The 56,897-nt window shown below is 55.2% G+C and carries 55 protein-coding genes and 1 pseudogene (2 of these 56 cut by a window edge); 35 read left to right on the top strand and 21 right to left on the bottom strand.

Annotated elements, in window-relative coordinates:
- Positions 1-384, top strand: partial view of a GNAT family N-acetyltransferase gene (locus PEL8287_RS10945; RefSeq protein WP_085892443.1) — the 3' portion only. The gene continues 102 nt to the left of window position 1, outside the view; the window shows 384 of its 486 coding nt (coding positions 103-486); its start codon lies beyond the left edge, outside the window; its stop codon occupies positions 382-384.
- 95 nt (positions 385-479) lie between these two features.
- Here the strand turns inward: PEL8287_RS10945 and PEL8287_RS10940 are convergent, their stop codons facing one another.
- Positions 480-1,031: an ActR/PrrA/RegA family redox response regulator transcription factor gene (locus PEL8287_RS10940; protein ID WP_085892442.1), complete on the bottom strand. Its 552-nt coding sequence runs from the start codon at positions 1,029-1,031 to the stop codon at positions 480-482.
- 80 nt (positions 1,032-1,111) lie between these two features.
- Positions 1,112-1,741 (bottom strand): SCO family protein, encoded by a 630-nt coding sequence (locus PEL8287_RS10935; protein WP_085892441.1) that lies wholly within the window; start codon positions 1,739-1,741, stop codon positions 1,112-1,114.
- Positions 1,742-1,822: 81 nt separating this feature from the next.
- On the opposite strand from PEL8287_RS10935, the gene regB reads away from it, so the two are divergent.
- From regB to trxA, 8 genes are all read left to right on the top strand, one after another.
- Positions 1,823-3,217: a sensor histidine kinase RegB gene (regB, locus tag PEL8287_RS10930; RefSeq protein WP_085892637.1), complete on the top strand. Its 1,395-nt coding sequence runs from the start codon at positions 1,823-1,825 to the stop codon at positions 3,215-3,217.
- A 78-nt stretch (positions 3,218-3,295) separates the two neighbouring features.
- Positions 3,296-4,828, top strand: a complete 1,533-nt coding sequence (locus tag PEL8287_RS10925) for a PAS-domain containing protein (protein ID WP_176228619.1) — start codon at positions 3,296-3,298, stop codon at positions 4,826-4,828.
- Between the two features lie 40 nt (positions 4,829-4,868).
- Positions 4,869-5,345 carry a tRNA (adenosine(37)-N6)-threonylcarbamoyltransferase complex ATPase subunit type 1 TsaE gene (gene tsaE / locus PEL8287_RS10920; protein ID WP_085892439.1) on the top strand — a complete coding sequence of 159 codons (477 nt, stop codon included), beginning with the start codon at positions 4,869-4,871 and terminating at the stop codon, positions 5,343-5,345.
- A complete protein-coding gene (locus PEL8287_RS10915) occupies positions 5,338-6,363 on the top strand; it encodes an aminoglycoside phosphotransferase family protein (protein WP_085892438.1) in 1,026 nt (341 codons plus the stop codon). Before tsaE ends, PEL8287_RS10915 begins: the two co-directional genes overlap by 8 nt.
- Entirely contained in the window at positions 6,339-7,031 is a 693-nt protein-coding gene (locus PEL8287_RS10910; RefSeq protein ID WP_085892437.1) for a nucleotidyltransferase family protein, read from the top strand. Before PEL8287_RS10915 ends, PEL8287_RS10910 begins: the two co-directional genes overlap by 25 nt.
- Entirely contained in the window at positions 7,024-9,960 is a 2,937-nt protein-coding gene (gene addB, locus PEL8287_RS10905; protein ID WP_085892436.1) for a double-strand break repair protein AddB, read from the top strand. The genes PEL8287_RS10910 and addB overlap by 8 nt, the downstream gene beginning before the upstream one ends.
- On the top strand, positions 9,960-13,331 hold the full coding sequence (gene addA, locus PEL8287_RS10900; RefSeq protein ID WP_235862281.1) for a double-strand break repair helicase AddA: 3,372 nt from the start codon (positions 9,960-9,962) through the stop codon (positions 13,329-13,331). The genes addB and addA overlap by 1 nt, the downstream gene beginning before the upstream one ends.
- A 60-nt stretch (positions 13,332-13,391) precedes the next feature.
- Positions 13,392-13,712, top strand: coding sequence for a thioredoxin (gene trxA / locus PEL8287_RS10895; RefSeq protein ID WP_085892434.1), 321 nt, complete (start codon positions 13,392-13,394; stop codon positions 13,710-13,712).
- Positions 13,713-13,784: 72 nt separating this feature from the next.
- Here trxA and PEL8287_RS10890 read toward each other — a convergent pair whose 3' ends face one another.
- Positions 13,785-14,936 carry an amidohydrolase gene (locus PEL8287_RS10890; RefSeq protein WP_085892433.1) on the bottom strand — a complete coding sequence of 384 codons (1,152 nt, stop codon included), beginning with the start codon at positions 14,934-14,936 and terminating at the stop codon, positions 13,785-13,787.
- Between the two features lie 90 nt (positions 14,937-15,026).
- Between PEL8287_RS10890 and hslV the strand changes: the two genes are divergently transcribed.
- From hslV to PEL8287_RS10880, 3 genes and pseudogenes are all read left to right on the top strand, one after another.
- The gene (gene hslV / locus PEL8287_RS10885; RefSeq protein ID WP_085892432.1) at positions 15,027-15,575 is read left to right on the top strand and encodes an ATP-dependent protease subunit HslV; all 549 of its coding nucleotides are present in this window, start codon (positions 15,027-15,029) and stop codon (positions 15,573-15,575) included.
- 151 nt (positions 15,576-15,726) lie between these two features.
- Positions 15,727-15,996, top strand: a pseudogene (locus PEL8287_RS20545) (HNH endonuclease); the annotation flags it as partial.
- 78 nt (positions 15,997-16,074) lie between these two features.
- On the top strand, positions 16,075-16,737 hold the full coding sequence (locus PEL8287_RS10880; RefSeq protein ID WP_235862280.1) for a hypothetical protein: 663 nt from the start codon (positions 16,075-16,077) through the stop codon (positions 16,735-16,737).
- 152 nt (positions 16,738-16,889) lie between these two features.
- Here PEL8287_RS10880 and PEL8287_RS10875 read toward each other — a convergent pair whose 3' ends face one another.
- Complete coding sequence (locus PEL8287_RS10875; RefSeq protein ID WP_235862279.1) at positions 16,890-17,294, bottom strand: DM13 domain-containing protein; 405 nt, start codon at positions 17,292-17,294, stop codon at positions 16,890-16,892.
- Between the two features lie 152 nt (positions 17,295-17,446).
- Here PEL8287_RS10875 and hslU point away from each other — a divergent pair, with 152 nt between their 5' ends.
- Together hslU and PEL8287_RS10865 are read left to right on the top strand one after the other, a co-directional pair.
- Positions 17,447-18,754, top strand: coding sequence for an ATP-dependent protease ATPase subunit HslU (gene hslU / locus PEL8287_RS10870; RefSeq protein WP_085892429.1), 1,308 nt, complete (start codon positions 17,447-17,449; stop codon positions 18,752-18,754).
- Positions 18,755-18,972: 218 nt separating this feature from the next.
- Positions 18,973-20,031: a DMT family transporter gene (locus PEL8287_RS10865; RefSeq protein WP_085892636.1), complete on the top strand. Its 1,059-nt coding sequence runs from the start codon at positions 18,973-18,975 to the stop codon at positions 20,029-20,031.
- A gap of 131 nt (positions 20,032-20,162) precedes the next feature.
- Here the strand turns inward: PEL8287_RS10865 and PEL8287_RS10860 are convergent, their stop codons facing one another.
- A complete protein-coding gene (locus tag PEL8287_RS10860; RefSeq protein ID WP_176228617.1) occupies positions 20,163-22,088 on the bottom strand; it encodes a BTAD domain-containing putative transcriptional regulator in 1,926 nt (641 codons plus the stop codon).
- A gap of 164 nt (positions 22,089-22,252) precedes the next feature.
- Here PEL8287_RS10860 and PEL8287_RS10855 point away from each other — a divergent pair, with 164 nt between their 5' ends.
- The gene (locus PEL8287_RS10855) at positions 22,253-22,504 is read left to right on the top strand and encodes a hypothetical protein (RefSeq protein ID WP_085892427.1); all 252 of its coding nucleotides are present in this window, start codon (positions 22,253-22,255) and stop codon (positions 22,502-22,504) included.
- Positions 22,505-22,778: 274 nt separating this feature from the next.
- Complete coding sequence (locus tag PEL8287_RS10850) at positions 22,779-24,002, top strand: MFS transporter (RefSeq protein ID WP_085892426.1); 1,224 nt, start codon at positions 22,779-22,781, stop codon at positions 24,000-24,002.
- Here the strand turns inward: PEL8287_RS10850 and PEL8287_RS10845 are convergent.
- The 3 genes from PEL8287_RS10845 to PEL8287_RS10835 are packed head-to-tail and all read right to left on the bottom strand — an operon-like array spanning position 23,985 to position 26,256.
- Positions 23,985-24,566 carry a Smr/MutS family protein gene (locus PEL8287_RS10845; protein ID WP_085892425.1) on the bottom strand — a complete coding sequence of 194 codons (582 nt, stop codon included), beginning with the start codon at positions 24,564-24,566 and terminating at the stop codon, positions 23,985-23,987. The genes PEL8287_RS10850 and PEL8287_RS10845 overlap by 18 nt on opposite strands.
- A complete protein-coding gene (mltA, locus tag PEL8287_RS10840) occupies positions 24,563-25,600 on the bottom strand; it encodes a murein transglycosylase A (protein WP_085892424.1) in 1,038 nt (345 codons plus the stop codon). The genes PEL8287_RS10845 and mltA overlap by 4 nt, the downstream gene beginning before the upstream one ends.
- Positions 25,597-26,256, bottom strand: a complete 660-nt coding sequence (locus PEL8287_RS10835; RefSeq protein ID WP_085892423.1) for a Tim44/TimA family putative adaptor protein — start codon at positions 26,254-26,256, stop codon at positions 25,597-25,599. The genes mltA and PEL8287_RS10835 overlap by 4 nt, the downstream gene beginning before the upstream one ends.
- Positions 26,257-26,364: 108 nt before the next feature.
- Between PEL8287_RS10835 and PEL8287_RS10830 the strand changes: the two genes are divergently transcribed.
- The gene (locus PEL8287_RS10830; RefSeq protein WP_085892422.1) at positions 26,365-26,841 is read left to right on the top strand and encodes an FxsA family protein; all 477 of its coding nucleotides are present in this window, start codon (positions 26,365-26,367) and stop codon (positions 26,839-26,841) included.
- Between the two features lie 60 nt (positions 26,842-26,901).
- Positions 26,902-27,390 (top strand): protein-export chaperone SecB, encoded by a 489-nt coding sequence (gene secB, locus PEL8287_RS10825; RefSeq protein WP_085892421.1) that lies wholly within the window; start codon positions 26,902-26,904, stop codon positions 27,388-27,390.
- Here the strand turns inward: secB and dnaQ are convergent.
- Genes dnaQ through PEL8287_RS10805 form a run of 4 tightly spaced genes read right to left on the bottom strand, consistent with a single transcriptional unit; the run spans position 27,387 to position 30,097 of the window.
- Entirely contained in the window at positions 27,387-28,085 is a 699-nt protein-coding gene (gene dnaQ, locus PEL8287_RS10820; protein WP_085892420.1) for a DNA polymerase III subunit epsilon, read from the bottom strand. The genes secB and dnaQ overlap by 4 nt on opposite strands.
- The gene (coaE, locus tag PEL8287_RS10815) at positions 28,078-28,671 is read right to left on the bottom strand and encodes a dephospho-CoA kinase (RefSeq protein ID WP_085892419.1); all 594 of its coding nucleotides are present in this window, start codon (positions 28,669-28,671) and stop codon (positions 28,078-28,080) included. Before coaE ends, dnaQ begins: the two co-directional genes overlap by 8 nt.
- On the bottom strand, positions 28,668-29,501 hold the full coding sequence (locus PEL8287_RS10810; RefSeq protein ID WP_085892418.1) for a shikimate dehydrogenase: 834 nt from the start codon (positions 29,499-29,501) through the stop codon (positions 28,668-28,670). Before PEL8287_RS10810 ends, coaE begins: the two co-directional genes overlap by 4 nt.
- Complete coding sequence (locus PEL8287_RS10805) at positions 29,501-30,097, bottom strand: Maf family protein (protein WP_085892417.1); 597 nt, start codon at positions 30,095-30,097, stop codon at positions 29,501-29,503. The genes PEL8287_RS10810 and PEL8287_RS10805 overlap by 1 nt, the downstream gene beginning before the upstream one ends.
- Before the next feature lie 404 nt (positions 30,098-30,501).
- On the opposite strand from PEL8287_RS10805, the gene hemJ reads away from it, so the two are divergent.
- The 7 genes from hemJ to PEL8287_RS10770 all read left to right on the top strand — a co-directional run bounded on the left by hemJ (position 30,502) and on the right by PEL8287_RS10770 (position 37,871).
- Positions 30,502-30,951 carry a protoporphyrinogen oxidase HemJ gene (gene hemJ, locus PEL8287_RS10800; RefSeq protein ID WP_085892416.1) on the top strand — a complete coding sequence of 150 codons (450 nt, stop codon included), beginning with the start codon at positions 30,502-30,504 and terminating at the stop codon, positions 30,949-30,951.
- Between the two features lie 123 nt (positions 30,952-31,074).
- Positions 31,075-32,346, top strand: coding sequence for a transcription termination factor Rho (rho, locus tag PEL8287_RS10795; protein WP_085892415.1), 1,272 nt, complete (start codon positions 31,075-31,077; stop codon positions 32,344-32,346).
- Between the two features lie 25 nt (positions 32,347-32,371).
- Complete coding sequence (mnmE, locus tag PEL8287_RS10790) at positions 32,372-33,658, top strand: tRNA uridine-5-carboxymethylaminomethyl(34) synthesis GTPase MnmE (RefSeq protein WP_085892414.1); 1,287 nt, start codon at positions 32,372-32,374, stop codon at positions 33,656-33,658.
- 12 nt (positions 33,659-33,670) lie between these two features.
- Complete coding sequence (gene mnmG / locus PEL8287_RS10785; RefSeq protein WP_085892635.1) at positions 33,671-35,533, top strand: tRNA uridine-5-carboxymethylaminomethyl(34) synthesis enzyme MnmG; 1,863 nt, start codon at positions 33,671-33,673, stop codon at positions 35,531-35,533.
- Positions 35,530-36,141: a 16S rRNA (guanine(527)-N(7))-methyltransferase RsmG gene (rsmG, locus tag PEL8287_RS10780; RefSeq protein WP_085892413.1), complete on the top strand. Its 612-nt coding sequence runs from the start codon at positions 35,530-35,532 to the stop codon at positions 36,139-36,141. The genes mnmG and rsmG overlap by 4 nt, the downstream gene beginning before the upstream one ends.
- A complete protein-coding gene (locus tag PEL8287_RS10775) occupies positions 36,134-36,943 on the top strand; it encodes a ParA family protein (RefSeq protein WP_085892412.1) in 810 nt (269 codons plus the stop codon). Before rsmG ends, PEL8287_RS10775 begins: the two co-directional genes overlap by 8 nt.
- 73 nt (positions 36,944-37,016) lie before the next feature.
- Positions 37,017-37,871: a ParB/RepB/Spo0J family partition protein gene (locus PEL8287_RS10770; protein WP_085892634.1), complete on the top strand. Its 855-nt coding sequence runs from the start codon at positions 37,017-37,019 to the stop codon at positions 37,869-37,871.
- Here the strand turns inward: PEL8287_RS10770 and PEL8287_RS10765 are convergent.
- Genes PEL8287_RS10765 through rph form a run of 4 tightly spaced genes read right to left on the bottom strand, consistent with a single transcriptional unit; the run spans position 37,861 to position 40,684 of the window.
- The gene (locus tag PEL8287_RS10765) at positions 37,861-38,214 is read right to left on the bottom strand and encodes a YbaN family protein (protein ID WP_085892411.1); all 354 of its coding nucleotides are present in this window, start codon (positions 38,212-38,214) and stop codon (positions 37,861-37,863) included. The genes PEL8287_RS10770 and PEL8287_RS10765 overlap by 11 nt on opposite strands.
- Before the next feature lie 2 nt (positions 38,215-38,216).
- A complete protein-coding gene (hemW, locus tag PEL8287_RS10760) occupies positions 38,217-39,374 on the bottom strand; it encodes a radical SAM family heme chaperone HemW (RefSeq protein ID WP_085892410.1) in 1,158 nt (385 codons plus the stop codon).
- The gene (gene rdgB, locus PEL8287_RS10755; RefSeq protein WP_085892409.1) at positions 39,367-39,975 is read right to left on the bottom strand and encodes an RdgB/HAM1 family non-canonical purine NTP pyrophosphatase; all 609 of its coding nucleotides are present in this window, start codon (positions 39,973-39,975) and stop codon (positions 39,367-39,369) included. Before rdgB ends, hemW begins: the two co-directional genes overlap by 8 nt.
- Positions 39,968-40,684: a ribonuclease PH gene (gene rph, locus PEL8287_RS10750; RefSeq protein ID WP_085892408.1), complete on the bottom strand. Its 717-nt coding sequence runs from the start codon at positions 40,682-40,684 to the stop codon at positions 39,968-39,970. The genes rdgB and rph overlap by 8 nt, the downstream gene beginning before the upstream one ends.
- A 120-nt stretch (positions 40,685-40,804) precedes the next feature.
- Between rph and hrcA the strand changes: the two genes are divergently transcribed.
- Together hrcA and PEL8287_RS10740 are read left to right on the top strand one after the other, a co-directional pair.
- Complete coding sequence (gene hrcA / locus PEL8287_RS10745; protein WP_085892633.1) at positions 40,805-41,869, top strand: heat-inducible transcriptional repressor HrcA; 1,065 nt, start codon at positions 40,805-40,807, stop codon at positions 41,867-41,869.
- 9 nt (positions 41,870-41,878) lie between these two features.
- Entirely contained in the window at positions 41,879-42,442 is a 564-nt protein-coding gene (locus PEL8287_RS10740; protein ID WP_085892407.1) for a nucleotide exchange factor GrpE, read from the top strand.
- Positions 42,443-42,457: 15 nt separating this feature from the next.
- Here the strand turns inward: PEL8287_RS10740 and mutS are convergent, their stop codons facing one another.
- Positions 42,458-45,085 (bottom strand): DNA mismatch repair protein MutS, encoded by a 2,628-nt coding sequence (gene mutS / locus PEL8287_RS10735; protein WP_085892406.1) that lies wholly within the window; start codon positions 45,083-45,085, stop codon positions 42,458-42,460.
- 164 nt (positions 45,086-45,249) lie between these two features.
- On the opposite strand from mutS, the gene PEL8287_RS10730 reads away from it, so the two are divergent.
- Positions 45,250-47,505, top strand: a complete 2,256-nt coding sequence (locus tag PEL8287_RS10730) for an NADP-dependent malic enzyme (RefSeq protein ID WP_085892405.1) — start codon at positions 45,250-45,252, stop codon at positions 47,503-47,505.
- 8 nt (positions 47,506-47,513) lie between these two features.
- The gene (locus PEL8287_RS10725; RefSeq protein WP_085892404.1) at positions 47,514-48,383 is read left to right on the top strand and encodes a ribokinase; all 870 of its coding nucleotides are present in this window, start codon (positions 47,514-47,516) and stop codon (positions 48,381-48,383) included.
- 45 nt (positions 48,384-48,428) lie between these two features.
- On the opposite strand, the gene msrA is transcribed toward PEL8287_RS10725, so the two are convergent.
- Positions 48,429-49,097, bottom strand: coding sequence for a peptide-methionine (S)-S-oxide reductase MsrA (gene msrA / locus PEL8287_RS10720; protein ID WP_085892403.1), 669 nt, complete (start codon positions 49,095-49,097; stop codon positions 48,429-48,431).
- Between the two features lie 287 nt (positions 49,098-49,384).
- On the opposite strand from msrA, the gene PEL8287_RS10715 reads away from it, so the two are divergent.
- Entirely contained in the window at positions 49,385-49,597 is a 213-nt protein-coding gene (locus tag PEL8287_RS10715) for a hypothetical protein (RefSeq protein ID WP_139837770.1), read from the top strand.
- 126 nt (positions 49,598-49,723) lie between these two features.
- Here the strand turns inward: PEL8287_RS10715 and PEL8287_RS10710 are convergent, their stop codons facing one another.
- A complete protein-coding gene (locus PEL8287_RS10710) occupies positions 49,724-50,950 on the bottom strand; it encodes an argininosuccinate synthase (protein ID WP_085892401.1) in 1,227 nt (408 codons plus the stop codon).
- 141 nt (positions 50,951-51,091) lie between these two features.
- On the opposite strand from PEL8287_RS10710, the gene ilvA reads away from it, so the two are divergent.
- A complete protein-coding gene (ilvA, locus tag PEL8287_RS10705; RefSeq protein WP_085892632.1) occupies positions 51,092-52,330 on the top strand; it encodes a threonine ammonia-lyase IlvA in 1,239 nt (412 codons plus the stop codon).
- 22 nt (positions 52,331-52,352) lie between these two features.
- Here ilvA and PEL8287_RS10700 read toward each other — a convergent pair whose 3' ends face one another.
- Positions 52,353-52,685, bottom strand: a complete 333-nt coding sequence (locus PEL8287_RS10700) for an Hpt domain-containing protein (protein ID WP_085892400.1) — start codon at positions 52,683-52,685, stop codon at positions 52,353-52,355.
- Between the two features lie 137 nt (positions 52,686-52,822).
- Here PEL8287_RS10700 and PEL8287_RS10695 point away from each other — a divergent pair, with 137 nt between their 5' ends.
- Entirely contained in the window at positions 52,823-54,112 is a 1,290-nt protein-coding gene (locus PEL8287_RS10695) for a PP2C family protein-serine/threonine phosphatase (RefSeq protein WP_085892399.1), read from the top strand.
- Here PEL8287_RS10695 and PEL8287_RS10690 read toward each other — a convergent pair.
- Complete coding sequence (locus PEL8287_RS10690; RefSeq protein ID WP_085892398.1) at positions 54,087-54,530, bottom strand: NUDIX hydrolase; 444 nt, start codon at positions 54,528-54,530, stop codon at positions 54,087-54,089. The two genes, PEL8287_RS10695 and PEL8287_RS10690, sit on opposite strands and share 26 nt — an antisense overlap.
- Positions 54,531-54,607: 77 nt before the next feature.
- Between PEL8287_RS10690 and hslO the strand changes: the two genes are divergently transcribed.
- The 3 genes in view from hslO to PEL8287_RS10675 are tightly spaced (each overlapping or abutting the next) and all read left to right on the top strand, a layout consistent with a single transcriptional unit that may run on beyond the window.
- Positions 54,608-55,603 carry an Hsp33 family molecular chaperone HslO gene (hslO, locus tag PEL8287_RS10685; RefSeq protein WP_085892397.1) on the top strand — a complete coding sequence of 332 codons (996 nt, stop codon included), beginning with the start codon at positions 54,608-54,610 and terminating at the stop codon, positions 55,601-55,603.
- Positions 55,596-56,195, top strand: coding sequence for a CoA pyrophosphatase (locus tag PEL8287_RS10680; RefSeq protein WP_085892396.1), 600 nt, complete (start codon positions 55,596-55,598; stop codon positions 56,193-56,195). Before hslO ends, PEL8287_RS10680 begins: the two co-directional genes overlap by 8 nt.
- Positions 56,192-56,897, top strand: the 5' portion of a protein-coding gene (locus PEL8287_RS10675) for a CCA tRNA nucleotidyltransferase (RefSeq protein WP_085892395.1). Its footprint extends 440 nt past the window's final position; only the first 706 of its 1,146 coding nucleotides appear in the window; its start codon is at positions 56,192-56,194; the stop codon falls past the right edge of the window. Before PEL8287_RS10680 ends, PEL8287_RS10675 begins: the two co-directional genes overlap by 4 nt.

The raw sequence follows: 56,897 nt of genomic DNA, 5'->3' as shown, positions 1-56,897 counted from the left end.
GTTACACGCAGCACCATCATCAGCTGGATGGCGCGCCATGGCGATCAGGCAGCCTGGCATCTTGCTGAAAATGACAGGGGGGATCTGATAGGGTTTCAGTTCATCGAACCCCATTCCGATCTTCCACCCGACGCCTGTGATGTTGCTACCTTTGTCCGCCTCGGCCAAACCGGGCTTGGTATCGGTTCAAGTCTCTTTGACGCAACGCGATCTGCTGCCCACGCGCTCGGATACAAATGGATCAACGCAACCATCCGCGCCGACAACACAGGCGGGCTGGCCTATTACCAAAGCCGCGGATTCGAGGATTACGCCCGCCATCCTGATATCCAGCTTGGAGACGGCACCGTAACCGACAAGATCAGCAAACGTTTCAATCTCTGATCGGTTTCATTTTTCCAAAAATACTCAAACCAAACCGCTTGCCACCCACCGCTCCGCCCGGACTGTCACAAGGTAAAAGCTGATCTCTGGGGGTTTTACCGGGGCGATCGCTTGGCCAGAATCCGTTGCAATGTCCGCCGATGCATGTTCAGGCGCCGCGCGGTTTCGGATACATTGCGGTCACATAACTCGTAAACCCTCTGGATATGCTCCCACCTCACGCGGTCGGCACTCATCGGGTTTTCCGGCGGCGGCGGCAGTTCATCGCCCGTGGCCAGAAGGGCATTGGTGATATCGGTGGCATCCGCAGGCTTTGACAGATAATCCGTCGCCCCGATCTTGACCGCCGCCACCGCCGTGGCAATCGCGCCATAACCGGTCAGCACCACCACCCGGCTGTCAGGGCGTTTTTCGCGGATGACCTCGACCACATCCAGACCGTTGCCATCTTCAAGCCGCAGATCGCACACCGCATAGGCAGGCGGCCGGGCGGTTGCAATCGCCTGCCCGGCCGCAACCGAACCTGCGGTTTCCACCTCAAACCCGCGTTTTTCCATAGCTTTGGCAAGCCGCCGCAAGAAGGGTTCATCATCGTCAACCAAGAGGAGAGATCTGTCCTCACCTATATCCCTTAGGTTCTCGGCCATGCCGACCCTCCTGTTCAACGCGCCATCATTTCAAACAGTTCTAGCCTGCACTTACCCCTGCGTCAAACAATCGCGGAGACTCAGCTGGCATCCAGAAAACATTGAACGCGATCAGCCATTTGTTCGGCAGAAACATCACGCCGGAAGAACTCTGAAAATCCGTGTTCAGGAAGGGTTAGGTAAGTAAAGGTCGAGTGGTCAACAAGATAGAAATCTTCTTCGCCCTCGGCTGCTTCGTGTTTTTGATAGAAGGTGCGATAGGCCTTGCTGGCGGCCTTGACCTGATCTGCCGATCCGGTCAGCCCCAGCATCCGGGGATGCAGGTAATCGGTGAATTCCGCCATCACCTCGGGCGTATCGCGATCCGGGTCTATCGAAATGAAGACAGGCTTCACGATCTTGCCACGGCTTTCCAGAATTTCTACGGCCTCGGCGTTCCTTGCGGCATCCAGCGGGCAAACATCAGGGCAGAAAGTATACCCAAAATAGATCAGGCTGGGCTGATCTATTACCTCGGCACTGGTCACGGTTTCGCCGGTTTCGCTGATCAATGTGAAAGGCCCGCCAATCTCGGCGGCCCCGCCGGCAATGGCCCCGGCCCGGCAGTGGGCAAAGCGATCATCGGATTCACCGGGGCGAGCCACGTAATATGTGACGCCTAAGAGAACAATCACTGCAACAGCAGACGCAATCGCCAAGGTCCTTGTCATTGCTAATTCCTTGATTTGTCGGGCATTGAATGAAACATCTAATACCGTCACCATAACATGCAATGGGGCGTTATCGCACAGATGCCTGAACTTACCCAAGACCTATTCAAGTCATATCAAAGCGGCAACTGGATTCGCCTGCGCACATTGGTCATGTTGCGCTGGTGGGCGATCATCGGGCAGGTGTCGGCGCTGATCATTGCCCAGAGGCTTTACAACCTGAACCTTGAGATCGGCCTGTGCTATCTGGTCGTCGGCGTCGCTGTCATCAGCAACCTTGTGGCCGCTTTCGTTTTTCCGGAAACCAAGCGTCTATCGGAATCTCAGACACTTCAGGTTGTTCTTTTTGACATGCAGCAGCTTGGTCTGATGCTTTATCTGACGGGCGGGCTGCATAACCCGTTTTCAATTCTGATCGTCGGGCCGGTCACCGTGTCGGCCTCGGCGCTGTCATCGCGATCAACCCTGTTTCTTGGGCTTACGGCGATTGCCATCGCGTCGTTGCTGATGAAGTTTCACCTGCCCCTGCGAACCGAACAGGGCTTTTTTCTGCAGATTCCTGATGTTTTCGTGTTTGGAAATTGGGTGGCCATCGTCATCGCCATTATCTTTCTGGGGGTCTATTCCCGCAGAATAGTGTCTGAAATGCACGCGATGTCTACTGCGCTGCAAGCCACGCAGATGGCGTTGGCCCGTGAACAAAAGCTGACCGACCTGGGCGGCGTCGTTGCCGCCGCTGCGCACGAATTGGGCACGCCGCTGGCAACCATAAAATTGGCCAGTTCCGAATTGGCCGAAGAATTGTCAGATAACCCGGACCTGCGCGAAGATGCCTTGCTGATTGTCGAACAGTCGGATCGTTGCCGCGATATTCTGCGCTCGATGGGGCGGGCGGGCAAAGATGACCTTCACCTGCGCAAGGCACCCCTGACCGCCCTGATCGAAGAGGCAGCCGAACCGCATGTCGATCGCGGCAAACTCATTCATTTCGACTTTGGGCTGGACAATGATGATCTGCAGCTACAACCCACCGTTCTGCGCCGTCCCGAGGTGATCCATGGTTTGCGCAATCTGGTCCAGAACGCGGTCGATTTCGCACGTCAGAACGTCTGGGTCGAAAGCTCGTGGAGCAAAGATACTGTTGTCATCCGTATCATGGATGACGGGCCGGGATATCCGCCGCACCTGCTTGGCCGAATCGGCGATCCGTCGATGCGACGCCGTTCAAGCTCCAGCGATCTTGACCGCCCGGGGTACGAGGGGATGGGTCTTGGCCTGTTCATCGCGAAAACCCTGCTGGAACGGTCAGGTGCCGATCTGAGTTTTGCCAATGGTTCGGACTCGTTCAAATCCCGCGCCAGCCACCTGGACCGCACCGGCGCGTTTGTCGAAGTCACCTGGTCGCGTGATCTGATCGAGGTAACGTCGGATCAGAACCGTCAAGCCCTGGGTGCAAATGAACCCATCCAGTCGTGAAGCTCCTAATTTGGTTAACCTGACCTTAACCAAGAAAGAGCACCCTCTGCACTGAATGACATGGAAAGGATTAGCCGGATGGTTGATTTGTCTCTGGGGGTCTGGGCAGGGGTATTCGCTTTATCGGTGCTGGCATCCTTTTGCGTCCTCTGGCTTGCAGGTGTTTTTTTACAAAGACACGCCAACAGGTCCACGCCAGATGATTTGCCCAACCTGCAATCTGTTTTCCTTTTCCGGGGCGAAAAGCTTGCCGATCATGACGTCCTGCATGCCGTTCTGGCACAATCTATTGGCCAGTGCATCAATGACTGGCCCGATTTGCGCAGGTGGCTGCAATTCAGATTTCGTGACCTGCCTGACACCCTGTCGTCGCTCTCGGCCGGTCAAAGTATAACCTTTCCAGACATAACCAAGGGCTCGGATGCAAGTGTCACTCTGACGGCCCAAAGCGCGTCGGTTTCCGTCGTTCTCTACGATCCGGCGCAGATGGAACCAGCCCAGCGCCATCAAGCCTTGCGCAGGAATCTTGAGCTTGAGGATCAAAATCATGCCCTGATCCACTGCCCCTACCCGATTTGGAAAACCAACAAGGGGGGTGATGTCCTGTGGCAAAACGCGGCAAGCGCCATGATCCTGTCTGACGAAGGCGTTCAGCCGATCAATATCAATGAAAACACAGGCAAACCGGGCGAAATACACTCTGCCCGTATCTCGGTGCTCCTTCCCGAAACGGACGACGTCCGCTGGTTCGAGGTGCAGACACAACGCAGCGGTCAGGACTATCTGCATTATGCGCTGGATATCACAAAGGTGATCAAGGCCGAAGCCGTCCGGCGCGAATTTGTGCAGACCCTGACCAAGACATTCGCCAACCTCACCACGGGCCTTGCCGTCTTTGACCGCAAACAACAACTGGCCCTGTTCAACCCGGCCCTGATTGATCTGACGGCGCTACCGGCCGATTTCCTAAGCGCCCGGCCAGGACTAATGAGCTTTTTTGACAAATTGCGTGACCAGCAGGTGATGCCCGAACCCAAGAACTACGCCAGCTGGCGCGCGCAGATTACCGATGTTATCGAAACCGCCAGCGGGGGTCTTTATCAGGAAACCTGGAACCTGCCGACGGGCGTCACTTACCGCGTCACGGGGCGACCGCACCCTGATCGTGCAGTCGCCTTCCTGTTCGAAGATATCTCGGCAGAAATGTCCCTGACCCGTCGGTTCCGCGCCCAGCTGGATTTGCGCCAAAGCGTGCTGGACAAACTTGACGAAGCGGTTGCCGTGATTGCCCCGAACAATGTGTTGATGATGTGCAACGACGCCTGCAACGATTTGCTGGGGATCGACCCTGACACGACCTTTGCCGAAATGTCCTTGCATGACCTCATTTCAGTTTGCAGCGACAAATATCCTGATGCTGACTTTTGGCACGACGTGCAGACGCGGATATCCAGCAAGACCCTGTCCAAGTCGATACGCAAATCGTTTGGAAAAAACGACGGCAGCCAGATAGACTGCCTGGTTTCCACTGTCGCAGGCGGGACAGCGATGATCTGCTTCACCGCCCGCCCCGCCCTGACCCGGCGACTGGAATTGCCGCTAGCCACCTGAACCGGGTTGCAGGCAGTCGCGGCGCGTGTAGTGTCGCGTCATGTCCGAACACACCGCACATCTTCATCTGAATTCACCTGAAGAGACCAGCGCACTGGCTGCCAGCATCGCCCCCCGCCTTGGGCCGGGCGATGTGCTGCTGCTGTCTGGGGATGTCGGCGCGGGCAAGACCCATTTCGCCCGTAGCCTGATTCTGGCTTTGCTGACCAAGCCCGAGGATGTGCCGTCCCCCACCTATACGCTGGTACAGACCTACCCGGGCCGCAACTGCGAGATCTGGCATGCTGATCTTTACCGTCTGACCGATACAGGTGAAGTTGACGAACTGGGGCTGCTTGATGCTTTTTCTCAGGCGATCTGTTTGGTGGAATGGCCCGATCGTCTGGGCGATCAGGCCCCGGCCACCGCCCTGCACCTGCACTTTGACGTGCCTCATGGGGATGATAGACGTGTCCTGACCCTTTCTTGGGACAGCCCTGAATGGGACAGCACGTTAAAGGATATTTGCAATGTCTGACCGCGACGCGGATCTCCGGTCTTTCCTGGACGGAACACCCTGGGCAGATGCCGAACCGTCGTTTCTGGCAGGCGATGCTTCGAACCGCAAATACCTGAGGCTGACCAGGGCCGCCACCGGGGAAACTGCCGTTGTTATGGATGCCCCTCCTGGCAAGGGCGAGGATACCCGGCCTTTCATTCGGGTTGCGCGCTATCTGACAGGTGTAGGCCTGAGCGCGCCAAAGATTCTGGCGGCTGACGAGGGTAGCGGTTTTCTTATTCTCGAAGATCTGAGTGACGCGCTCTTTGCCCGCGTCATACCTGACACGCCAGAGCGCGAAATCCTTCTCTATTCCACCGCAACTGACCTTCTGGCGCAGCTGCATCAGCACGCCCCACCGGCTGAATTGGAGTCTTATTCACCCGAAATGATGGCCGATATGGCAGTGCTTGCATTTGACTGGTACCTGACTGGCGCCACCGGCAAGAACAGCCCGGCCCGGGCAGATTTTCATAGCGCGGTTCGCACCGCGCTGGACTTGCACGCCTCTCAGACCGATGTCCTTATTCAACGGGATTATCACGCCGAAAACCTGCTGTGGCTGCCGGATAGAACCGGCGTCGCCCGCGTGGGTCTTCTGGATTTTCAGGATGCGATGCTGGGCCATCGGGCCTATGATCTGGTGTCACTTCTGCAGGACGCCCGCCGCGATGTGACGCCCCTGATCGAAACCACGATGATCGAACGCTACGTCACATCAACCCGCGCCGACCCCAAGCAATTCGGCACCGCCTATCAATGCCTTGGCGCCCAACGGAACCTGCGCATTCTTGGTGTTTTTGCCCGGCTTTGCATCCGCGATGGCAAGGCCCATTATGTGGATCTGATTCCGCGCGTCTGGGACCATCTGCAACGCGACCTGGATCACCCTGCGCTGGCAGATGTAGCGCGAATTGCCCGCGCTTCTTTGCCTCAACCCACCCCCGAAACCCTGAAAAAACTGAAAGACAAATGCGCGACCGCCCCGACTCCGTGATGCTGTTTGCGGCCGGTTTTGGCACCCGCATGGGCGCGCTGACCGCCGACCAGCCCAAACCGATGATCCGCGTCGCGGGCAAACCGTTGATTGACCACGCGCTTGATCTGGTGACCGCCTTTGGGCCCAAACACATCGTCGCAAATCTGCACTACAAACCCGAGGCCCTGATACATCACCTTCAGGGCACCGGCGTTACCCTTTCCACTGAACAGCCCGACATCCTGGAAACCGGTGGCGGCCTGCGTGCTGCGCTGCCGTTTTTGGGTCAGGGGCCGGTTTTTACCATGAACACCGATGCAGTCTGGCAAGGGCCAAACCCTTTGGACTTGCTGGCCGATCTCTGGGATGCGCGGCAGATGGATGCGCTGCTGCTATGCATCCCCCGAAATCAGGCCCTGGGCCATAGCGGCACCGGAGATTTCGTGATTGATGTGAACAATCTGGCCCGGCGCGGTCCGGGTGCTGTTTATTCCGGGCTGCAAATCATCAAGACCGACCTTCTGCGCGACATTCCGCAACCGGCCTTTTCGCTGAACCTTCTGTGGGACATGATGCTGAAGCACGACCGGCTTTATGCCACAAATTACCCCGGTAAATGGTGCGATGTCGGAAGCCCGCAGGGTATCACCCTTGCCGAAGACATGCTTGAATACCCGGATGTTTGACCCCTCCGATCAACCGCGCGTTTTCGGCCTGCCCCCCGGCGTCGATTTTCCAAAGGCGCTGGTCGATGGTCTGCGGGCCCGACACACCGGCGCCACCCCCGATGCGCTGGCCCGTGTTCAGCTGATCGTCAACACACGGCGTATGGCGCGGCGTATCCGGACGCTGTTTGACACCGGCCCGGCGCTGCTTTTGCCCCGCATCAACCTGATTACCGATCTGGGCGAACATTGGGATCTTGCCCATATCCCCGATCCGGTTCCGCCTCTGCGACGGCGCCTTGAACTGGTGCAACTGGTCTCCACTCTACTGGAACGTCAGCCTGATCTGGCCCCGCGCAGCGCAATCTTTGATCTGGCAGACAGCCTTGCCGGGCTGATGGATGAAATGCATGGCGAAGGTGTCTCGCCTGATGTGATTGACGATCTCGACGTCACCGATCAATCCGGTCATTGGGCGCGGATAAAATCATTTTTGGGCATTGTCAGACACTACTTTGAGGCTGAACAAGACCAGCCCGATGTTGAAACCCGCCAGCGAATGGTGATCGAACATGTCGTCCAGCGCTGGCAGGAAACACCCCCCGATCACCCAATCATTATCGCCGGCTCCACCGGTTCTCGTGGCGCCACGCAGGTGCTGATGCAGGCAGTGGCAAAGCTGCCACAGGGTGCAGTGATCCTGCCCGGGTTCGATTTCGACATGCCGGGCCCCGTCTGGGGGGCTCTGGACGACCCGATGCTGTCCGAGGATCATCCCCAATACCGGTTCCACCGTTTTGCCTCGGCTTTGGGTGTGATCCCTGGGGATATCCCCCGATGGACACCTGAAACTCCCGCCAATCCTGCGCGCAACAGGGTGATCTCGCTGGCCCTGCGGCCGGCGCCTGTCACCGATCAGTGGCTGAAAGACGGCCCGAAATTGCACGATCTCGCCAGCGCAATGCGGGATATCAGCCTGGTCGAGGCACCCAGCACCCGAATCGAGGCGCTGGCCATCGCCATGCGCCTGCGCCGCGCCGCCGAAGACGGCCAGACCGCCGCCCTGATCACACCCGACCGGATGTTGACCCGTCAAGTCACCGCAGCGCTTGATCGCTGGAACATTCTGCCTGATGACAGTGCCGGTGTACCCCTGCACCTATCACCCCCAGGCCGCTTTCTGAGGCACGTGGCCCAGCTGTTTCGTCAGCGCTTGACTGCCGAGGCGCTGCTGACCCTTCTCAAGCACCCGCTGACTCACAGCGGCTGCGATCGCGGCCCGCATCTTCGTCTCACCCGCGAGTTGGAATTGCACTTGCGCCGCCATGGTCCGCCCTATCCCACTGCGGACGACCTGAGACTTTGGGCCGAGACCCAAAAAGACCCTATTGCATCACAATGGGCCAATTGGTTGACGATTTGCTTCACGGATCGCGAAGACCCGTCCGAACGCCAGCTGGCCCAACGCGTCACCGATCACATCGCGCTGGCCGAACGCATCTCCCAAGGTTCTCAGGGCGACGGTACCGGCAAACTCTGGACCGAAGGCGCCGGGCGCGACGCGCAGGCCGCCATCACTGAACTTGCCGGACAAGCCCCCTCCGGTGGCGCGCTGAATGCCATGGATTACAACAGCCTTTTTCACCGCCTTTTGGCCCAGAAAGAGGTACGCGACCCCACAACACCCCATCCCAAAATTCTCATCTGGGGTACGCTCGAGGCGCGCGTTCAGGGTGCCGATTTGCTGATCCTTGCTGGCCTCAACGAAGGCAGCTGGCCCGAGACGCCCAAGCCCGACCCCTGGCTTAATCGCGCGCTGCGTCATCAGGCCGGTCTTTTGCTGCCTGAACGGCGCATCGGCCTTTCAGCACACGACTTCCAGCAGGCCGTCGCCGCGCCCGAGGTCTGGCTGACCCGTTCAATCCGGTCAGACGACGCCGAAACCGTTGTCTCGCGCTGGCTGAACCGGCTGCAAAACCTGCTTTCCGGGCTGCCCGATCAAGGTGGCAAACAAGCGCTGGACGACATGCGGGCCCGCGGCCAAAAAGCCTTGGCGCAGGTCGCCCTGCTTGAGGCCCCCGGATATACCGAACCGGCCACACGCCCCGCGCCTTGCCCGCCCCCAGCAGCAAGACCTGCCCAACTGTCGGTCACCGAAATCAAACGTCTGATCCGCGATCCTTACGCAATCTATGCCAAGCATGTGCTGGGCCTGCGCCCGCTTGACCCGCTGATGAAAGTACCCGATGCGCTGCTGCGTGGCATCGTCCTGCACGAGGTTCTGGAACAATTCATTCGCGAAACCCTGGACGATCCAACCTTGTGCACAAAAGAAGCGCTGATGGAAAAAGCAGTCTCTGTTCTGGCGAAAAACGTACCTTGGGCCGAGGCGCGCGCAATGTGGTTGGCCCGGATGGATCGGGTTGCCGACTGGTTTATCGACACCGAACTGGTCCGCCGCAGTTTGGCAGATCCGGCCCGGTTCGAGGCCCGCGGTGCGGCCGAGCTTTCCGATCTGGGTTTCACCCTCACCGCCACTGCCGACAGGATCGACATCGACGGCGCCGGCAATTTGCATATCTATGACTACAAAACCGGCACGCCGCCCACCAAGGACCAGCAACTTTATTTTGACCGCCAGCTGTTGCTTGAAGCCGCCATCGCAGAAATCGCCGGGTTCGGCGAAATGGCCCCGGCCAAGGTTGAACGAGCTGTTTACATCGGCCTTGCCAGCGGCGGCAAAGAGGTGCACGCGCCCTTGCAAGACGCACCGACCGAAAAGGTCTGGCGCGAATTCCATGACCTGATCGCTGCCTACATGGCCCCCGACAAGGGCTATACCGCCCGCCGCGCCATGCACAGCAAGCGCGACCATGGCGATTATGATCAACTGGCGCGGTTTGGAGAATGGGACATCACCGATGATCCCGTCAAAACGGGGCTTGGCTGATGGCGCGGGATGACGCAACCCAACGCCAGATCGACGCGGCGCAACCCGATCGGTCTACCTGGCTATCGGCCAATGCCGGGTCGGGCAAAACCCGGGTTCTGACCGACCGGGTCGCACGGCTTTTGCTGAACGGCGTCAACCCCCAGCATATTCTGTGCCTGACTTACACCAAGGCTGCCGCCAGCGAAATGCAGAACCGACTGTTCGCGCGTCTGGGCGAATGGGCAATGTTGGCTGATCAGAAATTGACTGACGAATTGCAGCAACTGGGTTTTGATGGCCCGATCAGAGCACAGACTCTGGGCGAGGCACGTCGCCTTTTCGCACAGGCGATCGAGGCACCCGGTGGGCTAAAAATCCAGACAATCCATTCGTTTTGTTCCTCGCTTTTGCGCCGCTTCCCGCTTGAATCCGGCGTCAGCCCTCAATTCACCGAAATGGAAGAGCGCACCGCAGACCTGCTGCGCAACGAGATTGTCGAAGATCTCGCCAGCGGGGCCGACGCCGATCTGCTATATGATGTGGCCCGGCACTTTTCCGGTGAAAGCCTTCAGGATCTGACCGCCGAGATTGTGCGTCACCGAACGGCCTTTGGTGCCCGGCTGGACGATGTCGATTTGTCGGCACTGTTTGGCAAATCCGCCGGTTTGACCTTTGATCAGATTACATCGCAAGTCTTTCTTGGGAACGAGCTTGATATCCTCAAGGCGCTTATTCCGGTGTTGCTGGCAAGTGGAACAAATGATCAAAAGGCTGGCCTGAAACTCTCGCAGATCACTGATCTGGATACCAGCGCCTTACCTGTTCTTGAAAATGTCTTCCTGACGGGCAGCAGTGCAAAATATCCCTTTTCGGCCAAAATAGGCTCTTTTCCGACGAAGGCTTGCCAGAAAAATATCACGGATATTCTACCGCAACTCGAACAATGGATGCAGCGCATAGAAGATACCCGCGAGTCCCGCCTTGCCCTTGGCGCCATGCAGAAAACCCGTGCGCTGCATAAATTTGCCAATGCCTTCCTGCCCGCCTATGACACCGCGAAACAGATCCGCGGTCTGCTGGATTTCGACGATCTGATCCTGCGCGCGCGCAACCTGCTGACCAACGCGGATGTCGCCGCGTGGGTTCTGTTCCGGCTGGACGGCGGCATTGACCACATCCTTGTTGACGAAGCCCAGGATACCAGCCCCGTCCAATGGCAGGTGATCGAACAGCTTGCGCAGGAATTCACCAGCGGTCAGGGCGCCCGTGTCGACGCGCCGCGCACCATCTTTGTGGTCGGGGACAAAAAACAGTCGATCTATTCCTTTCAGGGCGCCGATCCGCGTGAATTCGACCGGATGAAACGGGAATTTGCCCAGCGCCTTCAGGCCACCGGCAATCCGTTGCAGGCGATGGAGATGGAATATTCCTTCCGTTCCTCCCACGCGATTCTGACGCTGGTCGACCATACCTTCGCCAACAGTCAAAATAGTGGTTTTACGCCTGAACAGGGTCACAAAGCGTTTAAATCGGAACTGCCTGGCCGGGTTGATTTATGGCCTGTGATCGAGCCGCCCGAAAAAGAAGACGGCCCCGACTGGCACAATCCCGTTGACCTCAAGGCGGCCAATGATCCGGCGATATTACTGGCCCGCAAGGTCGCCCGTGAGATACGCCGGATGATTGACCGCCAGCAGGCAATTCCAGACGAAAAGGCCCGGTCTGGATTTCGTGCGGTCAGGCCGGGTGATTTCCTGATCCTCGTGCAGCGTCGATCTGACCTGTTTCATGAAATCATCCGCGAATGCAAAGCGCAGGCTTTGCCTATCGCCGGGGCAGACCGACTCAAGGTCGGGGCAGAACTGGCAGTCAAGGATCTGGCAGCGCTTTTGTCTTTCCTTGCCACACCCGAAGATAGCCTGTCTTTGGCAGTCGCGCTCAGATCTCCCCTCTTTGGCTGGTCCGAAGCCGATCTTTACGATCTGGCGCAGGGCCGTACCCAACGCTACCTCTGGGCAGAGCTGCGCGATCAAGCGGCGAATTTCCCTGAAACCATGGAAGTGCTGGACGATCTGCGTAACCAGACCGATTATCTGCGCCCCTATGACCTTATCGAACGCATCCTTACCCGGCATGACGGTCGGCGCAAATTGCTGGCCCGTCTTGGAGCAGAGGCCGAAGATGGTATTGACGCTTTGTTGTCACAGGCCATGGCCTATGAACAGCGCACGGTGGACAGCTTGACCGGCTTTCTTGTCTGGATGGAAACCGACGATCTGGAAATCAAGCGCCAGATGGACAGTGCCGGAAATCGAATTCGCGTCATGACAGTGCATGGCGCCAAGGGGCTGGAGGCCCCTGTTGTCATCCTGCCGGATACGGGCCGTCGGAATCTTGTGATCCGCGATCAGATTGTCATCCGGGATAACACCGCACTTTGGCGCAGCAGCGCTGATAGCGCTCCGTCGCGGATGACCGAAGCGACCGAAGCCGCCAAAACCGCCCAGAAGGCCGAACGCGACCGTCTGCTTTACGTCGCCATGACCCGCGCCGAGAAATGGTTGATCGTCGCGGCTTCCGGCGATCTGGGGAACGCAGGCGATACCTGGTACGAAAAAATTGCCCGAGGCATGGACCAGGCCGGCGCAACGCTCACCGATACGCCAGACGGGCCAGTTATGCGTCTGGAACACGGCATTTGGGCCGAAACAGAGACTATAACAGACTTGACGCCCACCGCTGATGCATTGAATCTGGAACCATTGTTTTATCGCCCTGCACCAGCAATTGAAGCTACCTCATCAACGTTCAGCCCGTCTGATCTGGGCGGAGCCAAGGCGCTGCCGGGTGAACGCGGGCTAGACGAAGAGGCCGCCAAACGCCGGGGGCGACAAATCCACCGCCTTCTGGAATTCCTGCCGCAGGTCAGCACCGACCGCTGGCCACACATCGCCGCCCATCTGCTGGCCAATGGCCCCGACGCCGCCGCCGGCGACGAACTTTCCCTGCTACTGGCCGAGGCCCAAAAGGTTCTGACCAGGCCCTCGCTGGCCTCGCTGTTCCACCCCGATGCCCTGACTGAGGTGTCTGTCACGGCCAATCTTGACGCCCTCGGCGGCCACCGCATCCACGGAACAATCGACCGGTTGCTGATCGACAAGGCCCGCGTTCTGGCAGTTGATTTCAAAACCAACGCCATGGTCCCCGACACGCCGAACGATTGCCCTGATGGGCTGTTGCGGCAGATGGGGGCCTATGCGCACGCCCTGCAAATGATCTATCCGGATCACAAAATCGAAACCGCTCTTTTGTGGACACGGACCGCTACTCTTATGCCTCTGCCACACGATCTTGTGACAGATGCGCTCAGGACCACCCAGATATCTTGACGCGCCGCCCGCCACTACCTAGGTTCAGGTCCGAACCCTGACCCCTCTAGGAGAGTAACAATGGCCACCGTAGCCGTAACCGACGAAACTTTTGATGCCGAAGTGAAAAATTCCGACATCCCCGTAGTGGTTGATTTCTGGGCCGAATGGTGTGGCCCCTGCAAGCAGATCGGCCCCTCACTGGAAGAGCTGTCTGCCGAATACGAAGGCCGGGTCAAAGTGGCCAAGGTTGATGTTGACAGTAACCCCAACTCGGCTGCTGCCATGGGCATCCGCGGCATTCCCGCGCTCTTTATGTTCAAAAACGGTGAGATCGTTTCGAATAAAACCGGTGCCATGCCCAAAGCCGCGCTGCAAAGCTGGATCGAAGAATCGATCTAAACTTTTGGTATCTCCATTCAAAAGGGGCCTCAGGGGCCCCTTTTCTTTTCACTGACGCCTAACCTGCGCCTCTTATTTGCGCCCCAAAAGATCGCGGGCGATACGCTCAAAAATTGCGGTCCCGACCGGAATAAGGTCATCCGGGAAATCATAGTCCGGATTATGGAGGGCCGCGTGACCTTCCCCTGACCCAAGGCACAGCATCGCGGCTTTTGCCCCCCAGCCAAAGACGCCAAAGTCTTCTGAGGCACGCATTGGCAATCCAAGATCACTATTCGGAACATCAATCGCGTTCATCGCTGTAATCGCAATTTGCGTTGCCTCTGCGTCATTGATCGAGGCAGCAAAATCGTCACAGCATTCAAATTCCACGCACAGCCCCGCCTCTTTGGCCAATGATTCCGTAAGGTTGCGCGCGTCCGCTGCAATGTTGGCTTTTACATCATCATTTGAACTGCGCAGTGTCGTATAAATCACCGCTTCACCCGGCGCGATTCCAAAGCTGGGCTCGCCGATAGTCACATGCGTAATCGTGACCAGCCGGAAATCATCGTTCAGCGCGCCACCTGTACCTAAAGCCTCAAGCGCCGGGATCAATCTGCCAACGACGTTAACCGGGGATATGCCATCTTCCGGATCGGCAGCATGTGCGGTCTTGCCCGTAAGCTTGATCTTCAAACCCTCAGAGGCGCAGTTCACCAGCCCCGGGCGCGTTGACACATGCCCAAGCGGACGGCCGGGCTCGTTGTGAATCGCAAAAGCCCAGTCCGGCTTGATCGCTTCAAAAGCAGGGTCCGCAACAACAGCACGTGCACCACTGCCGTCTTCTTCGGCGGGCTGAAACATCAACACCACCCGGCCCTTGGCCACGGGGTTACGCGATATCAACCTGCCCAGTCCCAAAAGCGTCGTCATATGACCGTCGTGACCACACAGATGCCCCTTGCCCGGCACCTCGGATTTCCAGTCAGCGTCAGATATTTCCTGAATCGGCAGCGCATCCAACTCTGCCCGAAAAAGAACGGTCGGGCCAGAAACGCCAGACTCAAACACCGCAGCCACGCCACACCCGCCAAGGCCTGACATTATCCGGGTTGGTCGCAAAGGTCGTAACGCGTTTACGATTGTCTTTGCTGTCTCAACCTCTTCACCCGACAGTTCCGGCTTGCGGTGCAATGCACGGCGGAACTCTGTCAGTTCAACCAGGTCAGAATTTGACAGCATGGGTCCCTCCGGTTTCGAAAGAACAGCTTTTCAAGGCCTTGCGTCCTTTCCGTTCCCCTTCCATATAGTCCTTAACCGAAAGGAAGCCCCATGAGCAACGAATTCCCCGGCTGGCACGGCACCACGATCATCGGCGTCAAAAAAGGCGGCGAGGTGGTGATCGCAGGCGATGGTCAGGTCAGCCTTGGCCAGACCGTGATCAAGGGCACTGCCCGCAAAGTGCGTCGCCTGTCGCCCGGCGGCCACGACATTGTGGCCGGGTTCGCAGGCTCGACCGCCGATGCCTTTACCCTGCTGGAACGGCTTGAAGCCAAGCTTGAGGCGACGCCGGGACAGCTGCAACGTGCCAGCGTTGAGCTGGCCAAAGACTGGCGCACCGACAAGTATCTGCAAAAACTCGAGGCGATGCTGATCGTTTCGGATGGCCGCGAAATCTATGTGATCACCGGCGCGGGCGATGTTCTGGAACCCGAACATGATGTCACCGCCATCGGCTCGGGCGGCAATTACGCCCTCGCCGCGGCACGCGGCATGATGGACAGCGACCGCACCGCCGAACAGATCGCCCGCGACGCCATGGCCATCGCCGCCGACATATGTGTTTATACAAACGGAAATCTGACGGTCGAAAAGATCTGAACCGGCAAAAGAGGGCATGACCCAACCGCGGGTAGGCACCGGTGTTTTTAAAGCGTTTCGATAGAAACCTGAACCACGGGTTTTTTTTCGAAACGCCCGCCCATGGAGAGGCTACGCGCCTTCGCCCCGATTCCGGACGGGATCAACACGAATGGTAGTCAAGGGCCCTTTGCAACCATTTAGGGCAGTAGCCTGCTTTGACTTCAGCGTACGTTTCCGTAGGCTGAAAAACATCACCCTTCTAACGATGCCGGGGTGCCTTAGAATTCGAGAAGTATCAATGAAATTACCGTGGAAACATTCACACTGCATTGTCTGCGGAGTTTCGGGAGGGTTGAGCATTGAGCATATAATACCCGAGAGCTTTGGTGGCGTCCTTACCTGTTGCTTTATTTGTCGCCGATGCAACAGCAGTTTTGGCTCTGGGTTCGAAGCAGGCGCCCGCCTTGCCCCGGAACTTCGGAAGGCAGCTTTTGGACTTAGGAATAGCCTGCCCGAGTTGAACGATAAACTCGAACGTGGTGGAGAATATAAAAGCCTATTTGAAGACCAGATATCCAAGAGAAAGCTGCGAAAAGACGGTCATTTAGGCATCTCAGAACTCAAGGATGGATCCCTGATCGTCCCCGAACCGGATGCTCTAGGACAATTAAAATCGATCATGCAAAAGCGCGGTATTTCAGACTCGGAAATCAAGAACGCATTAACAATGTGGGAGGACGCACCGGCTGGGCATCGCGTCGATTTAGGCGCGGGTGTCATAGTAAAAAAATGGCAAGAACATCCTTCAACCCCTACTTACACTGAACCTTCATTGAGCCCGCTTGTACCCCTAAAGATAGCTTTTGAGTTTGCGGCGTTACTCGTAGGCGGTTTGATTTATGACGATGCGTTTGGATCGCTTCGCGATGTTTTGCGTAAACAGGATCGAAATTTGGCGGATGAGATGGTCACCCACAATCGGGCGAGCAAGCCAGACGCGTTCCATGGCATTGCCTTCGAGGGAAACCACGAAGTTGCGCAGTTTCAGGTACGCTTTTTCGGCCTGTTAGCCTATACAGTTAGGTTCCCAAAGATCGCCATTGATCACCCACCGGCTGTTTACACTCATCGGCTGGATACCGGAGATGACTGGGTGCACCTAGCAGATGGAGCCGATTAGAAACCAGTTGACCACACCAATCAAATGGAAAATCTCGCGTTAAAGTAAACAGCGGAAATATCCGCATACTTGCCATTGATCCCATACAGCGTTCGGAGGTCAAAAAACCGAACTCCTGCAGGTCATTGCTTGCTGTAAAGGATCATGCGGGCTCAGTTTAGTTTCGCAACACCCAGCGGCACATTGTATTGCTCGCACCAGATCCAGACTTCATTCATGCCTGACACATCAACACCTGTGGGCACTTCATAGCTTTGTGCACCGGAATTGCTGAGCAGTTTACCCATAAGAGTTGAACTGTCGAAGCCGTTTTTGCCCAGCGCAACTTTCGGGTCGGGCGCCCCGTCAAACTGGAAATCGGATTGCAACTCGACAAATGTCTTGCCGTTCTTCCTCACCAGTTTCGCGTGCCCGCTGGTGACGTGATTGCTTTGTCCTGTAAATTTCCCGGTTCGTCCTTCACCTCCGGCCAGTGCAGGCCCTGCAATTGCCAGAGCTGCGACAGAAACTGAAGATACAATAAATTGTCTGCGGCTCGTCATCGGTAGTCCCTCCATTTATAAGGCAGTCCTGCACAACTAGGTTTGGAATCCTCCGACGAAACCCGCCTGACAGCTATGTGAACAGACCCCCGGGTTTTGTGTACCCGGTTGCGTTTTTTGGGAATGAGGTTACCTAGCAGGCAACTGACAGCAAAAAGGCTTATCCCGTGACCGACCTGACCCCCCGCGAAATCGTCAGCGAACTCGATCGCTTCATCATCGGCCAGAAGGATGCCAAACGCGCCACCGCCGTGGCCCTGCGCAACCGCTGGCGCCGCAAGCAACTTGCCGACGATCTGCGCGACGAGGTATATCCCAAGAACATCCTGATGATTGGCCCCACCGGCGTTGGCAAAACCGAAATCAGCCGCCGTCTGGCCAAGCTGGCCCGTGCGCCCTTCATCAAGGTTGAGGCAACCAAATTTACCGAAGTCGGCTATGTCGGCCGCGATGTCGAGCAGATCATCCGTGATCTGGTGGATAGTGCCATCCTCCAGACCCGCGAACAGATGCGCGAAGACGTCAAGGCGCGTGCCCATACCGCAGCTCAGGAACGCGTGATCACCGCCATCGCCGGTGAAGACGCCCGTGAAGGCACCCGCGACATGTTCCGCAAAAAACTCAAGGACGGTCTACTGGATGACACCGTGATCGAGATCGACGTCGCCGACACCTCAAATCCCATGGGCATGATGGACATCCCCGGTCAACCCGGCGGCCAGATGGGCATGATGAACCTCGGCGATATTTTCGGCAAAGCCTTTGGCGGGCGTACGGTGCGCAAAAAAGTCACTGTCGCTGACAGCTATGAGTTGCTGATTTCGGAAGAGGCCGACAAACTGCTGGATGACGAGGCTGTAACCCGCGCCGCCATGGACGCGGTGGAACAGAACGGTATCGTATTCCTCGATGAGATCGACAAGGTCTGCGCCCGCTCTGACGCGCGCGGCGCCGATGTCAGCCGCGAGGGCGTGCAGCGCGATCTGCTTCCGCTGATCGAGGGCACAACCGTGTCCACCAAACACGGCCCCGTCAAAACCGATCATATCCTCTTTATCGCCAGCGGCGCGTTTCACATCGCCAAACCGTCTGATCTGCTGCCCGAACTGCAGGGTCGCCTGCCGATCCGCGTTGAATTGCGTGCGCTCACCGAAGAGGACTTTGTGCGCATCCTGACCGAAACCGACAACGCCCTTACACTGCAATACACCGCCCTGATGGGAACCGAGGACGTGACGGTTGATTTCACCGCTGATGGCATCGCGGCGCTGGCCAAGATCGCCGCCGACGTCAACCAGTCGGTCGAGAATATCGGCGCCCGGCGTCTTTATACGGTGATGGAGCGTGTGTTCGAAGAGCTTAGCTTTAACGCCCCCGACCGCGCCGGAAGTTCGGTCACCGTCGACGCCGGGTTTGTCGACGCCAACCTGGGCGAGCTGATGAAATCCGCCGACCTCTCGCGCTACGTGCTCTAGGCCGGGTGAAACCCGACCACCGCAACGCTGCTTTGCTACAGGCTCAAAAGCATGGTCCCGCAACCATCAGGCTATGGGGCTCTCCTTGGGTCCACTGTCAAAGATTGGAAAATTGTTTCGCCCGCCACCTCAAACGTGAAGCGACTTGAGATCGTTTTCCTTGCCAGATGGTTCATAATGCGCAAGCGTCCCGCACCAACCATGAAGAGGATACCTCAATGAGCCAGGCTGATACTCCGGTGGCGGGGGACACATCAAAGGTGCTGTTGGGCGCCTCACTCGTTTGGGTCGCCGTAATCGCCTATGCCTCTTCGAATTCGATCGTGTCTTTGCTGGCCGATATCGGCCGGGAACATCCGGTGATGGGGCGAAATGCCATTACCCTGTGCAATCTGCTGTTTCTGGGCTCGCTGATTTCGCTCGTGCCGATGGTCTTTATGTTCCACAAAGACTGGACACGGGAAAATATCTCGAAGCTGTCGCGTAAGGATTGGGGGATTCTGACGGTTTCCGCTGTGCTTTCCTCTGCAATCACGCCGATTTTGTTTTTTATCGCGCTGGACTACACGACTGTTACGAATGTGGTTCTTATCGGTCGGATCGAACCCCCGTTGTTTTTGCTGGCAACCCTGGTGTTTCTCAAGGAACGGCTTGATCCCTGGGCCTTTGCCGCCGGGCTGATTGCGCTGTGCGGTGCTATTACGATGATCGCCCTGAAAGGTGGCGGGGCCGCGTTTACGCTTGGCAAAGGCGAAATCGCGACGGTGTTTGCCACCCTGTCCTTTATTGCATCAACCCTTGTTTCCCGGGTTGGGCTAAAGGGCATACCGCTGGGAATATTCTCGATCTATCGTACCGTGCTGGGCCTGATCATCTATTATTTTCTGGCGATCTATCTTTACGGCGCCATGCATTTCCAGGATCTGTTTTCGTCGATCGTTCTGAAATGGGTCTGGGTCTATGCGATTATCGTCATCATCATAGGTCAGTTTTCCTGGAACCTCGGGTTGAAATACGCCCGCTCCGGCGATGTATCGCTGGCAACGTCCTTTTCGCCACTGGCTGCGCTGACAATCGCCATGCTCCTGCTGGGCGAAGACCCCGGCCCCGGTCTGATCCCCGGCGGCCTGATCATACTTTGCGCCATAGGCGTCGGGCAATATGGCCGCATTCGCCAGAACCGGGCCGCGGCGGCTTCGGCTGCGTCCGAGCCCGAGGTGATAGAGACTGACGACGCGCTCGAACACGAAGGCCGTATAAACTTCAAAGGCACCTAACCTTACCCGTAGCCCCGTTGCGGGTATAACTGGTATCAAATGCCCACACGGTAAAAAGAAAACAAATGGCGGCTCTGAGCCCGAAGCCGACCTCTAGATCCCATGTACTTTGTCCAAGAAGGTACGGAAATTCACTCAGGCATGCCGCTCAAACGCAAACCCTGAGCAATATGTTCCCAATCTTCCTGTCGACGCCACAAGACGCGGAACCCGCCTAGGGCAGACTCAATGGTATTGGCCTTTGCTTTTGTGCCCGCCAGGCGTTGATCGCGAAGGCGCGCCTCTTTGAATTCTGCCAGTGTGAACCGCGCCTCTTCAAGCATTCCCAAACGGGCCTGGGAACCGGCACGAAATGCCAGCCCAGTCGAGTTCAAAAGCGACGCGCCGTTCAGGGTCTGAACGACTTCCGCATCACGACCCTGAAACGAAAGTAGCTGCCCCAAAATCCACTCGAAGGTTGGCGGTAACGTCGTTCGGCGTTTGGCCACCGCCTCAATTATGTCAGCAGCTTCATCATGTTTTCCCAGCATCAACAAAGCGTATCCGCACCATGACAGGGACTCGATCTCATTTTCTGCCATTGACAACGCGTTTCTTATTTGCGCCTCTGCCGCATCCCAATGGCCCATCACAAGAAGGGCAAATCCAAGATGGTCTTGGATGTGAACATCACGCGGGTCCAGTGCCACAGCCCGGCGCGCATGATAAAGAGCTCTCTCTTTACCGCTCGCATCCAGAGGACCAAACCAATGCTGCACGACATAGCTGTCTGACAAATACATATGCGACCGCGCAAGCCCCTGATCTTTCTTGACAGCTTGCTCCAAGAGCGCCCGTGCTTCCAGATTACCCTCAAGGCTGATCGTGTCACGCAAGCGTTTTCCAAGGATCATCAGCTCATAGGCCTGCAATTCATCGGCAGGCTTATTCGTAGCGTTTTCGGCGACATCATTTTCGATCCGATAGGGAATTGCGCCAACAAGATAGCGCGACACTTCATCCTGAAGGTCGAACAAATCCAGCGATTGGCGGTCTAATCGTTCGGCCCATTTTACCGCACCGCTGGCAACCTCGATCAATTCCACTGACAGACGAAGCCGCTCGCCCAACCAACGCACGCTTCCCGTCAACAAATAGTCCGAGCCTGTTTCTACCGCCTTCGCAAGGTTCTCTTGGTGGGTATCCGCATCCGAATTCGATTTGCGAGATACTACCGTAAGCGTAGAGAACTTTGAAAGTTGGGTGATAACGTCCTCGGCTAGGCCCTCTGAAAAATACTGATGATCCGGCATATCGCTGAGCGGCTTGAACGGTAATACCAAGACCGTCGGGACACTTGCCGCAATCGGCATCGTGGCCTTCGCGTCCGCGGTTCTTAACAGCTTGGCCTTCAAGGCTACCAGATCCGGCCCGATGTCGATGCCCAGTTCGTTACGCAAGAGTCGTTCAAATTCTTCAAACCTAATTTGCACGCGGCTGCGTTCGCCACGGGCCGCGTGCGCCTTCAGGCATAATGCCATACCTGCTTCTTCGAATTGATCCAGGGCCAAGATCCGCTCGGCGGCCAGCAGCGCCCGATGCGCATTGCCCGTATTCAAGGCTGCGCTGCCGGCATCAAACAAAATATCCCTCACCGCGCGCGCATATGACGCCCGTTTCGCAACCAGCCATTCTTCAAACGGCGGTTCATTGACCGATATTCCATCGAGAAAGGCGCCCCCGAATGTCGAAACACTCTCGCCCGGTTCAATCGTCGCGTAACTAAGGGCGTTAATATCCAGTGCGACCAGATTTCGATCCAGTGCCAGCATCCCGCCGCTCGACAGGATTACTTCTTCCCCAATAATAGTCCGGATAACCGACAGGGCCTGCCGCAGATTTGTCCGGGCCTGCGCCTCGGGACTTCGGCTCCAAAGCGTTGCGGCCGCCTGTTCCCGGCGCAAGCCGCCCTTCGCGGCGTCGGCGATCATTGCAAGAAGGGCCAGACTTTTTTGTGTGGGCAGTCGGAGAACGTGACATTCGATGTCGGTGATCAGCGGCGGACCCAACAAGCGCACAATGTATTTCTTGTTACTTTGCAAGCAATAGCACCCAATCCGGTGCACTTTGTTGAAACTGCCGTCCGATTTTACGAATTCGGAACGCCGCATATCACACCGTTAGAACGCAGCATCACCAAGATGAGAGACAAGCACAACGAAAACTTGAAAGGAACTCTGGGATGACCCGCAATATCGCACAAACGAAACTGACGGAATTGGACCTGATGATCATCCGCGCTGGTGGGCGAACTCAAGCGGAGTTCGAGACCATGGTCAAAAGTGGTTTTGGATTTGAAGCTCGCTGCAAGTCTTGCGCAGTCTTGGCCGACATCGCGTACCGTCTTTTCGTGAAACTCGAAGCTGGTGCAAACCGTGGCCGAGAGGCTTCGCATCTCCGGCTGGCCGCCAGGAATGGGTTCGATTCCCTATAGTTCCTAGATCGATTGAAGTATTTGACGTGTTGGTCGGGCGGTTCACTGGTCGACGAATTGCCAACATGCGAACAACGACGGGTTTGTCCCGCAAAGCCGTCATAAAGATGAATTTTGATCTCCTTGAGGTTCAAAACGTACGAAACGTACACGTGATTGTGAAACCCCCCCCTCTGAAGCGTACGAAATCCACGTACGTTCCGTACGTTTCGTACGCTCACCTGCTCGCAAGAATCCCTCTTTCCTTCCCCCGATTTTCGGGTGACAGAGGGGTATGAACACCCTCGTCTTTCTCCGTGAAAATATCCCATGGCTATCGGCCGGGGTGCTGCTGACCTTCCTAAGCTCTTTTGGACAAACGTTTTTTATCTCAATCTTTGCCGGTGAAATCCGAACCGAATTTGGTCTCAGTCACGGGGAATGGGGCGGCATTTACACCCTCGGTACCACTGCATCGGCCATTCTGATGGTCTGGTCGGGTGCCCTTACCGACCGTTTTCGCGCCCGCGCGCTGGGTGCAATTGTTCTTATATTTCTGACACTTGCCTGCTTTTTCATGGCCGCCAACCATGCCGTTTGGCTACTGCCCTTTGTCATTTTTTCCCTGCGTTTCACCGGCCAGGGCATGACCAGCCACATCGCCATGGTTGCCATGTCCCGCTGGTTCATCGCTACAAGGGGCAAGGCATTGTCCGTCGCGACGCTGGGATTTGCGGTCGGCGAAGCCGCCTTACCTCTTGTTTTTGTTGCGTTAATGCTGATCTACGACTGGCGGTCATTATGGATGTTGGCGGGTATCGTTGCCCTGTTGGGCATTCCCCTCCTGCTGCTTTTGCTACGACAGGAACGTACCCCGCATATGATGGCGTCCTTGGATCAGGCCCTTGGCATGCAGGCGCAACATTGGACGCGAAATCAGACACTTAGACATTTTCTGTTCTGGTTCATGGTGCCTGCCCTGCTGGGCCCCGGCGCCTTTAACACCGCGTTTTTCTTCCATCAGGTTCACTTCGCCGAGGTCAAGGCCATGACTCACGTCGAACTGGTCGCCATGTTCCCCTTTTACACTGCCGTCAGCATCGGTGCGATGGTCCTGTCCGGCTGGGCGCTGGACAAGCTAGGCACCGCCCGCCTGATCCCCTATTTTCAGGTACCTATGGTTGCGGCGTTTTTCATTTTTGCTTTTGCAAACAGTAATTTAACTATGTTGTTGGGATTCTTTTTCCTGGGCCTGACCACCGGTGCAAACAGCACATTACCCAATGCATTCTGGGCCGAATTCTACGGCACCCGAAACCTTGGATCTATCAAGGCGATGGCTGCGGCAGTGATGGTTTTCGGCTCGGCCATCGGGCCGGGAATCACCGGTCTGGGTATCGATCTTGGGCTTGGTATTGAGGCTCAGTATCTTATCATTGCCGGCTATTTCATAATCACCTCGGTCATGATGCGCATCGGTATCGCCCGCGCCAGACCCCTGTTAGCGATGGCGACGTAGATAAACATAGTAGGCTCCGCCACCCCCGTGTTTCAGATGCGCCTCTGACACCTGTAAAACAAGGGGCGCAAGCGGTTGCTGCGATAGCCAGCGTGGCACATTATGGCGCAAAATACCGCGCCGGACCGGGATCGGGCCAGCCTCATCTCGGTCCTTACCCTTGCCGGTAATCACCAGAACCAAACGCTTACCGTCAGCATGGGCCCGCAAAATGAACCCGGTCAATGCCGGGTGTGCCCGGTCAAGCGTCATTCCGTGCAAATCAATTTTGGCTTCGGGCACCAGCTTGCCACGCTTCAAACGCGCAAACGCTTTTTTATCCATTTTCACCGGCGCGGCCGCAATACGCTCGGGTAATCCCGGCAAGACATCATGGCCTGGCGCCTTAATGCCAGCCTTGTGGCCTAGGTCAAAACGCTCAATCCGCGGCATCGGTTTTTTGTGTGGGCGCGGTTTGGGCAAAGGTAAGTCTGATGCGGGCCTGTCTGGGTGCAGCGACTCGGCGGTCCTGGCCACCTTTTGCCACAGCTCAATCTCGTCCGGTCTTAACTTACGGCGAGTCACTCTTGTTGCTCCGACAACATCGCATAGGCGCGCTGGATTGGCAGCAACACAACCAACCGCCCAGAATCGCGCAGCTTGCCCGCCTCACGCCCAGCCTGATCACCCGTACCGAAAAATATATCTGCGCGCTGCGGTCCCTTGATGGCCGATCCGGTATCCTGCGCGATCATCAAACGGCGCATCGGGGCCTCGCCACCTTTTTCAATCCACACAGGTGCGCCCAATGGAACGAATGCGGGATCGACCGCGATACTGCGCAACGGCGTGACTGACCGGTTCATCGCCCCAAATGGCCCGGCCTCAGCCGGTATTCTGTCGAGCCGACGAAAGAAAACATAGGACGGATTATGAAACAGAAGCTCTCGCCCGGCCACCGGGTTACGTCGCACCCAGTTTTTGATCACCTGCGCCGACACCTGATGAACCTTATAGATTCCACGCCTTACCAGTTCCACGCCGATCGAACGGTATTCATGGCCGTTCGAGCCACCATAGCCGACCCGGATGGTTTCTCCGTTGGTCAGTCGAATTCGGCCCGAGCCTTGAATTTGAAGAAAAAACAACTCGACCGGGTCGTCGACCCAGGCAATTTCAAGGCCCCGACCACTCATGAAATCACCTGTCTCAATTTCGCGTCGTGTCAACCAGGGGTTCGAAGCTTTGGCAACTTGCGGCTCGCGGTAGACAGGATAGCGATACCGCAAATCAGGGCGCAGGGCGCCTTTCAGCTCGGGTTCGAAATAGCCGGTGAACAGGGCAGGCTTTTCATTTTCGATCACGACCGGACGGAAGAACAGCTCAAAAAAAGCCTTGGCGTCCGGCATATTCTGGGCAAGTGCACATAGCGCCCGCCAATCGGGGTCGTCCAGATCACTGCAGGTGTTCAGGAATACGTGCAGGGCGTCGCTGTGGTTGTCTGCATTCCACCCCTTAAGATCCTTGAACTCAAGAAGCTTGTGGCTTACGTCCGCATTGGCTGGGCCGCAGATTGCAGACAGCCATAGACACGCCGCAACCCACAGCGCGCGCGTCATTCGCCCGTTGCGACAAGCCGCCAGTTGGGATCGTCCGACCCCATGATCCGCTCGAACGTCCAAATGTCCTTTTGACGTTTTGGTTGTCCGGGCGTTCCTTCGACGATCTCGCCTTCTTTGTTGCGCACCACGGATGTCAGCTCTCCGACAAATTTCACCGTAATCTCAGATCTGTTGTCTGACGGATCAAACCTGGCATCCATCAGGGTTGTCTCACGCACACCGGCAAATTCAGCTTCAATGCTAAGCCCTTGCTCCTGACGCGCATCCACAACTTGTGCGAATGTTTCGTAAACATCTTCCGACAGAAACGGTGTGATCTCGTCCAGCTTGCCGCGTTCAAACGCCATCAGGATCATTTCATAGGCACCGCGTGCGCCGCCCAGAAAATCTGTCACGCCAAAAGATGGCTCAATACGCTTCATTTCGGCTAGGGCGCCTGCAGCGTCGGTATCTTCAGCGATATGATCCGTGATGTCTCGATCCGGGCCGCCTTCGATCACTTCAAAGTCCTGGCGCCGGTTTGTTGTCGGGCCGGTTTTTGGTTTTGGTGGCGCTTCAAAACCATCCCGTGTCCCCAAAACGCTTTTAAGACGCAGAATCAGGAAAATAGCGATGCCTGCCAGCACCAGAAGCTGTAAAATGGGCGAATTCATAGGCACCTCTTGTCACACGGGGCATGGTAACGTTTGTCACTCGCACTTATGTAGGTGACTGGCGCAGTCAAGTCCACCATGCGCCGGTAAATCAAAGGAGTTCGGCATATGTGGCTGTTTCTCGCATTTCTGGCAGTACCGCTGATAGAAATTGCACTGTTTATCCAGGTTGGAGGTGCAATTGGTCTCTGGCCGACTTTGGGAATTGTCATTCTCACCGCAATCCTTGGCACATGGCTGGTGCGCAATCAGGGAGCATTGGCGATACAGGGCTTGCGACGCTCGTTTTCCCAACTTGAAGATCCGTCCGAACCGCTGGCCCATGGTGCGATGATTCTTGTAGCCGGCGCGCTTTTGCTTACGCCGGGTTTTTTTACTGACGCGCTTGGCTTTGCCTTGCTTACACCGCCCTTTCGCCGGGCTGCCTTCAACTACTTGCGTAAACGCGTCAATGTTCAGCGGTTTGAAATGGGCCCTGACAATCGGCCACGCCCAGCCCGGGAAGATGTCATCGAGGGCGAGTTCCACGAAGTCGACCCTGTAAAACGCCCAACACACGGCGATTCGGGGTGGACTAGGCATTGAGGCAACTCAGCCATCCTGCTAAAGCTGCCGCAACTGAATTGACCCATCCGGAGTACTGAAATGGCCGAACAAGAAAACGGCGCTGCCGAACAACAGCCGCAAGTCAAGCTGAATACCCTGACACAGTTTGTGCGCGACCTGTCTTTCGAAAATATCCTAGCCCAAAAAGGTGGCGGTGGCGAAGTTCAGCCTGACGTCACCGTGGGCGTCAATCTTGATGCGAAAAAGCGCGCCGTCGAACACCAGTACGAAGTTTCGATGAAGCTGAATATCAATTCCAAAAACAAGGGAACCGGTGAAGCGCTTTTCATTTTGGAAATGGATTATGCGGGTGTTTTTCACATCGAAGGCGTTCCAGAGGATCAGATGCATCCTTTCCTTCTGATCGAATGCCCGCGGATGATTTTCCCATATGTTCGCCGTATCGTCAGCGACGTAACCCGCGACGGTGGATTTCCTCCGCTTAATCTTGAGAACATCGATTTCATGCAGCTTTACCGCAATGAACTGACACGCCGTCAGACCGAAGGCAAAAAGCCCGACGCCTAACCAAGCCTTTTCCAGACTGCGCCGTCACCCAGCGTTTCAACAAACGCATCATGGGCGGCGGCCTCTTCTTTGCTTAGTCTTGTTGGCAAAGGTTCAGGGCGCGGCTGTGGTCTCCAATCAGTTGATTCAATCTGCCCATGGCGCCCACCCGCTGACGACCCCTCGCTCAGGGCAAAGTCCGGTTGCCGTCCTCCGATAAGCTCGAGATAGACTTCGGCCAGAATTTCCGAGTCAAGCAAGGCCCCATGTAGTGTGCGGGTCGAGTTATCAATGCCAAACCGTCGGCACAGCGCGTCCAGTGACGCCGGCGAGCCGGGAAATTTTTTGCGCGCAATGGCCAGTGTATCAACCGCCTGCTCCCACGGAAGTTGCGGCAAGTTCAGCCATCCCAACTCGGCATTCAGGAATTTCATGTCGAATGCGGCGTTGTGAATAATAAGTTTGGCATCCTGGACAAAATCCAGAAAGCCCTGCGCGACTTTTGCAAAAACCGGTTTGCCTCGTAGAAAATCATCCCCCAGGCCATGCACCTCGAACGCTTCCTTTGGCATCGCGCGTTCTGGGTTGATATATTCGTGATATGTTCGGCCCGTGGGCATGTGGTTGTACAGTTCCACTGCCCCAATCTCGACAATCCGGTCACCCTGTTCAGGCTCGAAACCGGTGGTTTCCGTATCCAGAACGATTTCACGCATGGTTCAGCCCACCCCTGATGTCATTGACCACAGATTTAACCTGTTCGCGCGCATGCTCAAGCGTGTCTGTTTCTATTATGTAATCAGAACGCTTTCTTTTCTCGGCATCTGGCATTTGCTTGGCCATGATTGCCTCGAATTGCGCTGCGGTCATGTTTGCGCGTTCCAAAACGCGTTTTCGCTGTATTTCCGGTGAAACAGTGACGCATGCAACGGCGTCAACATAAAGATCGCCACCGGTTTCAAACAGTAGTGGAATGTCCAGTACGGCAATGTCAGCTGTTGTATCGTTCAGAAAGGCACGCCGGTCTTCGGCCACCAGCGGGTGCACAATTTGCTCGATCCGTCCAAGAATGGCCGGATCATTTGCAATCATCGCTTTCAGGCGTTCGCGTGAAACTGCATTATCAGCGATCGCGCCCGGAAACCGTTTGCTAATTGGTTCTACCGCAGCGCCACCTTTGGCATAAAGCCGATGCACCGCTGCATCCGCATCCCAAAGCACACATCCCTCATCGACAAACATCTGCGCGGTGGTCGATTTGCCCATCCCAATAGATCCGGTCAAACCCAGTTTGAAAGTCATCTCAAAGCCGCCGCGCGGGTTGCACTATCAACGTCCGGGCGCACGCCAAACCAGCGCTCAAACGCCGGAACCGCCTGATGCAGCAACATGCCAAGACCATCTACTGTCACACACCCCATTTTCTCGGCCTCGATTAAAAGCCGCGTCTTGAGTGGTGCATACACAAGATCGGTAACCAATGCGCCTTTTCTCAAACCATCCAGGGGTACCCGCAGCGGCGGTTTTCCAAGCATTCCCAGCGACGTTGTGTTCACCACCGTAGTTGCCTCTTCCAGAATATTGCCGGCCTTAACCCAGTCTACGACACGCAGTTTTTTACCAAAATCTGCCTGCAACGCTTCAGCTCTGACGCGGGTTCGATTGGAGATCAGGATCTCTGGCACACCCGCGTCCAGAAGCGCGGTAACAACGGCCCTAGCTGCCCCACCAGCCCCGAAAATTGCTGCCGGCCCCGCTGCCGGGTTCCAATCCGGCGCATTTTGCCTGAGATTCTGAATGAACCCGTAGCCATCGGTGTTATCCGCGTGAATCTTGCCATCTTTGCGAAAAATCAGGGTATTTGCCGCCCCGATCAAGGTTGCCCTGTCTGTCACCAGATCCGCCAGTTTCAAGGCGCTTTCCTTGTGTGGCACGGTAATGTTGACGCCCACAAACCCCATTTTCGGTAGGATTTTCAAAACATCAGCCAAATCATCACCAGTCACGTCCATGGGAATATAAAACCCTTTCAGACCATGCCGTTTCAACCAGTGACCATGCAATTGCGGCGATTTCGAATGTGCAATCGGCGTTCCGATAACGCCTGCAAGGGGTATCTTGTTTTCACTCATCACTCTAAATCTCCGCGTAACGTCAGGTAGGAAAGCAGGTCAAGCAATGGCAAGCCCAGGACCGTAAAATAGTCTCCCTGAATCTGAGTGAAAAGCCTGACTCCTTCTTCTTCCAATTTGTAGGCCCCAACAGAATGCCGGATACTTTCCCAGTTCTTTGCAACGTAGCTGTCCAGATAACTGTCAGAAAAATCTCTCATTGTCATCCGGACCACGCCAACATGGCGCCAGAGCGGTTTACCTGCTTCACAGATCACAACCGCTGACAACAGATCGTGCCGCTTGCCCCGCATCTGAACCAATTGCTCACGCGCGTCTTTCGGACTTTCCGGTTTCGACAATATCGTACTGCCAAGGCTTAACACCTGATCGCAACCAATCACCAAAGCGTCGGGGCGTTTCTGGCTGACTTTCATTGCTTTCAATTCAGCGAGCGCATCGGCAATATCTCGTGGTTTTGCCTGTTCAGCCAGCAAGGCATCGCGTACCATATCTTCATCCACCCGTGCCGGGATCACATCAAATTTCAGGCCGGCGTTTCGCAAAAGCTGTTGGCGAATTTCCGATCCCGAGGCCAGAATGAGGGGTTGCGACATGTGGAAAACTCTTTGGATATCTTAACATCTGTTTAAGAACAGTTCGCCCAGAAATCCATCCCGTACCAGAACTCCACAGGTATCAGTCCATATCGCCTGTTTTTGCGAAATCTGTCCCTTTGTGGAAAAGGAAAACTCTTCACTGGGGAAAAATCCATTTACACAATAGTTACCCATAAACCATCCACCGTCAGGATCTGAAATATTTTACGTAAACTATTAAAATATATTGGTTTAATTGACTTCCTAAATACCTATCCGCAAAGTTTTCCACACTCCAATCCTGCTGTTTAAAACTCTGGTCATAAGCCTTTAATCCACAGCTTGAGAGCCCCCATCTTAAACATCAACCTTTCTAATCTTTATTTTTATTATTAGAGAGAACCCAGAAATCGGGGGAAACTATGCAGGATTTTCTAATCGGCCTTTATCCCTGGACCAAGGCGTTTCATATCATGTCCGTGATTGCATGGATGGCAGGTATTTTCTATTTACCTCGTCTTTTTGTTTATCACGCAGAACAGTCTGTAGCTGGAGACAGCCACGACGAAATTTTTCAGACGATGGAGCTCAAGCTGTTCCGGGTGATTATGAACCCGGCAATGATTGCCACTTGGATTTTTGGGCTTATGCTCATTTTCACTCCTGGTATCGTGGATTGGTCTGCGATCTGGCCCTATACCAAAGGGGCGGGCATACTGACGATGACATGGTTTCATCATTGGCTTGGATATCGGCGAAAGGATTTCCTGAAAGGTCAGAATACTCTGTCAGGCCGGCACTACCGACTGATAAACGAAGTTCCGACTGTTCTGATGGTGATCATCGTCTTATCTGTTGTGGTCCGCTTCTGAGTTTCGTTGACTCCGCTATCCCGGATGCTTATGTAGCAGCCAAGCGCCCGTCCGGGTTGCCCGTTTTCCATCAACAAAATGAAACCTTCCCTGAACTCCGGGTTGGTTTAAAGGTATTTCCAAATGTCTGACGACCGTCTTAACCTGTTCGATCTCAAGGCCCACTCTGCCAAAGACCTGCTAACAATGGCGGAAGAGCTTGAGATTGAGAATGCTTCGACCATGCGCAAGGGCGAGATGATGTTCTCGATCCTCAAAGAGCGTGCTGATGAAGGTTGGGTAGTATTTGGCGATGGCGTTCTTGAAGTGTTGCAGGATGGCTTTGGATTTCTTCGCTCAACCGAAGCAAACTATCTGCCAGGTCCGGATGATATCTATGTTTCACCTGAGATGATCCGCCAGTACTCTTTGCGAACGGGTGACACAATTGAAGGCGAGATGAAGCAGCCCGACGAAAACGAACGTTACTTTGCACTGACCTCGGTAAGTCGGATCAACTATGAAGATCCGGAAAAAGCCCGCCATAAAATAGCTTTCGACAACCTGACGCCGCTTTACCCGGACGAGCGTATGACGATGGAAATTGAGGATCCGACAGTCAAAGACCGCTCGGCCCGTATTATCGATTTGGTCGCTCCGATCGGGAAAGGCCAGCGTTCGCTGATCGTGGCACCACCGCGCACGGGTAAAACCGTTCTGCTGCAGAATATTGCATCCAGCATCGCGGCAAACCATCCAGAATGCTATCTGATTGTTTTGCTGATTGATGAACGACCCGAAGAAGTTACCGACATGCAGCGGTCAGTCAAAGGCGAGGTTGTTAGTTCAACCTTTGATGAACCTGCCACGCGCCACGTAGCTGTGGCTGAAATGGTTATCGAAAAAGCCAAGCGTCTGGTCGAACATAAACGAGATGTTGTTATCCTTCTTGATTCGATCACAAGACTTGGTAGGGCCTTTAACACCGTTGTGCCTTCATCAGGTAAAGTTCTGACAGGTGGTGTGGATGCCAACGCGCTGCAGCGACCCAAGCGGTTTTTTGGTGCTGCGCGGAATATCGAAGAGGGCGGATCGTTGACCATCATCTCGACTGCGCTGATTGATACTGGCAGCCGCATGGATGAAGTGATCTTTGAAGAATTCAAAGGTACTGGTAACAGCGAGATCGTGCTCGATCGCAAGATCGCTGATAAGCGCGTCTTCCCGGCAATCGACATTCTGAAATCCGGGACCCGGAAAGAAGACCTGTTGATTAATAAAGTAGACCTGCAGAAAACCTTTGTCCTGCGGCGGATTCTCAACCCGATGGGTACCACTGATGCGGTCGAATTCCTGATTTCGAAACTCAAGCAAACCAAAACCAACGCCGAGTTTTTCGATTCAATGAACACCTGAGCTATCGCCGGTGCCGGGGCGTCATATGGACACGATCTATGCTCTTTCAACGGCGCAGGGTAAGGCGGGTGTGGCTATTGTTCGTGTGTCGGGACCACAGGCCTTTGACGCATGTATGGCCCTGTGTGGGGATGTTCCGGAACCTCGCAAGGCCGCTCTTCGCATACTGAAAGATGCTGACGGAATGCGGCTGGACGAAGCATTGGTTTTGACGTTTTCCGACAAACACAGCTTTACCGGCGAACCAATTGTCGAACTCCATTTACATGGCAGCGTTGCAGTTGTCTCTGCTGTCCTGTCATATTTGTCGCGAATACCCAATTTGCGCGCAGCTGAACCTGGTGAGTTTACCCGACGTGCCCTTGAAAATGGCCGGCTGGACCTGGCCCAGGTTGAAGGTTTGGCCGATCTCATCGATGCCGAGACCGAGGCGCAGCGCCGACAGGCCTTTCGCGTTTTGTCCGGCGATCTTGGGCGTAAATGCGAAGACTGGCGGCAAAAGCTGATACGCGCCGCAGCTCTGTTAGAGGCGACCATCGATTTCGCTGATGAAGAGGTGCCTGTCGACGTTTCGCCCGAGGTTACCTCGCTTGTGAACTCAGTGGTCGCGTCGCTAAAAACTGAAATTTCTGGCGTCGGTACTGCAGAACGTATCCGGACCGGGTTTGAAGTGGCGATTGTCGGCGCTCCGAATGTTGGTAAGTCCACGCTGCTCAATGCGTTGGCGGGACGTGATGCCGCGATAACCTCAGAATATGCGGGCACAACACGTGACGTGATCGAGGTTCGCATGGATTTGGGCGGTTTACCCGTGACGTTGCTGGATACCGCTGGTCTTCGCGAAACCGAGGATGTTGTTGAATCGATCGGTATCGAGCGCGCGCGCTCACGCGCTCAAATGGCGGATCTGCGGGTTTTTCTTACCATTGACGACGTCAGGCCAGATATAGATCCGGAACCAGAGGATATCTTTCTTAAGGCCAAAGCCGACCTGCTGGATGATCCTGCCGGTGCGGTGTCAGGTAAAACCGGTGCTGGTCTTACCGCGCTTGTTGAACAGATTACTAAGGTTCTCAAGGACCGGGCCGCATCTGCCGGTCTGGCCACCAGGGCTCGTCATAAGCAATCGATGGAACGGGGTGTCGAATCGTTGCAATCTGCGCTATCTCTGATGCCGCAGGGCGAAGAAACGGCTGATATCACCGCAGAAGAACTGAGAACAGCTATTCGTGCACTTGATTCTTTGGTAGGGCGCGTCGACATCGAAAATGTTCTGGATGAAATCTTTGCGAGCTTTTGCCTCGGGAAGTAAGGAGTGTTTCACGTGAAACATTTTGACGTAGCAGTTATAGGCGGCGGACATGCGGGTGCCGACGCGGCACACGCCGCCGCACGCATGGGCGCATCTACTGCATTGATTACCCTGAAAGCAGCGGGTATCGGTGTGATGTCGTGCAATCCTGCAATTGGTGGGCTTGGTAAAGGCCATCTGGTGCGGGAAATTGATGCGCTTGACGGCGTTATGGGCCGTGTGGCTGACGCTGCCGGTATTCAGTTCCGGCTTCTCAACCGTCGTAAAGGCCCTGCTGTACAAGGGCCGCGGGCCCAGGCTGACCGTAAAATATATCGTGAAACCATGCTGGCCGAGATTAACGCCCAACCCCACCTGACGGTGGTCGAAGGTGAAGTCGTTGATTTTATCATGAATGGTGATCGGGTTGCCGGTGTGGTTCTGGGCGATGGAAGTGAGATCAACGCTGGCGCGGTGGTGCTGACGACCGGTACCTTTTTGCGCGGTGTCATTCATATTGGTGATGTATCTCGCCCCGGCGGTCGTATGGGTGACAAACCTTCGATCAAACTGGCAGAGCGCATCGATTCCTTTGGTCTGACGCTTGGCCGCCTTAAAACTGGCACCCCGCCGCGACTGAATGGAAAAACAATCGCCTGGGATAAGCTTGAATCGCAGCCTGGTGATGACGACCCGGCTATGTTTTCGTTTCTGTCGAGTACGCCGCCTGCACGTCAGATCGCCTGTGGTATCACCCATACAAACGAAAAGACCCACGATATTATCCGCGGGAACCTTGAACGTTCTGCGATGTACGGTGGCCATATCGATGGGATCGGCCCGCGCTATTGCCCATCGATCGAAGACAAGATTGTACGGTTTGCGGATAAAACATCGCACCAAATTTTCCTTGAACCCGAAAGCCTATCGGATGACGTCGTCTATCCCAACGGTATTTCCACCTCATTGCCCAAGCAGGTTCAGTTGGATTATGTACGTTCTATCAAGGGGTTAGAGAATACCGAAATTCTGCAACCGGGTTATGCGATTGAATATGATTATGTTGACCCACGCGCTTTGGATGAAACCCTCGCTGTCAAAACTGTACCGGGCCTTTTTCTTGCGGGACAGATAAACGGAACCACTGGATATGAAGAGGCCGCCGCGCAGGGCCTGGTGGCTGGACTTAATGCGGCCCTAATGGTTCAGGGCAAAGCGCCTGCAATTTTCAGCCGCTCCAATAGCTACATCGGCGTTATGGTTGACGATCTGACAACCCGAGGTGTGACTGAACCCTATCGTATGTTCACGTCGCGTGCTGAGTTCCGTCTTTCGCTGCGTGCTGATAATGCCGATCAACGGCTTACGCCAGTGGGGTTGACGCTGGGATGTGTCGGCGAAAAGCGCAATTGTGTTTTTCAGGATAAGATGGCGCGTTTAGGGGCCGCCCGCGCGCAATTGGAAGGCCAAAAATTTACGCCGAAGTATCTTGGCGAAAAGGGATTGAAGGTTACTCAGGACGGATCGCGCCGAACAGGGTTCCAACTGTTGGCCTTTCCCGACATCGACTTTGCTGCCTTGCTAAAATTGGACCCCTCGCTTGAGGAGGTTGACACCGAAACGCGGGCGCAGTTGGAAAAAGATGCCCTTTATGCAAATTACATTGATCGCCAAAAACGCGATGTTGAAATGATGAAACGCGATGAGGCTCATGTCATTCCACCCGAGTTTGACTTTCTTTCCATCGAAGGTCTGTCAAACGAATTAAAATCCAAACTTTCCCATGCCCGCCCTGCAAATCTGTCGCAGGCTGGCAGGATAGACGGTATGACGCCCGCAGCCCTAACCTTGATTCTGGCACACCTGAGGCAGGGCAAGCGGGAAAAATCCGCATGATCACGTCTGATGGGTTGAATGTTTCACGTGAAACATTCGAAAGGCTGGAGTGCTACGCCGAGCTTTTGCGCAAGTGGAATCCAAAGATAAATCTGGTATCTAAATCCACAATCAGCGATTTATGGAAAAGACACATCCTTGATTCTGCGCAGATTTATGATTTGGCCCCACATCCAGTTACCCATTGGGTTGATCTAGGTACGGGGGGCGGGTTCCCTGGTATGGTTATTGCAATTATGGCTGCGGATTCGGGTTCGCCCATTCGAACAACGTTGGTCGAAAGCGATATGCGAAAATCGACGTTTCTGCGTACTGTCATCCGCGAGACCGGTATTCAGGCAGACGTGATCACCAAGCGCATCGAAGAGCTTCCGCCGATGAGAGCTGATGTTATTTCAGCCCGCGCTCTTGCCAACCTAACAACGCTTTTATCCTTTGCTGCAAGGCATTTGGCGCCGGATGGAATGGCAATCTTTCCCAAGGGCGCCAGCTGGGAAAAAGAATTGATGGATGCGCAATCCAAGTGGAAATTTGATGTACAGGTTGCTAAAAGCAAGACAGAAGACGGCCCCGTTATTCTGAGCATTACAGGAGTTGCAAGTGTCTGATCCCACCCGACCTCGCGGACCTAAGATCATTGCGGTTGCCAATCAAAAAGGCGGTGTGGGAAAAACCACCACGACAATCAATTTGGGTGCAGCTCTTGCCGAATCTGGCGCGCGCGTTCTGATCGTTGATCTGGACCCTCAGGGAAATGCATCAACCGGATTGGGGATTGAGGCTGACAAGCGTGAATTCACGACATATGAGCTGCTTTTAGAAGAAAATGATTTGAAAGATGTTATTCAGAAGACGTCAACTGAAAATCTGATGATCATTCCGGCAACGGTCGATCTCAGCTCGGCGGATATTGAGCTTATTTCCAATGAAAAACGCAGTTTTCTTCTTCATGACGCGCTGCGCCAGCACGCGATGGACCAATACAAACTGGATTATATTCTGATTGATTGCCCGCCGTCGCTGAACCTATTGACTGTCAATGCAATGGTTGCCGCGCATTCAGTTCTGGTACCGCTTCAAAGTGAATTTTTTGCGTTGGAAGGCTTATCGCAACTGATGTTAACGGTTCGCGAAGTACGCCAAACAGCCAATCCGAAACTGAGAATCGAGGGTGTTGTCCTGACCATGTTCGACACCCGAAACAACTTGTCTTCCCAGGTTGAACAGGATGCGCGCGAAAACTTGGGCGATCTTGTTTTCAACACGCGGATTCCGCGCAATGTTCGCCTGAGCGAGGCACCGTCTTACGCCGTATCAGTGCTTAGCTATGATTCCGGATCAAAAGGCGCCGAAGCCTACCGCGATCTGGCGCAGGAACTTATCGCAAATCAGTCGCGCATTGCCGCGTAGTCCAAAAAAGGAGCAGACAGTGGCCGATAAATCTCTGAAGAAACGCGGATTGGGCCGCGGCTTGTCAGCCCTGATGGCGGATGTCACCGAAGATTCGCGCCCAAACTCCGATGCTCCGAAGCGCCCGGATCTTATGGCACCCATTGAAAAAGTCAGCCCTAATCCTGAGCAACCCCGCCGCAGTTTCGATAAGGAACAGCTACAGGATCTGGCTGCGTCGATCGCTGAAAAAGGCATTATCCAACCGATCATCGTGCGCCCAAACCCAAAAAACCCTGATGCATATGAGATCGTCGCCGGTGAACGACGTTGGCGGGCTGCCCAGATCGCAAAATTGCACGAAGTTCCCGTTATTGTGCGGAGCTTCGACGATATCGAGGTTCTGGAAGTAGCGATTATCGAAAACATCCAACGTGCTGATCTGAATCCGGTGGAAGAGGCAGCCGGTTACAATCAGCTAATGCATAAATTCGGCCACACACAGGAAAAGCTGGCCGAGGTTCTGGGTAAAAGCCGTAGTCATATTGCGAACTCGGTTCGACTTCTTCAATTGCCGGATGAGGTTCAGACCTACCTGCGGGAAGGCAAGCTTTCAGCCGGTCACGCCCGCGCCTTGATCACATCAGATGATCCGGCAGCTTTGGCGCGCCGTGTAATACAAAAGAATCTGTCGGTGCGCGAAACGGAAAAGCTTGCCAAGTCCGGTCTGGGCGGCGGCACCGCCAATGGCGCCAAGCGCCCTGCATCGCAAATGGGCCAGGAAAAAGATGCGGACACAAAGGCGCTTGAAGGTGATTTGTCTGCGAACCTGGGGATGAAAGTCATCGTGGATCACAAGGCTGGTCATGAAAACGGCCAGATTACCATTAAATACCAAAGCTTGGATCAGCTCGATGATTTGTGTCGGATTTTAAGTTCTAACAGTTAGGGCGTGACCAAATGAAAGCCAAGACACATAGCAGTGTAACTCCTTGAATAAAAATGATTAATGGCCGTAATCCAAGTGCGATTGACAGGCCGAATACTGCCGCAATCGAAAGGGTCGAGATACGTTTTACTCTGGGGTTGATGCTGCCGTTGGTTTGCCAGTCAACAATCGCCGGGCCAAATCTGGGATGGGATAATAACCAGTTATGCAGACGCTCAGACGAGCGGGCAAAACAGAATGCGGCCAGCAGCATGAATGGGACCGTCGGTAATAGCGGCAGAGCAACTCCAGCCAGCCCAAGGCCGACGCAAATCAATCCCATGGCGGCCCAAAGAATGCGCATGTTTACCCCGGCAGAAGCTCCTTGATCACAGAGTTCAATACCATCCGTCCCTGATCTGTCACCCGGATTCGGCGCGGATCTGTTGAAATCATCCCGATCTCTTGCAAGTGCGCCAACGCATCCTGCGGCATCGGTGTCCCCGCCAGGGCCTGATAGCGATTTCGATCAATACCTTCGGTAATACGTAAACCCATCATGAGGTATTCTGCTGCTTGATCGGCACCAGATATAGATGTTTTTAATTTCTCGGGGTTTCCTGATGAAACGCCTTCCAGCCACCGGTTTGGCGCGCTCCAAGCTTCAGTCGCAAACTTTTGGTTTTCCTGTGTAATCCGTCCATGGGCGCCCGGGCCTATGCCAATATAATCCCCATAGCGCCAGTAGATAAGGTTATGTCGCGATTCCGCTCCAGGCCTTGCGTGGTTTGATACCTCATAGGCGGGGAATCCGGCAGCACCACAGACCTCCTGTGTTGCCTCATACATGTCCGCGGCACAATCATCTTCGGGAAGGCCGCGTAATTTACCGGCCGCATACCGATCACCAAAAGCCGTGCCGGATTCAATGGTCAATTGATAAAGCGACAGATGATCAACGGCCATCGACAATGCTTCGGTCAGTTCTTTGCGCCAGTTGTCCAGAGTTTGATCCTGACGAGCATAGATAAGGTCAAAGCTGACCCGATCAAAACATTCGCGCGCGATACCAAAGGCTTGCCTTGCCTCGGATACGGTATGAACCCGACCCAGTCGCCGCAGATCTTCGTCATTCAGCGCCTGAATACCCATCGATATTCGTGAAACACCTGCGTCGGCATAAGCTCTGAACCGCGCCGCTTCAACCGAACCGGGATTTGCCTCAAGCGTGACTTCAAGGTCATTGGCCGCGGGCCAAGTGCTACGAATCCGTTCCAGGATGGCCTGAACCACTTCGGGGTCCATCAGACTGGGCGTTCCGCCGCCGAAAAAAATTGAGTTAAGTACCCGACCGGGCAGTATCTCGCCATAGCGGTCAATTTCGGAAAGATAGGCGTCGCGCCACCTTACCTGATCAATCTTGTGTGCAACATGACTGTTAAAGTCGCAATAAGGGCATTTGGCCTGACAAAATGGCCAATGGATATAAAGGCCAAAGCCCCCCTGTTGCCAATCGTCAGGCAAAACAGCCGTTCACAAACTTGGCAAAGGCATCGGCGCGGTGGCTGATGCGGTTCTTTTCCCAACGGTCCATCTCGCCAAAGGTGATGTCATGACCCTGAGGCACAAATATCGGGTCGTATCCATGGCCTTTGTTGCCGCGCATTGGCCAGGTGATCTGCCCTTCGACGACGCCGGGAAATACTTCGTCATGTCCATCAGGCCAGGCCAACACCAAAGTACAGCAAAATCTTGCGGTCCAGGGGCCGGTTTCGCCGGTTTCCAGCAGCCTTGCATGCGTTTTTGTCATGGCCATGATGAAATCACGACCAGTCTCTGTTTCAGCCCAATCGGCGGTATAAACCCCTGGCGCACCGCTTAGTGCATCAATCTCGATGCCGGAATCATCCGACAAGGCGGGCAGGCCTGCTGCGCTGGCCGCAGCATGCGCTTTGATCCGGGCATTTCCGACAAATGTTGTTTCGGTTTCGTCCGGCTCTGCCAATCCCAGTTCAGCGGCCCCTATAACTTTCACCCCATAGGGGTGCAGCAGGCTGGCGATCTCTTCCAGTTTGCCCGCGTTATGCGTGGCCACCAGAAGAGTATCGCCTTCAAACCTACGCATTGACTGCCGCCAATTGGGCCGCCACCAGTGTATCAACGCCCTGTTCTGCCAGATCCATCAACTGATTCATTTGCTCGCGGGAATAAGTAGAGCCTTCGGCAGACATTTGTACTTCGATCAGCCGTTTGCTGGCTGTCATGATGAAATTGCCATCAACCCCGGCTTCGCTGTCTTCTGGGTAATCCAGATCCAGCACCGGTTGACCGGCATAAATTCCGCAGGATACTGCGGCCACCGGATCGACCATCGGGTCGCTGATCACATCGCCCGCCTTCATCAGCTTGTTCACCGCCAGCCGCAGGGCAACCCATCCGCCGGTGATCGACGCACAGCGCGTACCGCCATCAGCCTGAATAACATCGCAATCGACCGTGATCTGCCGTTCACCCAGGGCAACCCGATCAACGCCTGCCCGCAATGACCGGCCGATAAGACGTTGAATTTCAACGGTTCGGCCACCTTGTTTGCCTGCTGCTGCCTCGCGCCGCATACGGCTGGTGGTGGATCGGGGCAGCATACCGTATTCTGCGGTAACCCAGCCAAGACCGGATCCTTTGATAAAGGGCGGTACGCGGTCCTCGATCGTGGCGGTACACAAGACATGCGTGTCGCCCATCCGGATCATACACGATCCTTCTGCGTGCTTCGTTATGCCGGTTTCGATTGAAACCGCGCGCATATCACTTAAATCTCTACCCGAAGGCCGCATTGCAAATCCCCTATGTTTGTTGAAACCGGGGATACAGGTGACCGACCCGGGTTAGCAACCCCGATTGACCTTTTGCGCCAGCAGTCTTTAATGGCACGTCAGACAGGAAACACGCCAAAGATGAACGACGCCGGCAGGATATTAGAAGAAATGAACGACCGCTCGCGCGAGGTTTTTCGCCGGGTTGTCGAATCCTATCTGGCAACTGGTGATCCGGTGGGCTCGCGCACCCTGACCCGCGACATGAGCGAAAAGGTAAGTGCCGCCACCATTCGCAACGTGATGCAGGACCTTGAATATCTTGGACTACTGGACAGCCCGCATGTCAGTGCGGGCCGGGTGCCCACGCAGGAAGGGCTGCGTATGTTCGTTGATGGCTTGCTTGAAATCGGTGATCTGCAAAACGATGACCGCAGAACCATTGATGCGACCCTTGGCAGCAATTCTCAGGATGTCGCGGCCGCGCTTGATCGGGTCGGGTCGGCCCTGTCTGGTGTGACCCACGGCGCGTCATTGGTGCTGGCCCCGAAACACGAAGCTCCGATAAAGCATATTGAATTTGTCGGTCTGGGCCATGATCGGGCCCTTGTTGTGCTGGTTTTTGCCGATGGTCATGTTGAAAACCGCATTTTCAATCCGCCCCCTGGGCAAACGCCCAGTTCGATGCGCGAAGCGGCGAATTTCCTGAACGCGCTGATCGAAGGCAAAACGCTTTCGGATTTGCAGACCGTAATCGCAAAACAGATCAACGAACGGCGCCGGGAAATTGATCAGCTGGCCCATGCGATGGTTGAAAGCGGGCTGGCTGTCTGGGACGGAGAAAGCGAATCGTACGAACGCCTGATCGTTCGGGGCCGGGCGAATCTTTTGGGAAGCGAAACCGAAGAAGCTGAACTTGAGCGCATCCGAATCCTGTTTGACGACCTTGAGCGCAAGCGCGATATCGCAGAATTCCTTGAACTGACCGATGAAGGCGAAGGTGTACGCATTTTTATTGGCTCCGAGAACAAACTTTTCTCACTTTCGGGTTCCTCTTTGGTGGTCTCTCCCTATATGAACGCAGACCGTAAGATCATTGGCGCGGTGGGCGTCATTGGCCCGACGCGACTCAACTATGGACGAATAGTGCCGATCGTGAACTACACGGCACAGCTGGTTGGCAAACTGATCGCGGACCGGAGTTAGAGGTAAGACATGGCACAGCCACAGAACGACGATTTCCTGGACGATATCGAACAGGCAGAACAAGAAGAAATGGAACAGGACATCGCTGAATTCAGCGATGAAGCGATAGAGATCGATACATTGCGGGCCGAGCGCGACGCGCTGCAGGATAAATTCATGCGGGCCCTGGCAGATGCGGAAAATGCGCGCAAACGGTCTGAAAAAGACCGCCGCGAAGCTGAAAACTATGGTGGGTCAAAGCTGGCTCGTGACATGTTGCCGGTTCACGACAACATGAAACGCGCACTTGAGGCCGCGACTGACGAACAGCGCCAGATTGCCGCCGCTCTGATCGAAGGCGTCGAGATCACAATGCGCGAAATGCTCAGTGTCTTCTCGAAACATGGGATCAAGGTGATCTCGCCGCAGGTTGGCGATAAATTCGATCCGCAACAACACGAAGCCATGTTCGAGGCCCCCCTGCCCGGCACCAAGGCTGGCGACATCATTCAGGTCTCGGCAGATGGATTCATGCTGCACGACCGTATCCTGCGGCCGGCGCAAGTTGGCGTATCGTCCAATCGCGAATCATAAAACGCAAGGCGGGCTTCAGCCCGCCTTCTCTTGTAGCAACCCTTTAAGCTCGTAAATCAGATCCAGCGCATCGCGTGGGCTTAGTTCATCGGGCAAAATTTTGATCAGCCGCTCTTCCAGTTGCGAAGGCGCCTTTGGCCCCGGAGATTTCCCGGGCGCCGGACTGACAGCGAAAAGCGGCAGATCGTCAATCAGCGTTTTCTTCGCGGTGCCGCCTTCACGCTCGCCCTTTTCCAGGGCATCCAGCACAACGCGCGCTCGGTCCAGCACAGCGCTGGGCAGCCCTGCCAGCTTTGCTACCTGCACGCCATAGGAACGGTCTGCTGCGCCGCGCCGGACCTCGTGCATGAAAATGACATCGCCGTCATGTTCTTTCACCGTGACGGTTGCGTTTTCGACCTTGTCCAGCTTATCCGAAAGATTGGTCAGTTCGTGATAATGCGTGGCAAAAAGCGCCCGGCATTTGTTGACGTCGTGTAGGTATTCCAGCGTCGCCCAGGCAATCGACAGCCCGTCGTAAGTGGCAGTTCCGCGACCGATCTCATCCAGAATGACCAGCGCATGATCGTCTGCCTGATTAAGAATCGCCGCGGTTTCCACCATCTCGACCATAAAGGTTGACCGGCCCCGCGCCAGATCGTCGGATGCACCAACACGGCTGAACAGTTGGCTGACAAGCCCGACATGCGCTGCACGCGCGGGCACATAGCTGCCCATTTGCGCCAGCAGGGCAATCAGTGCGTTTTGCCGAAGAAATGTTGATTTACCTGCCATGTTTGGCCCGGTCAGCAACCAAATATCGCTGGTCTCACCCAGATCACAGTCGTTAGCAATAAACTGCGCCCCGTCTTGTGCGCGCAGCGCTTGCTCTACTACAGGATGGCGTCCGCCTTCGATATGAAGCGCGCGACTGCCATCCACCTTGGGCCGACACCAGTTTTCACCTTTTGCCAGATCAGCAAGCGCAGTTGCCAGATCCAGTTCAGCCAGCCCTTTTGCTGTTTGCCCGATAAGGGCAGATTGTTCCAGTATGGCTGATTTCAGCCGTTCATAGAGATGCTTTTCTGTTTCCAAAGCCCTTCCACCGGCATTCAGAATTTTGGTTTCCATCTCGCTTAGCGGAATGGTGGTAAATCTGACCTGATTGGCGGTGGTCTGGCGGTGTTTGAAAGTTTCGTTAAGGGGTTCAGACAGCATCTTGTCGGCGTGTGTGGCGGTTACCTCGACGAAATACCCAAGCACATTGTTGTGCTTGATCTTAAGCGAGGGGATGCCGGTCAGCCTGACATAATCGCCCTGCATCCCGGCGATCACGCTGCGCCCCTCATCGCGTAGTTGCCTGGCCTCGTCCAGATCGGTGTCATATCCCGGGGCGATAAATCCACCGTCGCGTACAAGCATGGGCGGCTCGGCCACCAGCGCCTGATCCAGCAAATCTAACAGCGTGTCGTGACCGGTTAATTCCCTGGCCGCGTCTTTCAGCAGTGGCGGCAGGTCCAATCCATCAAGTGCTGAGACAATTTCGGCGGCCTGGGCCAATCCATTGCGCACCGCGGCCAGATCCCGTGGCCCGCCGCGATCCAACCCCAGCCGCGATAGCGCCCGGTCCAGATCAGGCACCTTGCGCAACGCCCCGCGCAGATCGGTGCGAAACCGGCTCTGTTCCACCGCAAAACCCACGGTGTCCAGCCTATTTTGCACAACATCCAGAACTCGCGATGGGCTGGACAGCCTGCGTTCCAGTAAACGACCACCCCCTGCCGTGACCGTTCGGTCGATCACCGCCAGCAACGATCCGGCCTTTCCCCCCGACAGGGCATGGGTCAGTTCAAGGTTCCGCCGGGTGGCTGCGTCAATCTGCAGAACGCGGTCGTGGTTTTCCCGAACCGGTGCACGCAGCAGCGGCAGCCTTCCCTTTTGGGTGATCTCCAGATATTCAACAATGGCGCCCATCGCTGCCACTTCGGCGCGGCTGAATTGCCCAAAGGCGTCAAGCGTGCCGATACCAAACAGCGCACAAAGACGCTTTTCGCCCCCTGTGCTGTCAAATGCGGCGCGCCCTAACGGTGTAAGCGAGGCACCCGATTCAGACACTATTTCGGCCAAAGCGGCCTCATCTCCATCCGCGATGATTACCTCACTCGGGTTCAGACGCGCTAGTTCTGGGCCCAGACGCACGGTACTCATCGGCATTACGTGAAACGCACCAGTAGATATGTCCACCCAGGACATCGCGCATTCCCCCCGGACCTGGGCAAAGCTGGCCAGAAAATTATGCTGTCGCGCATCCAGCAGGCTTTCTTCGGTCAAGGTGCCCGGGGTAACTAACCGCACAACTTCGCGCCGTACCACCGATTTCGATCCGCGCTTTTTGGCCTCGGCGGGGTTTTCCATCTGCTCGCACACTGCCACGCGAAACCCCTTGCGGATCAGCGTTAGCAGATAACCTTCGGCGGCATGGAACGGCACACCGCACATGGCAATGTCTTCGCCCAGGTGTTTCCCCCTCTTGGTCAGCGCAATATCCAGCGCTTCGGCTGCGGCAACGGCATCGTCGAAAAACAATTCGTAGAAATCGCCCATCCGGTAGAACAAAAGCGCGTCAGGGTATTGCGCCTTGATCTCCAGATATTGCGCCATCATCGGCGTTACGGCTGATTTCGCAGACGTCACTTCAAGTCCCCCCGTTGGTTCTGGGAACCTTACAAACCACGCGCCATATGCGAAAGCCAAAACCGTGTTGTAGTTGAGGCTTGTGCAAACCCCCGCTATGCAGGGCAAAACCAACTAAATGGACGGTCCCCGCCATGGCGAAAATGAAGATCACCCGCGAAGAGGCACTTGCCTTTCACCTCGAGCCCACTCCCGGGAAGTTCGAAATTACGGCAACCGTGCCGATGACCACCCAGCGGGACCTCAGCCTTGCTTATTCCCCGGGCGTTGCTGTGCCCTGCGAGGAAATCGCCGCCAATCCCGAAACTGCTTATGATTACACCAACAAGGGTAACCTTGTGGCCGTCATCTCGAACGGCACCGCGGTGCTGGGTCTTGGCAATCTGGGCGCTGTCGCCTCGAAGCCCGTGATGGAGGGCAAGGCGGTTCTATTCAAGCGTTTCGCCGACGTGAATTCGATTGATATCGAACTGGATACCGAAGACCCCGAGGCGTTTATCAACGCGGTCAAACTTATGGGTCCGACCTTTGGCGGCATCAACCTTGAGGATATCAAGGCGCCTGAATGCTTCATCATCGAACAGCAGCTTAAAGAGATCATGGATATCCCCGTCTTCCATGACGATCAGCACGGCACCGCCGTGATCTGTGCCGCAGGCCTGATAAATGCGCTGCACATTTCAGGTAAGAAAATAGAAGACGTCAAAATTGTTCTCAACGGTGCGGGAGCTGCAGGAATCGCATGTATTGAACTACTGAAATCCATGGGGGCCAGACACGATAACTGCATCGTCTGCGACACCAAGGGCGTGATCTATCAAGGCCGCACCGAGGGCATGAACCAGTGGAAATCAGCCCATGCAGTCAAGACCGACCTGCGCGAGCTTGGCGAAGCGATGAAAGACGCCGACGTCTTTCTGGGCGTCAGCGTCAAGGGTGCTGTCACCGAAGACATGATCGCCTCGATGGCCGACAACCCGGTGATCTTTGCCATGGCCAACCCTGATCCCGAGATTACACCGGAAGAAGCGCATGCCGTTCGCGCCGATGCGATCGTTGCAACTGGCCGCTCGGATTATCCAAATCAGGTCAACAACGTTTTGGGCTTTCCGTATCTCTTTCGCGGTGCGCTGGATGTCCACGCCCGCGCAATCAACGATGAAATGAAAATCGCTTGCGCCCAGGCTCTGGCGAGCCTCGCGCGCGAGGATGTCCCGGATGAGGTTGCCATGGCCTACGGCCAAAAGCTCAGCTTTGGGCGTGACTACATCATTCCCACGCCATTTGATCCGCGGCTAATTTACACCATACCGCCCGCCGTCGCGCGGGCCTGCATGGATACAGGCGCCGCCCGTCGCCCGATCGTGGATATGGAGGCCTATGAGGTTTCGCTGAAGGCACGGATGGACCCCACGGCATCTATCCTTCGCTCGATCAACGCCCGTGCGCGAAACGCGCAGGCCCGTATGATCTTTGCCGAAGGCGATGATATCCGGGTGCTGCGCGCCGCTGTGCAATATCAGCGCACCGGGTTTGGCAAGGCTATCGTCATTGGCCGTGACGAGGACGTGAAAGCCAAGCTTGAGGCCGCCGGTCTGGGCGATGCCGTGCGTGAGATAGAAGTCACAAATGCCGCCAAATCTGCACGGCTGGAAGAGTATAAGGAATTCCTCTATCAGCGCCTGCAGCGCAAGGGTTTTGATCGCCACGATGTGCATCGTCTTGCTGCTCGCGACCGGCATGTTTTTTCGGCGCTGATGTTGGCGCATGGGCATGGTGACGGGCTGGTTACCGGAGCCACACGCAAGTCGGCACATGTGTTGCAGTTGATCAATCACGTGTTTGATGCCGGTGCCGAACACGGTGCTGCCGGTATTACGGCTTTGCTGCACAAGGGCCGGATCGTGATGATCGCGGATACGCTGGTGCACGAATGGCCGGATGAAGAGGATCTTGCCAACATCGCCGAGCGCGCCGCCGGCGTTGCGCGGCATCTGGGGCTGGAGCCGCGCGTCGCCTTCGTGTCGTTCTCGACGTTCGGGTATCCCCGGTCCGAACGCGCCGAAAAGATGCATCAGGCCCCCAAAGTTCTGGAAAAACGCGGCGTGGATTTCGAATTTGAAGGCGAGATGACAGTCGATGTGGCCCTGAACGTCACCGCGCAGGAAACCTACCCGTTCCAGCGCCTGTCCGGACCTGCCAACATTCTTGTGGTCCCCGCTCGGCACTCGGCCTCGATCTCTGTCAAGCTTATGCAGGAAATGGCGGGCGCCACGGTAATCGGTCCGATCCTGTCGGGCGTCGACAAATCAATCCAGATCTGTTCGTCCAACTTTACCGCTAATGATATCCTGAACATGGCCGTTCTGGCGGCATGCAAGGTAGGCTGAAACAGCGAATGATCTTCAATCTCGGCTCCATCAACGCCGATCATTTCTACCGGGTGCCGCATTTGCCGACTCCGGGCGAAACCCTTACCGCTATAGACTATTCAACCGATCTGGGCGGCAAGGGCGCCAATCAATCGGTGGCGGCGGTACGCGCGGGGTCAAAGGTTTGTCATATTGGGGCGGTCGGGCCCGGTGGCGCATGGATGGTCGATCGACTGACCGAGCTTGGCGTCGATACTCAACATATCGCGCGGATACCTACCCCCTCGGGCCACGCCATCATTACAATTGATGCGTTGGGCGAAAATGCCATTGTGATTTTTCCAGGCGCCAACCGGATGCTTGATCCAACGTGTCTTGAGCCCGCCCTTTCCTCGGCCCGGTCTGGCGATTGGCTGATGCTCCAAAACGAAACCTCGCTTCAGATCGACGCCGCCAGAATAGCCCGCGACCATGGCATGTCTGTTGCCTATTCAGCCGCACCGTTTGAAGTTGATGCGGTTCGTGCCGTGCTACCATATATCTCCGTGTTGCTTCTTAATTCGGTCGAGGCGCAACAGCTTTCAAAGGCGCTGTCTCAGCCGGTCGAGGATATCCCCGTGCCGCGCATCCTGATCACCCGTGGATCAAAAGGTGCGACATGGATCGACCGGGTTCGCGGTGAAACAGTCTCAATTCCAGCCTTCTCAGTCACACCGATCGACACTACCGGTGCAGGAGATACCTTTGCCGGATATCTGATCGCAGGCCTGTCTCAAGACCTTCCTCCAAGGGATGCCCTGATCCGGGCTGCTGCCGCTGCGGCGCTGAAGGTTCAACAAAAAGGGACAACCAAAGCCATCCCAAAGCTTGATCAGGTACTGGCTTTTCTGAACTAAAGCGTTTCGAGATTAAGCCGCACCTCAGATTGAAACCGAAACGCTTTAGTGCTTGCCGGCAAACGGGGCCGTTTCACCCCACAGTTGCCTGACCCTTGCATCACGACCGCATGCACTGCGGTACCGTTTATAGGCCTCCGATTGGCGCTTGAGACCAAACCGGGTTACCACCAGTTTTTTGCCTTTATAGTAATCCTGATGGTAGTCCTCTGCTTTATAGAATGTCTTTTCCGGCAGTATCGGCGTCACAATTTTTTGCCCAAGGGCCATTTCCGCCTCGGCTTTGGCCATTTCTGCATATTTCCGGTCTTCTGGGTCCGACACAAAAATTGCTGTCCGATAGCTGTCCCCACGGTCGCAGAATTGCCCGCCGGAATCAGTCGGGTCAATCGACCGAAAGAATAGTTCCAAAAGTTGCCCGGCATTCACCTGACCGGGGTCATAGGTGATTTGGACTGCCTCATAATGTCCGGTGCCACCACGAACGACATCTTTGTAGGTTGGGTTTTTCAAACTGCCACCAGTAAAGCCGGAAACCACTTCGGCAACGCCTTTCACTGACTCGAAATCGGATTCCACACACCAGAAACAGCCCCCTGCGACGGTCAGAACCTTGTTGCCTGCCGCCGCGGCCTTGTTCGAGTGCACGCAAAACCCTACCACGATCAACACTGCCAAAATCGCGGCCTTGATATCTTTCGCCTGTGATCTCATGGTCAAACCCTCCTGAACATGTACCCAACCTGTCTGATTTTGCTGCGCGCGCCAATTCACGACCCAGAGAAATCACAGCTTGGTGATGCAATTTTATCCCTTTGTATTGTCCCGCTATGAATATTTGAATCGTCACAAGCGGGACCTTTTTGATATGTATTTAGCCGAAACTCGCAAAAAATGGCGTTTTGTGTGCCCCGTACCCGGAAAGGATTGCCTGGCGGGCGGAAGCTCTGCAACAGTTTGACCCGCAGCTTGTCGAATACGATCCCGCCGGAGGTTACATTGTGAATGGGCAATTTGACGAGATGACGTCAAAGGCAAAAGTGATCGTTAAAACCGCACAGGTGGGCAACTCTGACGAACCGGATATTATTGACATTGAACCCGAAGTTGAATTCGAGGGCGCAGCAGATTCAGATCCGGACAACCTTTTCCAAACAGAGGACCTGCAGACTTATACCAAAACAGCGCGTCTTTACTTGCGAGAGACCTGGTAAACATCACAATCCCGGCATTTTGGTGTTGTCCGGTGTGACGTCATGTACAATTTGTACGCACCCATCCTGAACAACCCGGATTTTGTACGAAATCCACGTGCAAAACGTACAGACCGTACAAAATCGTCAGCGCTTGAGTCGACGATCCCGCGCTGCCAGCAGCTTTAGGCGCAGGGCCTGCAACTGAATGAATCCAGCGGCGTCTTTCTGGTCGTATGCGCCTGCATCATCTTCGAACGTCACGTGTGCCTCGGAATACAAAGAATGTTCCGACCAGCGCCCAACCGTGCGGGCAAGGCCCTTGTAAAGCTTCAGGCGAACGGTGCCAGTCACATGATCTTGTGATTTGTCGATGGCTGCCTGCAACATCTCGCGTTCCGGGCTGAACCAAAAGCCGTTATATATCAGCTCGGCATATTGCGGCATCAGTTGATCTTTCAGGTGCATGGCACCCCGATCCATGGTGATCGACTCGATTCCGCGATGCGCCTCCAGCAGAATGGTGCCACCGGGGGTTTCATAGATGCCCCGCGATTTCATGCCCACAAAGCGCCCCTCGACCAGGTCAAGCCGGCCGATGCCATGCTTTCCGCCAAATTCATTCAGCTTTGTCAATATGCTAGCAGGGCTAAGCGCTTCGCCGTTGATGCTAACTGGATCACCCTTTTCAAAGCCGATTTCGATGAATTCCGGCTCACTCGGCGCATCTTCGGGGTGTACGGTGCGCTGGTAAACGTAATCTGGTGCAGCCTCGGCCGGGTCTTCCAGAACCTTGCCTTCACTTGAGGTATGCAGCAGGTTCGCATCCACTGAGAACGGTGCTTCGCCGCGCTTGTCCTTGGCGATGGGAATTTGATTTTTTTCAGCAAAATCAAGCAGTTTTGTCCGGCTGGTCAGATCCCATTCGCGCCAGGGTGCAATCACTTTGATCTCGGGATTCAGTGCATAGGCCGCTAGTTCAAATCGTACCTGATCGTTGCCTTTGCCGGTCGCCCCATGTGCCACAGCATCTGCGCCGGTTTCTGCCGCGATCTCAACTAAACGCTTTGAAATCAGGGGCCTGGCAATGGATGTGCCCAGCAGATACAGCCCCTCATATACGGCATTGGCGCGGAACATCGGGAACACAAAATCGCGTACGAACTCTTCGCGTACGTCTTCGATATAGATATTTTCTGGCTTTATTCCAAGAAGCTCTGCCTTTTGGCGCGCGGGTTCCAGTTCTTCACCCTGGCCCAAATCAGCGGTGAATGTCACCACTTCGCAGCCATACTCTGTCTGCAACCATTTCAGAATAATCGAGGTATCAAGACCACCGGAATAGGCCAGCACAACTTTCTTGGGCGCAGACATCAGTTTCCCTTTCTCACGGACATGCGCCCGGCGCTTACCGGGTTTTTGCGCACGGGGCAAGACGCGGCGACGGCAGTATTCATATGTATGCTTTGCCTCAACCCCTTGTCACAGGTGAAACATTACGCCAATCACGGGCTTATGACCGATTTTCGCACCTTTGCCCAAGCCGCCGAATATGCAATGCGCGATGTTTTTGAAATGACGCCATTGCAGCGCAATGAACACCTGTCCGACCGTTATCATGCCAACATCCTGCTGAAACGCGAGGATCTGACGCCGGTACGCTCCTACAAACTGCGCGGGGCGTTCAACGCTATGCGTAAAGTACTGGAAAATAAACCAAAAACAACGCAGTTTGTTTGCGCCAGCGCCGGTAACCACGCGCAGGGCGTGGCGTTCATGTGCCGATATTTTGGGGTCAAAGGCGTGATTTTCATGCCCGTAACAACGCCCCAGCAGAAGATAGGTAAAACGGAAATTTTCGGTGGTGATGCCGTGTCGATCCGCCTGACGGGTGATTATTTCGACGACACACTTCGGGCCGCGCAGGCTTATTGCGCCGAAATAAAGGGGCATTTTTTGTCACCTTTTGACGATGAAGATGTGATTGAAGGTCAAGCCTCGGTAGCGGTCGAAATTGAGGCGCAACTGGGCGGACTGCCCGATCACATTATTATGCCGGTGGGCGGCGGTGGTTTGTCAGCCGGTGTGCGATCATATGTCGGCGACGAATGTCGAATAACACTGGTCGAACCATCCGGCGGCGCCTGTCTTGGAGCGGCACTAGCGGCGGGCAGGCCTACCCGATTGAAACATATAAATAATTTTGCGGACGGCGCTGCCGTGGCCCAGATTGGGGAAAAGACATTTGCACGTCTTTCTGACTTGGACCCTGAACGCGCGATCGTCGTTGATGAGGACCGACTGTGCACAACCATTCTGGAAATGCTGAACGTCGAAGGTATCGTTTTAGAGCCTGCTGGCGCACTTGCGGTTGATGCACTCAAAGATTTAGGTGACGCGATCCGGGGTCAAACCGTGGTTTGTGTAACTTCTGGTGGGAATTTCGATTTTGAGCGTTTGCCTGAAGTAAAAGAGCGCTCGCAGCGGTTTTCAGGAGTGAAAAAATACTTCATTTTACGTATGCCGCAGCGCCCGGGTGCATTGAAGGATTTTTTGAATATGCTGGGCCCCGATGATGATATCGCCCGGTTTGAATACCTTAAAAAATCAGCCCGGAATTTTGGTTCTGTGCTGATCGGCATTGAAACAAGCCGTGCAGAAAACTTTGCGCATATCCAAACCAAGCTTGAGGCGGCGGGGTTCGACTATCGGGATATTACCAATGATGAAGTTTTGTCAGAGTTTTTAATTTAGCGCTTTAGGCATGCAATCCATGTCATGTGGCCGTTACGCGATTGAGGGCCTTTAGAAATTGAGCTTTAGAAGCCTCATAACTTGCTAGGACACCTGCAAGGTCAATCTGATTCAACTGGCCATTTGCTGCAGCGGTTTCCCCTTTCTGACAGCGCGTTGAAAAATCTGTAAAACCAAGGTTAAGTGCGCTGCCTTTCAGAAAGTGCAGTTGAGATTCAAGCGTTTCGGCCGATTTTCCGCAGCGCATTTTAGTGATCTCCATTTCGACTTCTTCCAAAAACAATTCAACAACTTCGCCAAAATCTTCGGCGCCAATTTCTTCCCGCAGTTGGGATACCCTGTTCCAGTCGATCATTAGATAACCCTTTTTTCAACGGCACTATCCTGACACTTGAACCCTAATTATTCTTCTAAGAAACCAGAGAGTTGTTGCCAATTTTAATATTCACGCGGTGTTAAGGCCGCCACCCTACTTGTGGGGTGTTACAAGTGATGGTGGTATCGGTGCGACAAAGGGTACATGAAATCAAAAATCCGGGCCGGCACAGTGATGTCGTCCGAAAAGTGCTGGTTGTCGATGACAGCCGTATGCAGCGGCGAATTTTGACGGCGATGCTCAAGCGCTGGGGGTTCGAGGTGCGCGAAGCCGAATCTGGGACCGAAGCGCTTGACATATGCCAAAAGTGGCCACCCGATCTTGTGATGAGCGATTGGATGATGCCTGGCATGAACGGGTTGGAATTTTGCCGTGAATTCAGGCGGATGACGCGCGAAAAATACGGATATTTTATCTTACTGACGTCAAAAAGTGAAAAGGATGAAGTTGCTCACGGGCTTGATGCAGGTGCCGATGACTTTTTGACCAAACCCGTAAATGGGGCTGAGCTTCGGGCGCGTATATCTGCGGGTGATCGTATCCTTCGAATGGAACGGGAACTGACCGAGAAAAACCGGTTGATCAAATCCACACTGGATGAGCTTCAATCCCTTTACGATTCGCTGGACAGTGATCTGATTGAGGCCAAAAAACTTCAGCAATCTCTGGTTCGTGACCGATTTCGTGATTTGGGCCCGGCTGATGTATCGCTACTTTTAAGGTCCAGTGGTCATGTGGGCGGTGATCTGGTGGGCATGTTCCCGGTCGGGGCGAAACATGTTGGCCTTTATGGGTTAGATGTATCGGGCCACGGCATTAGTTCGGCGCTGATGACGGCGCGGCTTGCCGGATATCTGTCGGCTGGTGCCCCGGACCAGAACGTGGCGCTGCGGAAGACCGATAAGGGTCGCTACGTCCTGCGTCCTCCCGCCGAAACGATTGCCACTCTCAACCGTCTTATCCTGAATGAAATGGAAACAGAGCACTACTTTACGCTGTTGTTGGCTGATGTAGATCTGGAAACTGGCAAAGTGATAATGGCACAGGCAGGTCACCCCTATCCAGCGCTTCAGCGCGCAAACGGGGAAGTTGAATTTTTGGGGACAGGCGGCCTTCCGGTAGGCTTGATTGATGGGGCCGAGTATCAACAGTTTGAAATAATTATGCGTGCTGTTGATCGCTTGATGATCCACTCTGACGGTGTGGTTGAATGCTCGGACCCGTCCGGCGTAATGCTGGATGACGCCGGATTGGGGGGCATTCTTAGTGACCTGCGGCAGACACATGGTATGGCATGTCTGGAGTCGTTGGTCTGGAAACTGGCCGACTTTGCCGGGGATGAGGATTTTGCAGACGATGTTTCGGCGGTGCTGCTGGAATTCAAACCCAGCCCATTATCTGGCTGACGAAATACCGATCACCTGGATTGGCCAGTTCCTGACTTGCCATCTCGGGGCTGGCCCATAGGGCCAAGTGCCCGTCTTCGGCCGGTGGGCCTAAAGGACGTATGGGTTGGGCAACATAGATTGTGCAAATCTTTTCGGCCCAAAGGTCATATTCAGGCATAAAAGTGAACCGGCGGAATGCACCCAATCGGCGGGGCTGAGCGATTCGCCAACCGGTTTCCTCGAAAACTTCGCGATGCAGTGCCTGTATTGGCGATTCGCCGGGATCGATACCGCCGCCAGGCAGTTGCAGCTCGGGTTCGGGTTCGGCCTGATGGGTCAGCAAAAGCTGACCTCCAGAAGGTAGAATCGCATAAACTCCGGCCCTTTGCTGATACCGGATGTCGATTTTTGGTGTCTCGCCGAACCGTCTGATCATCACTTGCCCCCTTGGACCGCATATTGCCCTGCCTATATAGTCGCGATATGCCAAGTTACGGCGAACAAGGAAACCCCATGACACTCGGACAGAAAATCGCCTGGGACGACACGGTATTGCCGTTCCAGCTGGACAATGCAGATATTCGCGGGCGTGTTGCCCGATTGGATGGTGTATTGGATGGCATCCTGAAACAGCATGACTACCCAGAAAAAGTTGAAGCGCTGGTGGCAGAAATGGCTCTGCTTACGGCGTTGATTGGCCAGACGGTCAAGCTACGCTGGAAATTGTCTTTGCAGGTGCAATCCAAGGGCGCGGTCCGGATGATTGCCACCGATTATTACGCGCCTACGGTCGAAGGTGAACCTGCACGTATCCGCGCCTACGCCAGTTATGACCCAGACCGGATTACCGAAGGCACACCGTTCGATCAGGTCGGCGAAGGATATTTCGCTGTGCTGATTGACCAAGGCAAGGGAACAGAGCCGTATAAGGGCATCACACCAATCGCTGGTGATGGGTTAAGTGCCTGCGCAGAAGCTTACTTTGCCCAATCCGAGCAGTTGCCAACGCGTTTCAACCTAAGTTTTGGAAAATCAACCGAGGCAGATACAGCCGAGCATTGGCGGGCTGGTGGCGTGATGCTTCAACACATGCCCCAGGCATCACCTTTTGCGCAGGGTGGTGCGACCGGCGAAAATGGTTTGCTGGCGGCCTTGGATATCGTTGATGGTGACGACCAGGAAAACTGGAACCGTGCGAATTTGCTTTTGGACACTGTCGAAACCCTGGAATTGATTGGCCCGTCCTTGGCTCCAACCGACTTGTTAGTACGGCTCTTTCATGATGAAACACCGCGGGTATTTGACATGCAGCCGGTGAGATTTGGATGCACCTGTTCGGAGGAACGGGTGCGAAACAGCCTGTCAATCTATTCGGCCCAGGACCTTGCGACAATGACGACACCCGAAGGGGTCGTCACTGCAGATTGTCAATTTTGTGGTGCAAATTACACACTCGACCCCAAGACTTTGGGTTTCGAGGCGGGCCAACCGTCTGGTGACGATGCCTGATCCCATTGCACCTGTAATGGCGGCTATCAATGGGCCGGGTGTGGCGTCTACTGACTATGACCTGAATCCCGAAGTGGTTTTGCCAGCGGGGCGTAAATTGCGGCCCGCTGGCGTTTTGGTGCCGATACTGTGTGCGGACCACAGTGCTCGTTTGATTTTGACAAAGCGATCATCCGCATTGAAACACCACCCCGGCCAGATTGCCTTTCCGGGCGGCAAGCAAGACCCGGGCGATAAGGATATCATCGCTACGGCCCTGCGCGAAGCCAGCGAAGAGATTGGCCTGGACCCGGCGAATGTCAATGTACTGGGTCTTTTGCCTTCGCATGAAACAGTGACAGGCTTTGATGTGACGCCGGTAGTCGCCCTGGTGAAACAAAGATTTATTCCCATTCCGGAACCAGGTGAAGTGGATGAGGTATTCGAAGTACCTTTGAATCATGTAATGAATCCGGCACTGTTCCAGATTCAAGCCCGTCGCTGGCGCGGTGCATCACGCCGGTACTACACAGTGCCTTTTGGCCCCTATTACATCTGGGGTGCCACCGCGCGTATCCTGCGGGCCATGGCAGATGCAGCGAATCAAATATGAAAGTCACAGGCGACTGGATTGAAGTAGAAGCAACCCAGCAGGTTTGCCGCGTGTTTAAAAGGGCGGGATATCAGGCGCTTTTTGTGGGTGGATGCGTGCGTAACGCGCTGATGGATAAGCCGGTGCGCGATATTGACATTGCAACAGACGCGAAACCCGAAACGGTTATGAAACTGATGGAGGCCGCCGGCTTGAAGGCGATACCAACTGGCATCGATCACGGTACCATAACGGTTGTCGCAGACCATATCCCGCATGAGGTGACAACCTTTCGAGAGGATGTCGAAACTTTCGGCCGTCATGCGGTTGTCGCCTATTCCACTGAAATTTGCCAGGATGCGCGACGTCGGGATTTTACAATGAACGCACTTTACGCCCAACCTGACGGCACAGTTATTGATCCGTTAGGGGGGGTTGATGACCTGCGTGCCCGGCGCGTCCGGTTTATCGAGGATCCCGGCCAACGCATTCGCGAGGATTATTTGCGCATTCTGCGGTTCTTTCGGTTTCACGCCTGGTATGGCGATCCGGATCAAGGGCTTGATAGTGAAGGCCTGGCTGCTGTGGCTGCACATCTGGATGGCATGCAGGGATTGTCTCGAGAGCGGGTCGGGGGTGAGGTGATCAAGTTGTTGGCGTCACCCGATCCCGCGCCCTCGGTTGCAGCCATGCGGGCGACTGGCGTGCTACATTGCATTCTGC

The organism is Roseovarius litorisediminis (assembly GCF_900172295.1).
Taxonomy (GTDB): domain Bacteria; phylum Pseudomonadota; class Alphaproteobacteria; order Rhodobacterales; family Rhodobacteraceae; genus Roseovarius; species Roseovarius litorisediminis.
Note: the sequence above shows the minus strand (reverse complement) of the source record. Positions and strands in the feature narration are given on the sequence as shown.

Coding starts and splice junctions, on each gene's coding strand:
- PEL8287_RS10940 (WP_085892442.1), bottom strand. CDS start 1,031: ATGGCCGAGAACCTAAGGGATATAGGTGAGGACAGATCTCTCCTCTTG.
- PEL8287_RS10850 (WP_085892426.1), top strand. CDS start 22,779: ATGAACACCCTCGTCTTTCTCCGTGAAAATATCCCATGGCTATCGGCC.
- msrA (WP_085892403.1), bottom strand. CDS start 49,097: ATGAGATCACAGGCGAAAGATATCAAGGCCGCGATTTTGGCAGTGTTG.
- hslV (WP_085892432.1), top strand. CDS start 15,027: ATGAGCAACGAATTCCCCGGCTGGCACGGCACCACGATCATCGGCGTC.
- rsmG (WP_085892413.1), top strand. CDS start 35,530: ATGATCACGTCTGATGGGTTGAATGTTTCACGTGAAACATTCGAAAGG.
- addB (WP_085892436.1), top strand. CDS start 7,024: ATGTTTGACCCCTCCGATCAACCGCGCGTTTTCGGCCTGCCCCCCGGC.
- mutS (WP_085892406.1), bottom strand. CDS start 45,085: ATGATGGCGCAATATCTGGAGATCAAGGCGCAATACCCTGACGCGCTT.
- rdgB (WP_085892409.1), bottom strand. CDS start 39,975: ATGCGTAGGTTTGAAGGCGATACTCTTCTGGTGGCCACGCATAACGCG.
- ilvA (WP_085892632.1), top strand. CDS start 51,092: ATGACCGATTTTCGCACCTTTGCCCAAGCCGCCGAATATGCAATGCGC.
- PEL8287_RS10910 (WP_085892437.1), top strand. CDS start 6,339: ATGCGCGACCGCCCCGACTCCGTGATGCTGTTTGCGGCCGGTTTTGGC.
- tsaE (WP_085892439.1), top strand. CDS start 4,869: ATGTCCGAACACACCGCACATCTTCATCTGAATTCACCTGAAGAGACC.
- rho (WP_085892415.1), top strand. CDS start 31,075: ATGTCTGACGACCGTCTTAACCTGTTCGATCTCAAGGCCCACTCTGCC.
- PEL8287_RS10865 (WP_085892636.1), top strand. CDS start 18,973: ATGAGCCAGGCTGATACTCCGGTGGCGGGGGACACATCAAAGGTGCTG.
- PEL8287_RS10925 (WP_176228619.1), top strand. CDS start 3,296: ATGGTTGATTTGTCTCTGGGGGTCTGGGCAGGGGTATTCGCTTTATCG.
- PEL8287_RS10805 (WP_085892417.1), bottom strand. CDS start 30,097: ATGTCGCAACCCCTCATTCTGGCCTCGGGATCGGAAATTCGCCAACAG.
- coaE (WP_085892419.1), bottom strand. CDS start 28,671: ATGACTTTCAAACTGGGTTTGACCGGATCTATTGGGATGGGCAAATCG.
- rph (WP_085892408.1), bottom strand. CDS start 40,684: ATGCGGCCTTCGGGTAGAGATTTAAGTGATATGCGCGCGGTTTCAATC.
- PEL8287_RS10935 (WP_085892441.1), bottom strand. CDS start 1,741: ATGACAAGGACCTTGGCGATTGCGTCTGCTGTTGCAGTGATTGTTCTC.
- dnaQ (WP_085892420.1), bottom strand. CDS start 28,085: ATGCGTGAAATCGTTCTGGATACGGAAACCACCGGTTTCGAGCCTGAA.
- mnmE (WP_085892414.1), top strand. CDS start 32,372: ATGGACACGATCTATGCTCTTTCAACGGCGCAGGGTAAGGCGGGTGTG.
- PEL8287_RS10695 (WP_085892399.1), top strand. CDS start 52,823: ATGGTGGTATCGGTGCGACAAAGGGTACATGAAATCAAAAATCCGGGC.
- PEL8287_RS10690 (WP_085892398.1), bottom strand. CDS start 54,530: ATGATCAGACGGTTCGGCGAGACACCAAAAATCGACATCCGGTATCAG.
- PEL8287_RS10915 (WP_085892438.1), top strand. CDS start 5,338: ATGTCTGACCGCGACGCGGATCTCCGGTCTTTCCTGGACGGAACACCC.
- PEL8287_RS10810 (WP_085892418.1), bottom strand. CDS start 29,501: ATGAGTGAAAACAAGATACCCCTTGCAGGCGTTATCGGAACGCCGATT.
- hemJ (WP_085892416.1), top strand. CDS start 30,502: ATGCAGGATTTTCTAATCGGCCTTTATCCCTGGACCAAGGCGTTTCAT.
- PEL8287_RS10730 (WP_085892405.1), top strand. CDS start 45,250: ATGGCGAAAATGAAGATCACCCGCGAAGAGGCACTTGCCTTTCACCTC.
- PEL8287_RS10830 (WP_085892422.1), top strand. CDS start 26,365: ATGTGGCTGTTTCTCGCATTTCTGGCAGTACCGCTGATAGAAATTGCA.
- PEL8287_RS10680 (WP_085892396.1), top strand. CDS start 55,596: ATGCCTGATCCCATTGCACCTGTAATGGCGGCTATCAATGGGCCGGGT.
- mltA (WP_085892424.1), bottom strand. CDS start 25,600: ATGACGCGCGCGCTGTGGGTTGCGGCGTGTCTATGGCTGTCTGCAATC.
- PEL8287_RS10740 (WP_085892407.1), top strand. CDS start 41,879: ATGGCACAGCCACAGAACGACGATTTCCTGGACGATATCGAACAGGCA.
- addA (WP_235862281.1), top strand. CDS start 9,960: ATGGCGCGGGATGACGCAACCCAACGCCAGATCGACGCGGCGCAACCC.
- PEL8287_RS10765 (WP_085892411.1), bottom strand. CDS start 38,214: ATGCGCATTCTTTGGGCCGCCATGGGATTGATTTGCGTCGGCCTTGGG.
- PEL8287_RS10700 (WP_085892400.1), bottom strand. CDS start 52,685: ATGATCGACTGGAACAGGGTATCCCAACTGCGGGAAGAAATTGGCGCC.
- hrcA (WP_085892633.1), top strand. CDS start 40,805: ATGAACGACGCCGGCAGGATATTAGAAGAAATGAACGACCGCTCGCGC.
- PEL8287_RS10770 (WP_085892634.1), top strand. CDS start 37,017: ATGGCGGATGTCACCGAAGATTCGCGCCCAAACTCCGATGCTCCGAAG.
- PEL8287_RS10855 (WP_085892427.1), top strand. CDS start 22,253: ATGACCCGCAATATCGCACAAACGAAACTGACGGAATTGGACCTGATG.
- PEL8287_RS10835 (WP_085892423.1), bottom strand. CDS start 26,256: ATGAATTCGCCCATTTTACAGCTTCTGGTGCTGGCAGGCATCGCTATT.
- regB (WP_085892637.1), top strand. CDS start 1,823: ATGCCTGAACTTACCCAAGACCTATTCAAGTCATATCAAAGCGGCAAC.
- PEL8287_RS10890 (WP_085892433.1), bottom strand. CDS start 14,936: ATGCTGTCAAATTCTGACCTGGTTGAACTGACAGAGTTCCGCCGTGCA.
- secB (WP_085892421.1), top strand. CDS start 26,902: ATGGCCGAACAAGAAAACGGCGCTGCCGAACAACAGCCGCAAGTCAAG.
- PEL8287_RS10875 (WP_235862279.1), bottom strand. CDS start 17,294: ATGGAGGGACTACCGATGACGAGCCGCAGACAATTTATTGTATCTTCA.
- PEL8287_RS10725 (WP_085892404.1), top strand. CDS start 47,514: ATGATCTTCAATCTCGGCTCCATCAACGCCGATCATTTCTACCGGGTG.
- PEL8287_RS10710 (WP_085892401.1), bottom strand. CDS start 50,950: ATGTCTGCGCCCAAGAAAGTTGTGCTGGCCTATTCCGGTGGTCTTGAT.
- hslO (WP_085892397.1), top strand. CDS start 54,608: ATGACACTCGGACAGAAAATCGCCTGGGACGACACGGTATTGCCGTTC.
- trxA (WP_085892434.1), top strand. CDS start 13,392: ATGGCCACCGTAGCCGTAACCGACGAAACTTTTGATGCCGAAGTGAAA.